Annotated in this window: 51 protein-coding genes (1 of these 51 running past the window's edge); 23 read left to right on the forward strand and 28 right to left on the reverse strand. The window is 69.0% G+C overall.

Features of this window, described 5'->3' with window-relative positions; translation table 11 throughout:
* Window positions 1-263: DUF4267 domain-containing protein (locus tag ACTWPT_RS37875; protein ID WP_443182329.1), on the forward strand; the 263-nt coding region annotated here is incomplete at its 5' end.
* A 294-nt stretch (window positions 264-557) separates the two neighbouring features.
* Here ACTWPT_RS37875 and ACTWPT_RS37880 read toward each other — a convergent pair.
* Window positions 558-1,670 (reverse strand): sensor histidine kinase, encoded by a 1,113-nt coding sequence (locus ACTWPT_RS37880; protein WP_443182330.1) that lies wholly within the window; start codon window positions 1,668-1,670, stop codon window positions 558-560.
* Complete coding sequence (locus tag ACTWPT_RS37885) at window positions 1,667-2,329, reverse strand: response regulator transcription factor (RefSeq protein WP_443182331.1); 663 nt, start codon at window positions 2,327-2,329, stop codon at window positions 1,667-1,669. The genes ACTWPT_RS37880 and ACTWPT_RS37885 overlap by 4 nt, the downstream gene beginning before the upstream one ends.
* A 151-nt stretch (window positions 2,330-2,480) precedes the next feature.
* On the opposite strand from ACTWPT_RS37885, the gene ACTWPT_RS37890 reads away from it, so the two are divergent.
* Window positions 2,481-4,019 carry a hypothetical protein gene (locus tag ACTWPT_RS37890; RefSeq protein ID WP_443182332.1) on the forward strand — a complete coding sequence of 513 codons (1,539 nt, stop codon included), beginning with the start codon at window positions 2,481-2,483 and terminating at the stop codon, window positions 4,017-4,019.
* Window positions 4,020-4,357: 338 nt separating this feature from the next.
* Here the strand turns inward: ACTWPT_RS37890 and ACTWPT_RS37895 are convergent, their stop codons facing one another.
* Both ACTWPT_RS37895 and ACTWPT_RS37900 read right to left on the reverse strand, forming a co-directional pair.
* The gene (locus ACTWPT_RS37895; protein ID WP_443182333.1) at window positions 4,358-4,759 is read right to left on the reverse strand and encodes a cupin; all 402 of its coding nucleotides are present in this window, start codon (window positions 4,757-4,759) and stop codon (window positions 4,358-4,360) included.
* Entirely contained in the window at window positions 4,756-5,280 is a 525-nt protein-coding gene (locus ACTWPT_RS37900) for a YbhB/YbcL family Raf kinase inhibitor-like protein (protein WP_443182334.1), read from the reverse strand. Before ACTWPT_RS37900 ends, ACTWPT_RS37895 begins: the two co-directional genes overlap by 4 nt.
* Before the next feature lie 139 nt (window positions 5,281-5,419).
* Here ACTWPT_RS37900 and ACTWPT_RS37905 point away from each other — a divergent pair, with 139 nt between their 5' ends.
* Both ACTWPT_RS37905 and ACTWPT_RS37910 read left to right on the forward strand, forming a co-directional pair.
* Entirely contained in the window at window positions 5,420-6,112 is a 693-nt protein-coding gene (locus ACTWPT_RS37905; protein WP_443182335.1) for a GntR family transcriptional regulator, read from the forward strand.
* 174 nt (window positions 6,113-6,286) lie between these two features.
* Window positions 6,287-6,976, forward strand: a complete 690-nt coding sequence (locus tag ACTWPT_RS37910) for a recombinase family protein (protein WP_443182336.1) — start codon at window positions 6,287-6,289, stop codon at window positions 6,974-6,976.
* A gap of 63 nt (window positions 6,977-7,039) precedes the next feature.
* On the opposite strand, the gene ACTWPT_RS37915 is transcribed toward ACTWPT_RS37910, so the two are convergent.
* Complete coding sequence (locus ACTWPT_RS37915; protein ID WP_443182337.1) at window positions 7,040-7,441, reverse strand: winged helix-turn-helix transcriptional regulator; 402 nt, start codon at window positions 7,439-7,441, stop codon at window positions 7,040-7,042.
* Between the two features lie 105 nt (window positions 7,442-7,546).
* Between ACTWPT_RS37915 and ACTWPT_RS37920 the strand changes: the two genes are divergently transcribed.
* From ACTWPT_RS37920 to ACTWPT_RS37930, 3 genes are all read left to right on the forward strand, one after another.
* The gene (locus ACTWPT_RS37920; RefSeq protein ID WP_443182338.1) at window positions 7,547-8,272 is read left to right on the forward strand and encodes a DsbA family oxidoreductase; all 726 of its coding nucleotides are present in this window, start codon (window positions 7,547-7,549) and stop codon (window positions 8,270-8,272) included.
* Window positions 8,273-8,351: 79 nt separating this feature from the next.
* Window positions 8,352-9,032: an SDR family NAD(P)-dependent oxidoreductase gene (locus tag ACTWPT_RS37925; protein WP_443182339.1), complete on the forward strand. Its 681-nt coding sequence runs from the start codon at window positions 8,352-8,354 to the stop codon at window positions 9,030-9,032.
* A gap of 298 nt (window positions 9,033-9,330) precedes the next feature.
* Entirely contained in the window at window positions 9,331-9,633 is a 303-nt protein-coding gene (locus tag ACTWPT_RS37930) for a hypothetical protein (RefSeq protein WP_443182340.1), read from the forward strand.
* A 281-nt stretch (window positions 9,634-9,914) separates the two neighbouring features.
* On the opposite strand, the gene ACTWPT_RS37935 is transcribed toward ACTWPT_RS37930, so the two are convergent.
* The 11 genes from ACTWPT_RS37935 to ACTWPT_RS37985 form a co-directional block, all read right to left on the reverse strand.
* The gene (locus ACTWPT_RS37935) at window positions 9,915-10,772 is read right to left on the reverse strand and encodes an SAM-dependent methyltransferase (protein ID WP_443182341.1); all 858 of its coding nucleotides are present in this window, start codon (window positions 10,770-10,772) and stop codon (window positions 9,915-9,917) included.
* 23 nt (window positions 10,773-10,795) lie between these two features.
* A complete protein-coding gene (locus ACTWPT_RS37940) occupies window positions 10,796-11,053 on the reverse strand; it encodes a hypothetical protein (RefSeq protein ID WP_443182342.1) in 258 nt (85 codons plus the stop codon).
* A gap of 890 nt (window positions 11,054-11,943) precedes the next feature.
* A complete protein-coding gene (locus ACTWPT_RS37945) occupies window positions 11,944-12,882 on the reverse strand; it encodes an aldo/keto reductase (protein ID WP_443182343.1) in 939 nt (312 codons plus the stop codon).
* Between the two features lie 49 nt (window positions 12,883-12,931).
* Window positions 12,932-13,273 (reverse strand): winged helix-turn-helix transcriptional regulator, encoded by a 342-nt coding sequence (locus ACTWPT_RS37950; RefSeq protein WP_443182344.1) that lies wholly within the window; start codon window positions 13,271-13,273, stop codon window positions 12,932-12,934.
* Between the two features lie 210 nt (window positions 13,274-13,483).
* Window positions 13,484-14,632 (reverse strand): inositol-3-phosphate synthase, encoded by a 1,149-nt coding sequence (locus tag ACTWPT_RS37955; protein ID WP_443182345.1) that lies wholly within the window; start codon window positions 14,630-14,632, stop codon window positions 13,484-13,486.
* 116 nt (window positions 14,633-14,748) lie between these two features.
* Window positions 14,749-15,756, reverse strand: coding sequence for a sugar phosphate isomerase/epimerase family protein (locus ACTWPT_RS37960; RefSeq protein ID WP_443182346.1), 1,008 nt, complete (start codon window positions 15,754-15,756; stop codon window positions 14,749-14,751).
* The gene (locus tag ACTWPT_RS37965) at window positions 15,753-16,124 is read right to left on the reverse strand and encodes a Gfo/Idh/MocA family oxidoreductase (RefSeq protein WP_443182347.1); all 372 of its coding nucleotides are present in this window, start codon (window positions 16,122-16,124) and stop codon (window positions 15,753-15,755) included. Before ACTWPT_RS37965 ends, ACTWPT_RS37960 begins: the two co-directional genes overlap by 4 nt.
* On the reverse strand, window positions 16,121-17,182 hold the full coding sequence (locus ACTWPT_RS37970; RefSeq protein ID WP_443182348.1) for a substrate-binding domain-containing protein: 1,062 nt from the start codon (window positions 17,180-17,182) through the stop codon (window positions 16,121-16,123). The genes ACTWPT_RS37965 and ACTWPT_RS37970 overlap by 4 nt, the downstream gene beginning before the upstream one ends.
* A 48-nt stretch (window positions 17,183-17,230) precedes the next feature.
* The gene (locus tag ACTWPT_RS37975) at window positions 17,231-18,241 is read right to left on the reverse strand and encodes an ABC transporter permease (protein ID WP_443182349.1); all 1,011 of its coding nucleotides are present in this window, start codon (window positions 18,239-18,241) and stop codon (window positions 17,231-17,233) included.
* A complete protein-coding gene (locus ACTWPT_RS37980; protein WP_443182350.1) occupies window positions 18,234-19,835 on the reverse strand; it encodes a sugar ABC transporter ATP-binding protein in 1,602 nt (533 codons plus the stop codon). Before ACTWPT_RS37980 ends, ACTWPT_RS37975 begins: the two co-directional genes overlap by 8 nt.
* A 328-nt stretch (window positions 19,836-20,163) precedes the next feature.
* Window positions 20,164-21,504: an ROK family protein gene (locus ACTWPT_RS37985; protein WP_443182351.1), complete on the reverse strand. Its 1,341-nt coding sequence runs from the start codon at window positions 21,502-21,504 to the stop codon at window positions 20,164-20,166.
* 241 nt (window positions 21,505-21,745) lie between these two features.
* Between ACTWPT_RS37985 and ACTWPT_RS37990 the strand changes: the two genes are divergently transcribed.
* The 6 genes from ACTWPT_RS37990 (at window position 21,746) to ACTWPT_RS38015 (ending at window position 31,595) form a co-directional block, all read left to right on the forward strand.
* On the forward strand, window positions 21,746-23,023 hold the full coding sequence (locus ACTWPT_RS37990) for an ROK family protein (RefSeq protein ID WP_443182352.1): 1,278 nt from the start codon (window positions 21,746-21,748) through the stop codon (window positions 23,021-23,023).
* A 209-nt stretch (window positions 23,024-23,232) separates the two neighbouring features.
* Window positions 23,233-28,437: a ThuA domain-containing protein gene (locus ACTWPT_RS37995; RefSeq protein ID WP_443182353.1), complete on the forward strand. Its 5,205-nt coding sequence runs from the start codon at window positions 23,233-23,235 to the stop codon at window positions 28,435-28,437.
* Window positions 28,438-28,547: 110 nt separating this feature from the next.
* Window positions 28,548-29,183 carry a hypothetical protein gene (locus ACTWPT_RS38000; protein ID WP_443182354.1) on the forward strand — a complete coding sequence of 212 codons (636 nt, stop codon included), beginning with the start codon at window positions 28,548-28,550 and terminating at the stop codon, window positions 29,181-29,183.
* A 98-nt stretch (window positions 29,184-29,281) separates the two neighbouring features.
* Window positions 29,282-30,307, forward strand: a complete 1,026-nt coding sequence (locus ACTWPT_RS38005) for a COG1470 family protein (protein ID WP_443182355.1) — start codon at window positions 29,282-29,284, stop codon at window positions 30,305-30,307.
* Window positions 30,304-31,014, forward strand: a complete 711-nt coding sequence (locus tag ACTWPT_RS38010) for a hypothetical protein (protein WP_443182356.1) — start codon at window positions 30,304-30,306, stop codon at window positions 31,012-31,014. Before ACTWPT_RS38005 ends, ACTWPT_RS38010 begins: the two co-directional genes overlap by 4 nt.
* Window positions 31,011-31,595, forward strand: a complete 585-nt coding sequence (locus ACTWPT_RS38015; RefSeq protein ID WP_443182357.1) for a hypothetical protein — start codon at window positions 31,011-31,013, stop codon at window positions 31,593-31,595. Before ACTWPT_RS38010 ends, ACTWPT_RS38015 begins: the two co-directional genes overlap by 4 nt.
* Window positions 31,596-31,933: 338 nt before the next feature.
* Here ACTWPT_RS38015 and ACTWPT_RS38020 read toward each other — a convergent pair whose 3' ends face one another.
* The gene (locus ACTWPT_RS38020; RefSeq protein WP_443182358.1) at window positions 31,934-34,495 is read right to left on the reverse strand and encodes a DUF7825 domain-containing protein; all 2,562 of its coding nucleotides are present in this window, start codon (window positions 34,493-34,495) and stop codon (window positions 31,934-31,936) included.
* 107 nt (window positions 34,496-34,602) lie between these two features.
* Window positions 34,603-34,788: a hypothetical protein gene (locus ACTWPT_RS38025; protein ID WP_443182359.1), complete on the reverse strand. Its 186-nt coding sequence runs from the start codon at window positions 34,786-34,788 to the stop codon at window positions 34,603-34,605.
* 113 nt (window positions 34,789-34,901) lie between these two features.
* On the opposite strand from ACTWPT_RS38025, the gene ACTWPT_RS38030 reads away from it, so the two are divergent.
* From ACTWPT_RS38030 to ACTWPT_RS38040, 3 genes are read left to right on the forward strand one after another with little or no spacing between them, the layout of a single operon-like run.
* A complete protein-coding gene (locus ACTWPT_RS38030; RefSeq protein WP_443182360.1) occupies window positions 34,902-35,891 on the forward strand; it encodes a permease in 990 nt (329 codons plus the stop codon).
* A complete protein-coding gene (locus ACTWPT_RS38035) occupies window positions 35,888-36,541 on the forward strand; it encodes a TIGR03943 family putative permease subunit (protein WP_443182361.1) in 654 nt (217 codons plus the stop codon). The genes ACTWPT_RS38030 and ACTWPT_RS38035 overlap by 4 nt, the downstream gene beginning before the upstream one ends.
* Entirely contained in the window at window positions 36,538-37,314 is a 777-nt protein-coding gene (locus ACTWPT_RS38040; protein WP_443182362.1) for a TIGR03943 family putative permease subunit, read from the forward strand. The genes ACTWPT_RS38035 and ACTWPT_RS38040 overlap by 4 nt, the downstream gene beginning before the upstream one ends.
* A gap of 44 nt (window positions 37,315-37,358) precedes the next feature.
* Here the strand turns inward: ACTWPT_RS38040 and ACTWPT_RS38045 are convergent, their stop codons facing one another.
* From ACTWPT_RS38045 to ACTWPT_RS38055, 3 genes are all read right to left on the reverse strand, one after another.
* Window positions 37,359-37,601 (reverse strand): AMP-binding enzyme, encoded by a 243-nt coding sequence (locus ACTWPT_RS38045; RefSeq protein WP_443182363.1) that lies wholly within the window; start codon window positions 37,599-37,601, stop codon window positions 37,359-37,361.
* A gap of 124 nt (window positions 37,602-37,725) precedes the next feature.
* Window positions 37,726-39,309 (reverse strand): MFS transporter, encoded by a 1,584-nt coding sequence (locus tag ACTWPT_RS38050; protein WP_443182364.1) that lies wholly within the window; start codon window positions 39,307-39,309, stop codon window positions 37,726-37,728.
* A gap of 265 nt (window positions 39,310-39,574) precedes the next feature.
* Window positions 39,575-39,988, reverse strand: a complete 414-nt coding sequence (locus ACTWPT_RS38055) for a TIGR03086 family protein (RefSeq protein WP_443182365.1) — start codon at window positions 39,986-39,988, stop codon at window positions 39,575-39,577.
* Between the two features lie 6 nt (window positions 39,989-39,994).
* Here ACTWPT_RS38055 and ACTWPT_RS38060 point away from each other — a divergent pair, with 6 nt between their 5' ends.
* Window positions 39,995-40,456, forward strand: a complete 462-nt coding sequence (locus tag ACTWPT_RS38060) for an ATP-binding cassette domain-containing protein (protein WP_443182366.1) — start codon at window positions 39,995-39,997, stop codon at window positions 40,454-40,456.
* On the forward strand, window positions 40,453-42,165 hold the full coding sequence (locus ACTWPT_RS38065; protein WP_443182367.1) for an ABC transporter ATP-binding protein: 1,713 nt from the start codon (window positions 40,453-40,455) through the stop codon (window positions 42,163-42,165). Before ACTWPT_RS38060 ends, ACTWPT_RS38065 begins: the two co-directional genes overlap by 4 nt.
* Here ACTWPT_RS38065 and ACTWPT_RS38070 read toward each other — a convergent pair.
* Entirely contained in the window at window positions 42,117-43,049 is a 933-nt protein-coding gene (locus ACTWPT_RS38070; protein ID WP_443182368.1) for a TIGR03619 family F420-dependent LLM class oxidoreductase, read from the reverse strand. The two genes, ACTWPT_RS38065 and ACTWPT_RS38070, sit on opposite strands and share 49 nt — an antisense overlap.
* A gap of 316 nt (window positions 43,050-43,365) precedes the next feature.
* On the opposite strand from ACTWPT_RS38070, the gene ACTWPT_RS38075 reads away from it, so the two are divergent.
* A complete protein-coding gene (locus ACTWPT_RS38075; RefSeq protein WP_443182369.1) occupies window positions 43,366-45,198 on the forward strand; it encodes a rhamnogalacturonan lyase in 1,833 nt (610 codons plus the stop codon).
* A 212-nt stretch (window positions 45,199-45,410) separates the two neighbouring features.
* Here the strand turns inward: ACTWPT_RS38075 and ACTWPT_RS38080 are convergent, their stop codons facing one another.
* The 6 genes from ACTWPT_RS38080 to ACTWPT_RS38105 all read right to left on the reverse strand — a co-directional run bounded on the left by ACTWPT_RS38080 (window position 45,411) and on the right by ACTWPT_RS38105 (window position 53,458).
* Window positions 45,411-46,295: a carbohydrate ABC transporter permease gene (locus ACTWPT_RS38080; RefSeq protein ID WP_443182370.1), complete on the reverse strand. Its 885-nt coding sequence runs from the start codon at window positions 46,293-46,295 to the stop codon at window positions 45,411-45,413.
* Complete coding sequence (locus ACTWPT_RS38085) at window positions 46,292-47,224, reverse strand: carbohydrate ABC transporter permease (RefSeq protein WP_443182371.1); 933 nt, start codon at window positions 47,222-47,224, stop codon at window positions 46,292-46,294. The genes ACTWPT_RS38080 and ACTWPT_RS38085 overlap by 4 nt, the downstream gene beginning before the upstream one ends.
* An 81-nt stretch (window positions 47,225-47,305) precedes the next feature.
* Window positions 47,306-48,664: an ABC transporter substrate-binding protein gene (locus tag ACTWPT_RS38090; RefSeq protein ID WP_443182372.1), complete on the reverse strand. Its 1,359-nt coding sequence runs from the start codon at window positions 48,662-48,664 to the stop codon at window positions 47,306-47,308.
* A gap of 177 nt (window positions 48,665-48,841) precedes the next feature.
* Window positions 48,842-51,010, reverse strand: coding sequence for an alpha/beta hydrolase (locus ACTWPT_RS38095; RefSeq protein ID WP_443182373.1), 2,169 nt, complete (start codon window positions 51,008-51,010; stop codon window positions 48,842-48,844).
* A 184-nt stretch (window positions 51,011-51,194) separates the two neighbouring features.
* Window positions 51,195-52,208, reverse strand: coding sequence for a LacI family DNA-binding transcriptional regulator (locus ACTWPT_RS38100; RefSeq protein ID WP_443182374.1), 1,014 nt, complete (start codon window positions 52,206-52,208; stop codon window positions 51,195-51,197).
* 239 nt (window positions 52,209-52,447) lie between these two features.
* A complete protein-coding gene (locus tag ACTWPT_RS38105) occupies window positions 52,448-53,458 on the reverse strand; it encodes a LacI family DNA-binding transcriptional regulator (RefSeq protein ID WP_443182375.1) in 1,011 nt (336 codons plus the stop codon).
* Window positions 53,459-53,667: 209 nt separating this feature from the next.
* On the opposite strand from ACTWPT_RS38105, the gene ACTWPT_RS38110 reads away from it, so the two are divergent.
* From ACTWPT_RS38110 to ACTWPT_RS38125, 4 genes are all read left to right on the forward strand, one after another.
* Window positions 53,668-54,987: an ABC transporter substrate-binding protein gene (locus tag ACTWPT_RS38110; protein WP_443182376.1), complete on the forward strand. Its 1,320-nt coding sequence runs from the start codon at window positions 53,668-53,670 to the stop codon at window positions 54,985-54,987.
* A gap of 108 nt (window positions 54,988-55,095) precedes the next feature.
* Window positions 55,096-56,049 carry a carbohydrate ABC transporter permease gene (locus ACTWPT_RS38115; RefSeq protein WP_443182377.1) on the forward strand — a complete coding sequence of 318 codons (954 nt, stop codon included), beginning with the start codon at window positions 55,096-55,098 and terminating at the stop codon, window positions 56,047-56,049.
* 88 nt (window positions 56,050-56,137) lie between these two features.
* Window positions 56,138-56,953 (forward strand): carbohydrate ABC transporter permease, encoded by an 816-nt coding sequence (locus tag ACTWPT_RS38120; protein WP_443182378.1) that lies wholly within the window; start codon window positions 56,138-56,140, stop codon window positions 56,951-56,953.
* Window positions 56,954-57,023: 70 nt separating this feature from the next.
* Window positions 57,024-57,671, forward strand: the 5' portion of a protein-coding gene (locus ACTWPT_RS38125) for a GH39 family glycosyl hydrolase (RefSeq protein WP_443182379.1). Its footprint extends 990 nt past the window's final position; only the first 648 of its 1,638 coding nucleotides appear in the window; the start codon lies at window positions 57,024-57,026; the stop codon falls past the right edge of the window.

Below are 57,671 nucleotides of genomic sequence, written 5' to 3' on the forward strand. Positions count from 1 at the left end.
GCTACGGGGTTCCCGTGTCCATGAACGCGTACCTGACCGTCAAGGGCGTACGGGACATCACGGCCGGGCTCGTCGTGCTCCCGGCCCTCGTGACGGGAAACCAGCACATGCTCGGTTGGCTGATTCTCGCCAGCGTGTTCGCCCCGCTGGGCGACATGGTCGTCGTGCTCAGGAACGGGGGTCCGCGGGCGGTGGCGTTCGGCGTCCACGGCCTCACCGCCGCGGTGATGGTGGCGGTCGCGGCCATTCTCATCCTGGTGTGAGGCGTGTTTTTCTAGAGGGACGTTCTGGTACCCATGGAGGCGCCATGCCGCATAAGACTCCTCGCACCGCCATGCGCTACGTCGAACCCGGCGCCGAACCCATCGCCGCCATTACCACCCTCCTCGCCCCGCCGTACCCACTGACCAGCCCTTTTCCGCGGAGAGCAGGGGCCACTGCCCCTTTCTCCCGTACTTGGTCTGCCCCCAGAACGACCTACCCATGAGATCGTACGGAGCCCTCCACTTGAGGTCGTACCGGACACTCGCGAGCCCCTGCGCAGCCGTCCCCAGACATCAGGGATGGTTCGGATGAAATCCGTGCGCGAACCGCACGATGACGGACAGGCCCCCTTCGGGGCGTGCGCTGGTGGTGAGGGTGGCGTGGTGAGCGTCCGTGACGGCGTTGACGATGGCGAGGCCGAGGCCGTAGCCGTCACGGCGGCCATGACGATCGGGCGCCAGCTTCTGGAAGGGTTGAAAGAGTCGCTGGATCTGATTGCCGGGGATGACTGGCCCGCTGTTGGTGACCGTGAGGGCCACCTGGGCGCCGGAGGTCTGAGTGGTGATCTTTACATGCCCGTCCGGGTGGTTGTGGCGGATGGCGTTGTCGATGAGATTGGCGACGAGGCTTTCGATCAGTCTCGGGTCCCCGGTCGTTACTGCGGGCTTGAGGTGTTCAGTTAGGCCGATGCCTTTCTGCGCTGCTTGGTCGCGGCGGGTGGCGAGCACTCCTGCGACGATCCCGGCGAGGTCGAGGGTGTCCCAGCGGGTGACGCCGCGCTCGCTGGTGGCCAGGGTGAGCAGTGCTTGGACGAGTCGTTCCTGGTGTTCGCCCAGAGCGAGGGCCTCCCGGCAGACCGAGCGCAGGGCCTCGGCGTCAGCGTCGGGGTCGGCGAGGGCGACTTCAAGGAGGGTACGCAGGCCGGCGAGCGGAGTGCGCAGCTCGTGGGAGGCGTTGGCGACGAAGTGGCGTTGGGCGTCGAAGGAAGCTTGAAGGCGGGCGAACAGGTCGTCGAGGGTGTGGCCGAGTTCGGTCAGCTCGTCCGCAGGCTCGCCGAGGTCGAGGCGCCGGTGGAGGTTCCCGGCGGAGATGATTTTGGCGGTGGCGGTGATGGCGCGCAGCGGGTGCAGGAACCGGCCGGCGACGTACCAGCCGAGAGCCAGCGCGATGGGAATCAGAAGGACCAGGGCCACAGCGGATCCCGTGAGAAGTTGAGGCAGGCTGATCCCAGGCCCGGTTTCGGTGATCGCACTCGATGAGGGGCCTTTGGGGATGGCCGCATGGACGCTGGCGAGCGGGACGGCGACGAACACGAGCACCAAGAACCCGGCGGCGTAGACGCCCGCCGCGTAGGCGAGCGCCAGCCGCGTCTGCAACGACCTTCTGGCGAGCCGCCGGGTGGTCATGACGGTCCGATGCGGTAGCCGCCTTCGCGGATGGTCTCGATCACGGGCGGATCGCCGAGCTTGGCCCGCAACCGGTGCATGGTGTGCTTGACGGCACTGCTGAAGGGGTCGGCGGCCTCGTCCCACACGCGTTCGAGCAGCTCCTCAGCGGAGATGACCCGACCGGGCACGGCCAGCAGACATTCGAGCAGAGCGAACTCCCTGGGGCTCAGCTCAAGACGCCGACCGGCCCGAGACGCGATGCGGCGGGCCGGATCGAGGGTGATGTCCCCGCATGCCAGGGTCGGCGGCAGCGGCGGGGTGGCGCGGCGGGCCAAAGCACGGACGCGGGCGATGAGTTCGGCGAACGCGAACGGCTTGGGCAGGTAGTCGTCGGCACCGAGGCTGAGCCCATCGACGCGGTCCTCGATCGTGCCGGAGGCCGTCAGCATCAGCACGCGGGTCTCACAGCGGCCATGGGCCAGTCTCCGGCAGATCTCATCCCCGTGGACGCCGGGCAGGTCGCGATCGAGGATCACCACGTCGTAGCGGGTCACGGCCAGGCGGTCGAGGGCCGCCGTCCCATCCAGGACGACGTCGACGGCCATGCCCTCGCGGCGCAGCCCGGTGCCGATGGAGCGGGCGAGGACCTCGAAGTCCTCGACGACGAGGACCCTCACCGCCACTCACCGCCGGTCCTCGTGCGGGCGGGGCGGCCGAACCGGCCGCCGAGTCGAGGTGCCATGCTTCAACGATGCCAGATCCCAGGTTCCAGCCGGGTCGCAGCCGCTGCGACCGAGCTGGAACCGGGTGCCGCGTACAACCGTCGGCATGAGTTCCTTCACGCCCTACCGATCTAGCCAACGGGCCGGGCAGGATCGTTTCCCTCAGGTGCTGCACGCGGAGTGGACCAAGTTCCGCTCCGGGCTGGGCTGGATGCTCGCCATGGCGGCCTCCGTGCTGGTCACCGTGTCGCTCGGACTGCTGATCGCCGGGGGCGCCCGCACCGCCTGCGTGACCGGGAAGGGGGAGGGCCCCTGCCCCGCGCCATTGGTGGGACCTGATGGCACGGCGGTGAGCGACAGGTACTACTTCGTGCACCAGCCGCTCAAGGGGAACGGCAGCATCACCGCCCGCGTGTCGGACATGACCGGGCAGATCCGACTGCCGGACGCCATACCCGGGGTGCGCAACGTCAAGGAGGGAGTGGTGCCGTGGGCGAAGGCCGGCCTCCTGGTCAGGCAGAGCCTCAAACAGGGCACACCGTATGCCGCCGTCATGCTCACCGGCAGCCACGGCGTGCGGATGCAGTACAACTTCACCCACGACGTGCCCGGCGGTCCTCACAATGGCCCGCAGTGGCTGCGGCTGACCAGGTCGGGCGACACCATCACCGGCTACGAGTCCGACGACGGCAAGACGTGGACCGAAGTCAGCACGGTCAAGCTGACCGGGCTGCCGGAGACGGTCGAGATCGGGCTGTTCGCCACCTCACCAGGCGCCTTGTGGGAAATGGCGAAAGCCTTCGCCCAGGCCACCGCCACCTTCGACCAGATCACGCTGCAGGGCGCGAACGGTTCATGGCGGCACGACGACGTCGGCGTCTCCCTGGAGTCCGACGGCAAGACCCCGCACCACCCCGGCCGGGCCGTCGAGTCCGGCGACAAGCTCCTCGTGACCGGGAGCGGTGACATCGGGCCCGCCACGGTGGAAGGCGGCCTGCGCGCTGACCTCATGCTGATCGGCGGGGCCCTGGGCCTGATCCCGGTGCTCGTGGCGGCGGTCACGTTCTTCACCGCGGAACACCGGCGCGGGCTGATCAGGACCAACCTGCCGGCCGAGCCGCATCCAGCGCGGCTGCTGGCGGCCAAGGCCATGGTGGTCGGCGCGGTCGCGTTCGTGGCGGGGCTGGCGACCTCGGGAGCCGTGGTCCCTGTCGGCCTGGCGATATTGCGTGCCAATCAGAACCCGATTCAGCCGATCACCCTGGGTACCGAGCTCCGAGTGATCGTCGGCTACGCGGCGCTGACCGCGGCCGCCGCCGTGCTGGCCCTGGGCCTCGCCGCGCTGGTCAAGCGGGGCATCGTCGCCATCGGACTGGCCATCGCGCTGATCGTCGTGCCCTACCTGCTGGCGGCCGCGGGCCAGGCGCCATGGCTGCTGATGATCACCCCCGCCGCAGGGTTCGCGATCACGCAGAGCATCCCCACTTTCGCGCATGTGGACGTGGACCAGTCACTGCTCGGGGGCTACTACCCGCTCCCGCCATGGGCAGGCTTGACCGTGACCTGCGGGTACGCCACCCTCGCCCTCGGGGCGGCGATAGCCGTACACCGCAGGAAAACATCACGCCAGGCTCCGCTCCTCTAAAGGAACAGAAACCCGGTCCGCACGTACGGCGCGGCATACGGACTCACGACAATGCCGAAAATATGCCCGGACCTCGAGACCCGCCCACGTACACGAGCGATCATGAAGGCGCGCCGAGCAGGCGATCGCCCCGCGCGGCCGTGACCGACTGGGCCAGCGCGTCACCCCACTTCGGCGAGGAGGCGGTTATCTGGGGTTGTAAGGCACGTAGGGACGGCCACCGCACACCTCCGGGCACTTGGTCGTATTCGGAGCATCACGCGGTGGCCGTTCAAGAGCGGGTGCCGTTGGAGGGCGTCGGCCACCAGAAGGTGCGCGCCATCAGAGAGCAGGCGCCGTCAGAGGGGGTCGGCGCGTCTCTCCAAACGGCCGCCACACGGCGGAGTGATGGTCATGATGGTGCTGGGGATGTCGAGCTGGATCCGGTGCCACCGTCCGCGCGGGACGATGGCGGCGGTGCCGGCCGTCAGCCTGATCTCCTCCTCCTCTTCCTCCTGCCGTCCCGGCCGCTCCGGACGGAGGTAGAGGCGGATCTTGCCGATGATGCAGGACACGATCTCCTCGGCCTCGGTGTTCACCTGCCAGTGGTCGGCGTGGACGTCGGCACCGGTCCTGGCGTGGAACGCCTTCAGGTGCCAGCCATCGCGCCCGGCGTCCACCGGCCGGGCGCCGGCGTGGATCCTGCCGCCCCGGGACAGGTGGATGCCGGACGCGGAGAGCTCGATCGGGGTCACGGTCATGGGGTTTCGGCGGTGGCGGTCAGGACCGCGCGGCCGAGGAGGTGGCCGGCGATGGTGAAGCCGAGGTACGCGGGGGTGGCGTCGGCCGGGACGCCGATGGTCTCGGTGTCGAGGGCGTGCACCACGACGAGGTAGCGGTGCGGGCCGTGCCCCGCCGGCGGGGCCGCGCCGAGGTAACGCGCCATGCGGGCGTCGTTGGGCAGCTGGTAGGCGCCTTCGGGGAGGCCGGAGCCGGTGTCGTCGCCCGCGCCTTCGGGCAGCGCGGTGACGGTGGCGGGGATATCGGCCACGGCCCAGTGCCAGAACCCGGAGCCGGTCGGCGCGTCCGGGTCGTACACCGTGACGGCGTAGCTCTTCGTCCCCTCAGGGGCGCCGCTCCACGACAGCTGTGGGGAGATGTCCTTGCCTCCCGGGACGCCTCCGGACATCTGCTCGGCGGGCCAGGGAGCGCCGTCGGCCAGCGTGGTGCTGGTGACGGTGAAGGAGGGCACCTCGGGGAGGCGGGCAAAGGGGTTGTTCACGTCTGTTCCTTCATTGAGATGGTGAGGGTGTCAGTCGACGAGTCGGCATACGCGGACGGCACCATCGAGGGCGCCGTCCGGACATCATCGACCATAGCACGGATAATCGATTATTTGGCGAATGGTCTATCCTGAGGACATGACGCAGACGGCCGACCCATCGACGAAACAGATGCTCTCCGAGCGTGTTCACGCCCGGCTCCAGGAAGCGATCATGAGGGGCGAGTACGCCCCGGGCGAGGCGCTCAAGCCGCAGGAGCTGGCCCAGCAGCACCAGGTCAGCCTGGCCGTCGTACGCGAGGCCCTAGTGCGGCTGGTTGGCGAGGGCATCGCGGTGCGGTTGCCCAACCGCGGCTTCGCCGTCCCCGACTTCTCGGACCGGCGGTGGCAGGAGATCGCGGAGGCCCGCCGTACGATCGAGCCGGTCATGCTGCGCTTGGCGATCGAGCGCGGCGACCTCGACTGGGAGGCACGGGTGCGCGCGGCCCACCACCGCCTGACCCGCACACCGCCGTACGTGCCGGAGGAAGGCGAGTACTACAGCAGCGCGTGGTCGGAGGCACACCGCGTCTTCCACCGGACGCTGCTGGACGGGTGCGGCAACCCCGTGCTGCTGGACACGTTCGACAGGCTATGGACGGCCGGCGAGCTGGCCCGCCGCTGGTCGGCGCAGCGCACGCCCGACCGCGACGGCGCCGCGGAGCACCGCCGCCTGGAGGAGGCGGTGCTGGCCCGTGACGCCGACACCGCCACCGAGGTACTGGCCCAGCACTTGACGCTGACCGTCGCCGCCCTCACATCCGCACCTGATCAGGTCAGGCGGCGGTCGTGACCTTCCACAGGTAGCAGTTGGGGTAGCCGAAGTAGCCGATCCACTCGGCGCCGCCGCCTCCTTGACGGGGCATGACGAGCATCCGAGCGAAAAGTCCCGTTAGCGGGTGCCCTCGGCTAACTATTTGATCTTCCACTCGTCCTGTTCGCTGGGACTGCCCTACCTTCGGCGTCTATGCCGGTTGAGTTCTTGAGTGATGGCGAGGCGGCCGCGTACGGCCGCTTCTCGGGTGCTCCGTCGCAAGCGGAGCTGGAACGGTTCTTCTACCTGGACGACGCGGATCGGGCGCTGATCGCCGCGGCCGTGGGCGACACTATCCGCATCGCCGACGCCGCTCGCCTGTTCCGCTCGGTCGCCGACATCCTCGCCCTGCGCCCGGTGCTCATCCGCCGCGGCCTGCACCTACGCGTCGAATCCGGGCTGCTGTCCGGCATCGACCTGGCCAGCGACGATCCCGGAACCAAGATGATGGTCTCCGTCCTGGCCGCCGTGCTTGAGTTCCAGCGCGACATGATCAGCGAGAACACCCGCGAGGGCGTTGCCGCCGCCATGGCCGACTGCAAGACCCTCGGCCGCCCCGCCGCCATCGACCAGAACAAGGCCGCCACCGTCGTGGAGGCCTACCGTCAGGGTGCCGCCGTCAAGGCCCTGGCCCGCAAGTACCAGGTTGCCCCCAAGACCATCCGCCGCGTCCTGGACGCCGCCGGTGCCCGCGCTCTGCCCGACCGACTCGCCATCGCTCCACCGCGCAGCGCTGGAGCAAAGCGTTGCCCTCGTCGACGGCACCGACCCGGCCGCGCGCAAGGCCTACCGGTTGTACGCCACCCGCATCACCTCTGCCGAACGGCAGCCACCACCAGGTAGCTGACCCCACCATCAGGAGGATGTGCCCCATGAACACCGAAGGCACCCGAAACGGGTCGGGCATCAGGGCCTGGTGGCGGTGTGGGCCCGGTGTTCGCGGATCTGGTCGTGGTGGTCGGCGACCCAGGTGATCAGGGACGTGACGATGTGGTGGAGGCTGTGGCCCAGGGGGGTGAGGGCGTACTCCACACGCGGCGGCACCTCCGCGTAGGCGGTCCGGGTCACCAAGCCGTCCTGCTGGAGCTGGCGCACGGTAAGGGTGAGCATCCGCTGTGAGATGCCGGGGACGTCGCGCTGCAGGTCGGTGTAGCGCAGCGGGCCGGCCTCAAGTGCGGCGATCAACAGCAGGCTCCACTTATCCCCGACGCGGTCCAGTACCTGGCGGATGAAGTCCATCTGCTCGGCGGGGATGCCGGCGCACGGTCCTCGGTCTGCTGCGGCACCTGACCGGGCTGCGACGTCCATGGCGCACATTCCCTTCCGGCACGCACATCGATGTGCCTTTTGTACGGCCTTCCATACTGGTCCATCATGGCGCTACGCACAAAAAGTAGGAATTGGGGGTGCGCCATGAGAGTCGAGATATGGTCCGAGATCGCCTGCCCCTGGTGCGGCCTGGGCAGCCACCGCCTGGACCGCGCCGTGGAGCGGTTCGAGCACGGCGCCGAGGTGGAAGTGATCCACCGCTCGTTCCCGCTGAGCGACGGTTTCACCGTCGGCAGCACGATCAGTGTCCGCGAGGCCCTGTTGCGGAGGTACGGCCTGGCCGGCGCCCGCCTGGAGGCGTCGACCCGCCAGATCGAGGCGATGGCCGAGCAGGAGGGCCTGAGCCCCTACCGGGTGCTGGACAATCAGGTCGGCAACACCCGGCTCGCCCACGAGTTCCTCGCCCACGCCTCGGCGGAGGGCAAGAACCGCGTCGCGTGGAACGCGATCTTCCGGGCCTACTTCGGCCAGGCTCGGCCCGTCTTCGACCTCGACGATCTCCTCGGCCTGGCCGACGAGATCGGCCTGGAACGCGAGAAGACCCGGCGCGTGCTCACCGAGGGCCGCTTCGGGCAGCAGGTCCAGGACGACATGGAGACGGCGCAGCGTCTGGGGGCCACCGGCACGCCGTACATCGTGGTCGACGGCCGATACGCCCTTCCTGGAGCGCAGGACACCGACACCCTGCTCGGCATCCTGCACCAGGTCTGGGACGAGACCCACCCGACCGTTCTCGTCGCCGACAACGACGCGGCGATCTGCGGCCAGGACGGCTGCGCGGTTCCCGCCGACCACGTCGCCCACGCCTGATCTAGACACCTGATCCACACGCCAGCCGGGCGTCCGATCTCCGCATGTCCCGGCGGTCACAACACGAAAGAGATCTCACGTGCCCACTCTCGCCATCGTCGGCGCCGGCCCCGGCATGGGCCTGGCCATCGCCCGCACCTTCGGCAGTCGCGGCTTCGACGTCGCTCTGATCGCCCGTACCAAGGAGAAGCTGGAAACGCTGGTCGCCCAGCTCGGCCAGGAAGGCATCACGGCCGCCGCGTTCCCCGCCGACATCCTCGACCGCCCCTCATTGACCGATGCCCTGGACGCGGCCAAGGCCCGCTTCGGCGGCATCGACGTACTGGAGTACTCTCCGGCCCCGCACTCCCCCGTGCCCGGCCTCACCCTGGCCGCTCCCTCGGAGGTCACGGTGGACAATCTGCAGCCGCAGATCGAGTACAACTTCTACGGCGCCGTCACGGCGGCCCAGGCGGTACTGCCCGCCATGCGGGAGGCCGGTGCCGGGACCCTGCTGTTCACCACCGGCGGCGGATCCGTGGACCCGGTGCCGATGTTCGGCAACGTCAACGCGGCCGCAGCAGCTCTGCGCAACTGGGTGATCAACCTGAACAAGGAACTGGCCGGCAGCGGCGTGCACGCCGCGCACGTGGCGATCAACGTCTGGATCGGCGAGGGCGGCCCGGCAGGCAGCCCGACGGCCACGCCCGAGAAGATCGCCCCCCTGTACTGGGACCTGCACGAAAACCGCGACCGCTCCGAGGCCATCTTCAACGCCTGACCGGCCGGCCCGGCCCGCTCCCGGGAGGGGTCATTCGCCCGCAAGCAGTCCGGCAGGAGAACACCAGCCTGCTCACCCAGATGATCGCCGACCTGGAAGCCCGGCTTGCCGAGCCGGCGTCAGGTTGACGCAGTCTCCGAACCCGCCGGCCTCAACGACCCAGCCAGGAGCCCATCATGACCACGCTCGAACGCACCCTTGCCAAAGCCCTCACGGAGATCGTCATCAGGCTTGATCTCAGCGAGGATGACGTCATCGCGCCCGGGGGCCGCGATGCTCGCCGCTGCTCAGCCTGCTGGTGCTGTGCTACGTCGCCGGCATCACCTCCTTCGCCGCCAGCTCCATCGCGGTGTTCGCGACCGTCATGCCCCTCCTGCCGCCACTGGTGGCCGCCGGCGTCTCCCCGGTCGGCGGCGTGCTCGCCCTGGCCCTGGCTTCGGTGCTGGTCGACCTCAACCCGCTCGGCATCACCGGCGGCCTCATCCTCGGCGCCGCCGAGCCCTCGGCCAGATCCCGCCTGTTCCGCCAGCTGCTCATCTACGGCCTGATCTCGATCGTCGTCGCACCCGTCCTGACCTGGGCCGCCTTCGGCTGGTGGTGAACCGGCAGGGTCAGAAGGCAGGCGTACGGGCCTTCAGAAGGCGTAAGGGCCGAAGCGGCGTCTTGCTGGAGTCGTCAGGAGACGGTGGCTGCGCTCCGGGATAGGCCCGACAACGAACGCGTAAGGCGATCGCACCTGGGTTTCTGAGCCTGACTCCACCTTGTTAACGCTAACACTCGATGGGGCTCTTTCGGTGTGACCTCCGGGCGCTTCTGCGCGACCGGGAGCTCACATCGTCCGGGGGTGGGATGGCGTGTGGACCCGGCGGCCCACGCGCCGCTTCAAGGTTTGATCGCGAGGCCGCCGTAGGCCCAGGCGTGGCCGCCGGGGATGGGTTCCTGGTATTCGGTGGGGTCCGGTCGCCACTCCACCACCTCGACGAGGCCCGGCTCGACCAGGTGCCAGCCCTCGAAGAAGCGCAGCGTCTCGTCGTGGGTGCGGGGCACCATGGGGGCGGTGCTGTTGTCGTAGGGCTTGGTGAAGTCCTCGCGGCGCACCTTTGGGGCGAAGTCGAGTGTGATGTGCGACAGCAGCAGGTGACTCCCGCTGGGCACGGCGGCCTTGAGCCGATCGACCAGTCCGTACGGATCTTCCTCGTCGGTGATGAAATGCAAGACCCCGGCCAGGATGACGGCCACCGGGCGGGTGAAGTCCATCACGTGCTGGATCTCAGGGTTGGAGAGTATCTCCTCGGGTTGCCGCAGGTCCGCCTCGACCATGGCGGTCATTCCGGCTGGGTCGCCGGCCAGCAGGGCACGGCCGTGCACCAAAACGATCGGGTCATTGTCTACATAGGCCACCCGGACCTCGGGATTGACCTCTTGGGCGATCTCGTGGGTGTTGTCCTGGGTGGGGATCCCCGTTCCGATGTCGAGGAACTGGGTGATGCCCGCCTCGGCGGCCAGGTAGCGCACCGCCCGGCCGAGGAAGGCGCGATGCGCGCGCACGCCCTCACGCGTGCCCGGCGACACCTCGATGAGCGCCTCGGCAGCCGCGCGATCGGACGCAAAGTGGTCCTTGCCCGCCAGTAGATAGTCGTATATCCGAGCTGGATGGGGAATATGAGGATTGATCTTTATGGCGGGATCCTGTGCGTATGCGGGGTCTAATGGGTCCGTCCCGCTGTCGCTGTATGTCATCTTCTCTCCCTTATAGTCGGCAATTACCGCCGAAGGTTGCCCATTTCGTTGTCCGGTCCGGGACCATCGCGCAGGCCGCTCGCGAAGTCGCACAGCAGCCGCCACTGGTCTGCAAGGCCGTGCGGCACCGGCCCGATCGGATCCTTGAAGAAGAATGCCAGCTCGGGCAGCGTGTCCGCGCGGCCTGCGTCATACGCGGCGGCGGCCAGCCGGGCCAGGTCGAGTATCAGCAGCGCGGCGAGCGCGGAGTCGCATCCGTGCCGGGTGAAGGCCATGCGCATGCGGCGGCCGAGAAAGCCCTCGAAGGCGACCAGGTCCCAGGCCGCCCGGCTCCGCCAGGTTCGCGCCGTCGCCTCCGCCCAGTAGGTTCGTCCCCGACCAGGTCCGCACTCGCAGGTTCCGCATCGCGACTCCGGTAGTCATAGGGCTCCCAAGGTTCAGTCGGAGGGGAAAGACGGCGTCGAAAGAGGCGGCGGGCGGAACGATCACCAACGCCGTGGATTGACGATTTCTGCGTCGCGAGGACATTCCCGACATGGTGCTTCTCCTGAACGATGATGGGTCCCGCCCGGCCCGGGCGAGTCGATCGGCACCTCCGTGGCGGAGCGGGGTCGGCGACGACGGCGCGCCGCGGCCTCGCCTCATGGGCGGACGGGAGCTCTCCTGCCGGCCTCCGAAGCGCTCATCATCGAGCACGGACATGGGATGTCTTTTTACGGCCAAACCTGTGCCAGTGTCCAGGGGCTTCCGGAGAATACGCGAAACGAAGTGTTTCAGGCGGTGGCCACGCGGTCCCCAGTTGAACTCGCCGCTCCTTGAAAGAGATGGGTACATCCCATGTCTCTCTGGCGCGCCCCACTGAAAGTTTCATGCCAGATGCGCCCGCGGTTCTCATACCCTCTTCGCCCAGAGAAGCCCTTTGCGGCCTAATCCTGTCGGTCTCGCGGTCACCGTTGACGGCTGCGGCATGCAGGACCGACGTTCGGGCCGAACCGATTCGATTGTTGAATCGGGCCACTAGCACAGCGGCACTGGCAACAGCGCGCAGGGGCACCAGGGAAGAATCATGCGATTCCGCGCCAATAGCTGATCTTGGTCTGCGGAGGCGTCCCTGCCGGTGAGCAGGGCGCGCAGATCATCGGCAGCGATGGCGTGTTTGTCGATGATGCTGCTACGTCCAGGAGCTGGCCTTGTCCAGCAGGGTGACTTCGTCGGTGGTGAGCCGTAGCGTCAGGAACGGGAGCAGGTCAGCCAGCTGGCCCGGGTTGCGGGCGCCAGCCAGAGGGGTGGCCACGGTGGGCTGGGCGGCCAGCCAGGCGAGCGCGACAGCGGCGATCGGGGTCTGGTGCGCGGCGGCCACCTCGTCCAGGGCCACCAGCACAGCGGGACCGTTGCCCTCGAGGTGAGCGCGTGCCCGGTCGGCACGGGGGCTGTTCACGTGCAGACCGCCGGGGCGGTACTTCCCGGTGAGGAACCCGCGTGCCAGCGCGACATAAGGCAGGCAGGCCAGCCCAGTCCGGGTGACAGTGAGCGCCAGATCCCGTTCATAGCCTTCGCGCTGCACCAGGTTGTACTCCGCTTGCAGGGCGACGTACGGCGCCAGCCCGTCGCGTGCCGAGATTTCCAATGCCGCTGACAGCCGGTTCGCGGTGATGTTGGACGCCGCGATGTGCCGGACCAGGCCGGCCCGCACCAGTGCGTCGAACGCACCAAGTGTTTCGGCAAGCGGAGTGCCGGGGTCGTCCACGTGCGCGTAGTAGAGGTCGATGTGGTCGGTCCCCAGCCGTCGCAGCGAATCCTCGGCGCCGCGCCGGATCGTCTGCGGCGCCAGGTTGTCCAGGCCCGGCAAGGCGCCCACCTTGGTTGCGATCACCATCTGGTCCCGGTTGCCGCGGGCCTTCATCCAGCGGCCGATGATCCTCTCCGATTCGCCGCCGCTTCCGCCAGGTATCCAGTGGCTGTACATGTCGGCGGTGTCGATGAAGTTGCCGCCCGCCTCGGTGTAGGCGTCCAGTACGGCGAATGAGGCGTCCTCGTCGGCGGTCCAGCCGAAGGCGTTGCCCCCCAGACACAGCGGGGACACTTCCAGGTCACTGCTTCCGATCTTCATGGTGGCAACGTTAGGGAGCCGTGGGGAACCGTATGGTTCTCCACGGAGGTCAGCCGCTGTCGGCGTCTCCGAGTTCGGCCGCGTGCTCCTCGGCCCACCGGGCGAGCACGGAGACCGGCCCGAGCAGGCTCTCGCCGAGGGGAGTCAGACGGTACTCCACGCCGGCTGGCGCGGTGCGAAGGGCTCGCCGCTCCACGAGGTTGCCGCGCTCCAGTTTGCGCAGAGTCTGGGTCAGCATCTTGTTACTGATTCCGCCGATCCGGTCGCGCAGTTCGGTATAGCGCAGCGGACCGCGCCCCAGCCCGAACACGACGACGACAGACCAGGTGTCGGCCACCAGATTCAAGGTGGTACGGGCTGGGCAGTCGGCCAGGAACACGTCGGATCTCATCACACCGCCATGCGGAAAGCCGGATTCATGCTCAGCCGATCTCGGTCCACATCATTGCGGATTCCCGGCTTTGACACGTCACTCGCCTCCGCTCGCGGTATCGGTCGAGCTGGGCATCGCGTTGGCCGCCCGGTCCAGCACCCGGTAGACGGTGCCGCGGCCGGCGCCCGGACCAGCTCGATCAGATCGCGGAGCGCCGTCATCGCGTCGTCACCGCCCCTCCCCCGAGCCGAGTGCATCCACGGCGGCCCGCAACGCCTGCCACTGCTCGGCCAGCCCGTGCGGTACCTCTCCGAGGGGATCCTTGAAGAAGAAGGCCAGTTCGGTGAGCGGGCCCGTGCGCCCGGCCCGGTGAGCGGCCGCGGTCAGCCGCGCCAGGTCCAGGACCAGCGGCGCGGCCAGAGCCGAGTCGCAGCCGTGCCAGGTGAACTCCATGCGCATGCGGGCTCCGAGGAAGCCTTCAAAGGAGATCAGGTCCCAGGCGGTCTTGAAGTCGCCGAGGTCCTCGACGAAGTCGATCCGGGTCTCACCCTGCGGGACGTAGCCGAGTGCCTCGGCGAGCACGCGTTGTTTGCTGGCGGACTTGGCCGCGTTGGCCGCCGGCTGGGCCAGGTTCGCGCCGTCGCCGCCGCCCAGCAGGTTGATCCCGGACCAGGTGCGCACCTTCAGGTTGCGCCGGGCGAACATCGGGGCGAGCACCGACTTGACCAGAGTCTCGCCGGTCTTGCCGTCGTGGCCCGCGTACGGGAGCCCCTCCCTGCTGGCCAGGGTGTCGAGGGCGGGCAGGCGGGCGCCGGTGGAGGGCGTGAATTCGACGAACGGGCAGCCGGCTCGCAGGGCGGCGTAGGCGGCCAGGGCGCTGGGCGGCAGGACGGGCTCCGGTCCGTCCAGCGCGGCCCGCAGCGCGTCGAGATCGGCGTGGGCGGGATGGGGTGGCGGCGCCGGTTCGGTGGTCGACACGTTGATCACGACGACGCGCTCCAGCCGGTGCCGCCGGCGGAAGCGGTCCAGATCAGCGCCGATGGCGTCCGCGGCCTCGGCTTGGGTGTCGTGGACCGGCAGGGGCCGGACGTCCTGCTCGACCTCGGACAGCGCGTCCCGCACGGCCTCGGCCAGCCGCGCGGGGACGACTCCCGCCTCGGCCAGGGCGGCGGCCTTCTTACCCAGGGGGATCGAGGAGATATCGTGGCCGCCGAAGACCAGGTCCCCGATGCCAGGGAGGGCGTCGCTGTGCAGTTCGGGCGACTCCAGGACGCACCCGGTCGGTTCGGCCAGGCCCGCCCGGACCGCCAGCGCCCCGAGCATGCTGGTGACCGCGACCGATCCTCGTGCTCCGATCAGCCATACTCCGGTTCTCATCTGTCTCCTCTCGCGATGGTTCGCCGGGACGGGGATGCCCACGGCGAGATGTCCACGGCGGGTCGGTTTCTGGCGGGCGGCGGCCACGACGCGGCCGCCGCCCGGCGCGTTTTGCGTTATTCGGAGGAGAAGGCGGCGTCGAAGGCGGCGGCTGGCGGGGTGATGGCGTTGAGCGAGCGGATGTAGGCGAGGGATTCCGGCGCGCCGTGCAGCCGGTCCATGCCCGCGTCCTCCCACTCGATGGAGATCGGGCCGTCGTAGCCGATGTGGTTGAGCGCCCGGAAGCACGCCTCCCACGGCACGTCGCCCCGGCCGGTGGACACGAAGTCCCAGCCGCGCCGGGGGTCGGCCCAGGCCAGATGGGAGGACAGGCGGCCGCGCCGTCCGTCGCGGGTGGCCACCCGGGCGTCCTTGCAGTCCACGTGGTAGATCCGGTCGGCGAAGTCGAGGATGAAGTTCGCCGGGTCCAGGTCCTGCCACACCATGTGCGAGGGGTCCCAGTTCAGGCCGAAGGCCGGCCGGTGTCCGATGGCCTCCAGCGTGCGCACCGTGGTGTGGTAGTCGTAGGCGATCTCGCTGGGGTGCACCTCGTGGGCGAAGCGCACACCCACCTCGTCGAAGACGTCGAGGATCGGGTTCCAGCGGTCGGCGAAGTCGGCGTACCCCGCCTCGATCATCGACGGGGGCACCGGCGGGAACATCGCCAGCGTGTGCCAGATCGACGAGCCGGTGAAGCCGACGACGGTCGTGACGCCGAGCGCGGCCGCCGCTCGGGCGGTGTTCTTGATCTCTTCGGCGGCGCGCTGCCGTACGCCTTCGGGTTCGCCGTCGCCCCAGATGCGGGCGGGCAGGATGCCCTTGTGGCGCTCGTCGATGGGATGGTCGCAGACCGCCTGGCCGACCAGGTGGTTGGAGATCGTCCACACCCCGAGGTTGTACTTGGCCAGGGTCTCCTTCTTGCGTTCGATGTAGGAGTCGTCCGCGAGGGCCTTGTCGACCTCGAAGTGGTCGCCCCAGCAGGCGATCTCCAGGCCGTCGTAGCCCCATTCAGAAGCCAGCCGGCAGACCTCTTCGAACGGAAGGTCCGCCCACTGCCCGGTGAACAACGTGACCGGTCTCGTCATGAATCCTCCACAGTCGTGAAGCGGCTGCCCTCAGCCGCGCTCTGCTCGACGGCCTCCGGCATCCGCTGCACCCGCAGACCGTCCTCGAGGGACGCGACGGCGATCTCGGCGTGTGAGTCGCCGGGCGTGCAGATGTCGATGATCTGCACGTCGTCGCGGTCGAGGAGGCGCTTCCAGTCGGTCTCCGCGTGGGCCCACCCCAGCTTCCCAGCCGCGTGCGCGGTCGCCTCGGCGGATCTGCCCGCCACGGCCACCATCGCGGGTTTGACCGGCAGGTCGAAGAACGCGTCCACGCTGCGCCACGCCTGGGAGTGGGCACGGCCCATGAACGCGTAGCCGACCATGCCGATCCCGATGACGGGGCTCATGACTCGAACCCGAGGGGCAGGTACTGGGCGGCGTTGTCCTTGGTGATGGTCTCCGAGGCCAGGGTGATCGACTGCGGGACCTGCTGCTCCAGCAGGTCGCTCATGCCCTTGCCCTGAGCGATCAGCCGGGCGATCTTGATCGCCGAGGCGGCCATGGTCGGAGGATAGGTGACGGTGGCCTTCAGCACGCCGCTGTCGGCCTGGATGTCACGCATCGCGTTGGCCGAGCCCGCGCCGCCGACCATGAAGAACTCGTCCCGGCCGGCCTCCTTGATCGCGGCCAGCACGCCGATGCCCTGGTCGTCGTCGTGGTTCCAGATCGCGTCGATCTTCTTGTGCGCCTGCAGCAGGTTGCTGGCCACCTGCGTGCCGGACTCCACCGTGAACTTGGCGTCCTGTTGCGCGGTCACGGCGAAACCGTACGTCTTCAAGGCGTCGGCGAAGCCCTTGCTGCGGTCCTGGGTCAGCGGCAGCGTGGCGATGCCCTGAATCTCCAGGATGACCGGGTTGGAGACGCCCTTGTCCTTCAGCTTCTTCCCGATGTGGTGGCCGGCGGCCACGCCCATGCCGTAGTTGTCGCCCCCGATCCACGCCCGGTACGACAGCTTGTCCGGGAAGACGCGGTCCACGTTGACCACCGGGACGCCCGCGTCCATGGCCTGCCGGGCGACCTGGTTGAGCTGCTGGCCGTCGTTCGGCAGGATCACCAGCACGTTGACCTTCGCCTGGATCAGCGACTCCACCGCCGAGATCTGCTGGTTGATGTCGTTGGTCGGCTCGACCGGCTTGAACTCGACGTCGGAGTACTGCTTGGCCGCGTCCGCCGCGTTCTTGCTGATGGCGGCGATCCAGCCGTGGTCGGCGGCCGGGGCCGAGAAGCCGATGACGACCTTCTCGCCGGGGGCGTCGTTGCCGCTGTTCGCCGTGGGAGCGGCGGCCGGCCCGCTCGCCTGCGGGGTGGCGGCCGGCTCGTTGCTGGTGCAGGCGCTGACGAGGGCGCCCGCGCCGAGGGCGGCGCCGCTGAAGAGGAAGCCGCGCCGGGCGACGTTCTTGTCCATCTGTTCTCTCCTTGCTGAAGCCGGAAAGGTGACGATCCGGCTCTGGTGTCAGGTGTGTGTTCTGAGGCTTCGCCGCTGCAGCAGCACGGCGGCGACGATGATCGCGCCCTTGGCGACGAGCTGGTCGGCGGTGTTCAGGCCGTTCAGGATGAACAGGTTGGTGATCACAGTGAAGATCAGCAGGCCGAGGATCGACCCGATGATCGTGCCCCGGCCGCCGCTCAGCAGCGTCCCGCCGATGATCACCGCGGCGATCGCGTCCAGCTCGTACAGGTCGCCGTGCGTGGACGACCCGGTCGTGGTCCTGGCCATGATCAGCACTGCGGCGATGCCGCAGCACAACCCCGACAGGGCGTACAGCATCAGCGTGTGCCTGCGCACGTCGATGCCGGCCAGGCGGGCCGCCTCGGGGTTGCCGCCCACCGCGTAGGTGCGCCGGCCGAACGTCGTGCGGTTGAGCAGCAGCCAGCCGACCAGCACCACCAGCGCGAACACGTACACCAGCAGGGGCAGCCCGAGCACCCGCGTGGTCGACAGGCTCACGATCATCGAGTTGTCCGGCTGCACCAGCTGCGTGCGCTGGTTGGACATCCGCTGCGCCAGGCCGCGCCCCGCGACCATCATCGCCAGCGTCGCGATGAACGGCACCATCCGGCCATAGGCGATCAAGAACCCGTTCAGCAGGCCCGCGCCGGTGCCCACCAGCACCGCGCACACGATCATCACGACCGGCCCGTAGGACTGGGTCGCCAGCGTGGTCGCCCACACCGACGCCAACGCCATCAGCGCGCCCACCGACAGATCGATGCCGCCCCCGATGATCACGAACGTCATGCCGACGGTGATGACCCCGATGGTCGAGGCCAGCGCCAGGATGCTCACCAAGTTGGAGGAGGTGGCGAAGTTCTCCGGTTTCGTCACCAGTCCCACGATCGCCAGCAGGACCAGCGCCGCGACCAGCCCCAGATGCCGGACCTCGCCCAGCGGGCCGAACCGCCCGCCAGGTCCCGCCGCCTTGATACGCGGACCGGCCGGCGCGGCCTGATCGACCTCAGTCATGGAATGCTCCTTCGGAGACGGGATGGGCAACCTCGGACCCGGGCGGCTGTCCTGCGGAGACCATCACCAGGTCGAGCACCCGGTGCTCGTCCAGGTCCTCGGCCGGCGCCTCATGGACGACCCGGCCCTCGCGGATGACCAGCACCCGGTCGGCCAGGCCGAGCACCTCGGGCACCTCGCTGGACACCAGCAGCACCCCGATGCCGTCGTCGGCCAGCTTGCGCACCAGCGCGTACAGCTCGGCGCGGGCGCCGACGTCCACACCGCGGGTGGGCTCGTCCAGCAACAGCAGCTTGCGGTCCTCGGCAGCCAGCCAGCGTCCCAGCACCGCCTTCTGCTGGTTGCCGCCCGACAGGGTCCTGATCGGCCGGCGCGGATCGGGCGGACGGATGTCCAGCGCCTCCGACAGCCGTTGAGCCTCGGCGAACTCGGTCCGGCGGTCGAGCCAGCCCAGCCACCTCGGCTTGGTGTAGCGGCTCAGGCTCGCCAGCGTGATGTTCTGCGCGACGGAGTGGTCCAGCAGCAACGCCTGTGCCTTGCGCTCCTCGGGGGCCAGGCCCATGCCCATCCGCACCGCGCGGGTCGTGCTGCCCGGCCGCACTGTCTTCCCGTCGAGCACGACCCGGCCGCCGGCTCGCCGCGCGCCGTAGATCGCCTCGATGATCTCGCTGCGGCCGGAGCCGACCAGGCCGGCCAGTCCGACGATCTCCCCGGCCCGGATGCTGAACGACACGTCCGCGAACCGGCCGGGCAGTGTCAGGTTCTCCACCCGCAGCACCTCGGGCCGCCCCTCATGGGCGTCCCTGCCCGCGACCCTGCCTGGCCGGGGCGGGAAGACGTACTCGACGTTGCGGCCGGTCATCAGCGCCACGATCTGCGAGGTCGGGGTGTCCTTGGCCGCCAGCCCCACCGCGACCGTGCGCCCGTCCTTCAGCACGGTGACCCGGTCGCCGATCTCGCGGATCTCCTCCAGCCGGTGGGAGATGTAGATCACCGCCACGCCCTGGGAGGTGAGGTCGCGGATCACCCGGAACAGGTTGCCGACCTCGTCGTGGTCGAGCGCGGCCGACGGCTCGTCCATGATGATCAGCCGGGCCGAGTGCGACAGCGCCCTGGCCATGCTGACGATCTGCTTGTGCGCCGGTGACAGCCAGCCCACCTCGGTGCGGGGGCGGATCTCGCCGTGCCCCAGCCGCTGGAGCAGCTCGGCCGTCGCCCGGTCGGTCTCGGCCCGGTGGGAGAATCCGAAGGTCGCCGGCTCGTGGCCGAGGAAGATGTTCTCCGTCACGCTCAGCCCGTCCACCAGATCGAGTTCCTGGTAGATGGTGGCGATTCCGTGGCGCATCGCCGCTGTCGGCGGCGCCAGCCGTACGGGCGCGCCGTCGAGCAGCACCTCGCCCTCGTCGGGTTCGTGGGCTCCGGACAGGATCTTGATGAGCGTGGACTTCCCGGCACCGTTCTGGCCGAGCAGGCAGTGCACTTCTCCGGCTTTGACCTCCAGGTCCACGCCGTCCAGAGCGCGCACGCCGGGGAACTGCTTGACGATTCCCCGCATCACGAGCAGGGATGAGGAGCCGGATGGTGACCGCGGCACAGGGGCCTCCCTCGGTTCGGTGTGGCCGTGCCCCGCCCGCCTGACGGCGCCGGTTGGCACCACCGCGGCAGCACCGAGGTCGGCGTCAACGGTGCCGGTGCGGCTCGGACGGCCGATCAGGCGGGCGGGACGTTCTGGGTGGAAAAGAGCACTGGGCAGAAAGGCACGGCAGGGTAAGGGCACGACGGTGCCCGTCCGCGAGACGGCATACGTCATACGTCATGGCCGCGGCACGCGGAATGTGCCGAGACGGTGCGGAACGGGGCGGTCAGGCGGACGGGGTGTTCAGGGGTGGGGGCGGGTCGGGACCGCGTGGCGGGCGCGCGGGTCAGGGTGAGTGGGGCGACCAGGCCGTCGGGGTTCCCTCGATCACCCCGATGGCCGGAGACATTCGGATGGAGATGCTGGTGGGGTCGGACAGTGCTCGTTCGACGACGACTCCGGCCGCTCCGCGAGAGGCGGCGCCGAAGCCGAGGTCGGAGGCGGCGAACCGGCAGCGCTCGACGGCGTCGCTCATGCCCATGCGTGCCAGCTCCTGCTGTGCCGCGGGGATGAGCGAGTCGGCGAGCCGGGCGAAGTAGCCGCCCAGCACGATCACCCGTGGGTTGAAGAGGTTGATCAGCATGGCCGCTCCGATCCCGAGCCACCGGCCCACCTCCGCGACGGCGGCGTCGACGCGGGGATCTCCTTCGGCTCGCCGCTGCTCGATCTCGGCCAGCCGCTCCTCCGGGTCGCGGACGACCTGCGGGCCCGTGCCGTACGCGCGGTCGGGCGTGGCCATGCGGACCAGCGCGGCCAGCCCGACTTTGGTCTCCCAGCAGCCGACGCGGCCGCAGCGGCACCGCTCGCCGGACGGATCGATCATGACATGGCCGACCTCTCCCGCGAAACCGTCCGCCCCGCCCAGCAGCCGGCCGCCGGAGATGACGCCGCCGCCGACGCCCACCTCGCCGGTGAGGCAGACCAGGTCGGAGGTGCCCGCCGCGACGCCCGAGGTGTACTCGGCCAGGGCGGCGAGGTTGGCGTCGTTGTCCACCGCGATGGGGATGTCCCCCGCGATGTCCGCTTGGGACAGCCGCTCGGCCACCGCCTCCCCGCGCCAGCCGAGGTTCGGGGCGACGACGACGGTGCCGGTGGTGGTGTCGATCAGGCCGGGGACGGCCACAGTGATCCCGGCCGGCGTGACCCCGAGCCGGTCGAGGTCGGCGACGGTCCTCTCCACCATGCGGGCCAGCTCGTCCAGTGAGCGTTCGGGGCCGGAGCCCATGGCGTCGAAGCCGATGCGCCGGTCGATGAGCACTCTTCCGGCCAGGTCGGTGGCGATCGCGGCGATGTAGTCGACGTTGACCTCCACGCCCAGGGCGCCGACCCGGGAGCCATCCAGGGCGAGCGCGACACCCGGGCGGCCGACGGAGCCCTCGTACTGCGGCCCCATCTCCTTGACCAGCCCGCGCGCCTGTAACTCGTTCACCAGGCTGGTGACGGTGGCCTTGTTCAACCCGGTCGCGACAGCGACGGCCGACCGGGAGCACGGGCCGCACGCGCTCACGTGACGCAGCACGAGGGCGAGGTTGGAGCGGCGCACGGTGGCCTGGTCCGCGGGGGCTCCTGCCGATCCGCCGCGACTCGTCGAGTCGGTCGCGTGGCTGTCGGCCCGGTTGTGGTCCACGCTCCTCCTCGATTAGTGCGGATGGCTAGCCGAATTAAAGGGTGCGACTTCTGAAGACACAAGGCTGAAATCGGTTGCAAGTTGCGTAACGTTCCGATAACTGGCGCCGGTATAGCCGCTGAAGTGCACGGAGACCAGCGATGCCAACTCGTTACGAACGTGAGGGGTGCACGGCCGGACATCCGCGTGTTACAACTCCGATTAATTGATCTCGGAGACAAACAAAGGGCAGGTGGCGTGCATGACGTACAAGCCGCCCAACCGCGCTCCGGGCGGCGCGCCGCCGGCGGGTCCCGCCGCGCTGCGCCGGGCGAACCTGTCGCTGGTGCTGCGCGAACTGCGCGACCACACGTCCCTGTCCCGCGCCGACATCGCCGAGGCGACCGGGCTGCATCGGGCCACCGTCTCCAATCTCATGGCCGAGCTCCTGGAACGGCGCCTGGTACGCGAGGTCGGCGTCGAGCACGTGGGTGCGGTCGGGCGTCCCAGACGGGCGGTCGCTCTGCACGGAGCGCACGTCGGCGCCCTGGGCATGGAGATCAACGTCGACTACATCGCGGTCCACGGCACCGACCTCAGCGGCCGGGTCCTGGTCGAGCGCCGGGTCGTCTACGACGCCATGGGTAGCGGCCCGGACAGCTCCGTACGCCGGCTCGGGCTCGTGGCCAAGGAGGCCGTGGAGGCGATGCGGCGAGCCGGCGCGGTCCCCGCCGGCATCGCGGTGGCCGTCCCCGGGCTCGTGGACGTGACCCGCGGCGTCGTGACGCTCGCGCCGAACCTCTACTGGCACGAGCTGCCCCTGGCCGACCAGCTGAGCTCCGTACTCGGCCCGCTGCGCGTGCCGGTCCGGGTGGACAACGACGCGAACCTCGCCGCGCTGGCCGAATACACCTCCGGCGTCGCCGCCGGCACGCCCTACCTGGTGTACCTCACGGGCGAGGTCGGCGTCGGCGGGGGCATCATCCTGGGCGGCGAACTCCTGCGCGGAGCGGACGGATTCTCCGGTGAGGTCGGGCATCTGCAGGTGGACCCGAACGGCACCCAGTGCGGCTGTGGCCGCATCGGCTGCTGGGAGACCAAGGTCGGCCTGGCCGCGCTCGTCCGCGCGGCCATGCCGGAGCAGGCGTACGGGCTGCCCGGCATGCCGGTGCCCGACCCCGGCGAACGGGTGGCCGACATCGCCAGGGGCCTGGCCTCGGGCGACCAGCGGATGATGACGGCGGTGGCACAGGTCGGCGAGTGGCTCGGGCTCGGCGGCTCGATCCTGGCCAACCTGTTCAACCCGCGAGTGATCGTCATCGGCGGCTACTTCGCCTCGCTGGCCCAGTGGCTGCTGCCACACGCGCAGGATCAGCTGCAACGGCTCATGGTGGCCGCTCCCGCCGCCCAGTGCCGATTCGTCGCCTCCACGCTCGGCTTCGGCGCCGCCTCCCGCGGCGCCGCGAGCATGGTGGTCAGCGACATCATCGACGACCCGACGACGATCATGGATTCACCACCCAGGCCGGCACCTTACTGACGGCCCCCACAGACCTGGAGACGGCACCCTCCAGCACCCGCAATACCCGCTACCACCAAGTGGCAACAGCGCGGCGGCGCGCGCCTTGCCTGACGTCCCCCCGGTCAGGAAGGGTTTCCATGTCACCACGTCTTCGAACGTGGGCCAGGCTGCTCAACGCGGCCCTGCCAGCACGCGGACGACGCCCGAGGCGTCGAACCGCGACGACGATGGCCTTAGCCCTCGTCGCCCCCTTCGTCACGCTCCTCGCGGCGCCCGTGAGCGCCGAGGCCGCCACGGCGGCGGAGCCCGCGTTCAAGGTACTCGTCTTCTCGAAGACGACCGGCTTCCGGCACGACTCGATCCCCGAGGGCATCGCGGCCGTGCAGAAACTCGGCCAGGAGAACAACTTCGCGGTCGACACCACCGAGGACAGCGCGCTGTTCACGGACCAGAACCTGGCGCAGTACCAGGCCGTGGTCTTCATGTCCACGACCGGCGACCCGCTGGGCACGCAGGGCCAGAAGGACGCCTTCCAGCGCTACATCCAGAGTGGCGGCGGCTTCGTCGGCGTCCACGCCGCCGCCGACAGCGGGTACAACTGGGCCTGGTACGGCAAGCTGGTCGGGGCGTACTTCAAGCAGCACCCGGCGATCCAGCAGGCCACCGTCAAGGTCGAGGACCCGGCGCACGCGTCGACCAAGGACCTGCCGACGACCTGGACCCGTACCGACGAGTGGTACGACTACCAGGCGAACCCGCGTGGCACGGTCCACGTGCTGACGTCGATGGACGAGAAGTCCTACACGGGCGCCACGATGGGCGCCGACCACCCGAACACGTGGTGTCAGGACTACGACGGCGGCCGTTCGTGGTACACCGGGCTCGGCCACCTCAAGGAGAACTACAGCGAGCCCAACTTCCTGAAGCTGCTGCTCGGCGGCATCCAGACCGCCGCCGGCGCGGTCAAGGCCGACTGCTCGGCCTCGCAGAGCAGCAGCTTCGAGAAGGTCACGCTCGACGACAACACGTCGAACCCGATGATGGTGGACGTCGCCAAGGACGGCCGGGTCTTCTACATCGACCGGCTCGGCGAGGTCAAGATCATCAAGCCCACGGGCGGCACGGTGTCGGCGGCGAAGCTGAACGTCTTCACCGCCAACGAAAGCGGCCTGCTCGGGCTGGCGCTCGACCCCGGCTTCGACTCCAACCACTGGGTGTACCTCTACTACTCGCCCACCGGCACGAACGTCGACCGGCTGAGCAGGTTCACCGTCACCGGTGACACCCTGGACATGACGAGCGAGAAGAAGATCCTCGACGTCCCGGTGCAGCGGGCCGAGTGCTGCCACCACGGCGGCGGCATGGTGATGGACCCCAAGACCGGCAATCTGTGGCTGGGCACGGGCGACAACACCAACCCGTTCGCCTCCGACGGCTACACGCCGATCGACGAGCAGTCGGGCCGCTCCAGCTGGGACGCCCAGCGAACCGCGGGCAACACCAACAGCCTCAGCGGCAAGCTGCTGCGGATCCACCCCGAGGCCGACGGCACCTACACCATCCCGTCCGGCAACCTGTTCGCGCCGGGCACGGCGAAGACCAAGCCGGAGATCTACGGCATGGGCCTGCGCAACCCGTTCCGCATCGGTCTCGACCCCAAGACGGGCAACATCATGCTCGGCGAGTACGGTCCCGACGCCAACTCGGCGAGCGCCACCCGTGGCCCCCAGAACACGGTCGAGTGGAACCTCGTCTCGAAGCCGGGCAACTTAGGCTGGCCGTACTGCGTCGGCAACAACACCCCGTACGTCGACTACGACTTCGCCACCAGGCAGTCGGGGTCGCCGTTCAACTGTGCCGCGCCGGTCAACGACTCGCCGAACAACGACGGCCTGACCAGCCTGCCGCCGGTGATCCCGGCGACGATCTGGTACCACTACGCGGCCGACCCGCAGAACTTCCCGGAGCTGAGCGGTGGCGCGCCGATGGGCGGCCCGGTCTACCGCTCCGACCCGAACCTGCAGTCGGACGTGAAGTGGCCGGCGTACTGGGACGGCAAGGCCGTCTTCGGTGAGTGGAACAACGACAAGGTGTGGTCGTTCCAGCTCGACGAGACCGGCACCAAGCTCGTCGAGATGAACCCGATCCTCGGCTCGCTGACGTTCAAAAAGCCGATGGACATGAAGTTCGGCCCCGACGGCGCGCTGTACATGATCGAGTGGGGCTCCGGCTTCGGCGGCGACAACGCCGACTCCGGCATCTACCGCATTGAGTACGCCAAGGGCACCCGCCCGCCGATCGCCCGTGCCACGGCGGACAAGACCGACGGGCCCCTGCCGCTGGCGGTCAAGTTCTCCAGCGAGGGCAGCCGGGACCCGGACGGCAAGACGCTCACCTACGCCTGGGACCTCGACGGTGACGGTGACACCGACTCCACCGACCCCAACCCCGCCTTCACCTACGAGGAGGGGGGCGATTACAGCGTGGTCCTGACCGTCAAGACCCCCGACGGCAAGACCGCCACCGCCAGCGTGTCGATCAGCGCGGGCAACACGCGTCCCACCGTCAAGGTGGACGTTCCGCCGAACGGCGCCTTCTTCGAGTTCGGCGACCAGGTGAAGTTCAAGGTCACCGTCACCGACGCCGAGGACGGCACGATCGACTGCGAGAAGGTCAAGATCCAGGCGATCCTCGGCCACGACAGCCACCCCCACCCGCTCGACCAGCTCATGGGCTGTGAGGGCACCCTGCAGACTAAGCAGGCGGGCCACGGCGAGTACGACAACCTCTTCTACGCCATCGAGGCCAGCTACACCGATGGGGGCGCCAATGGCGCCGGACCGCTGACCGGGCGGGGCCAGATCATCCTGCAGCCCAAGCGCAAGCAGGCCGAGCACTTCGCGCAGACCGGCCGGGTGGCCGACGGCAAGGGCACCGACGCCGCAGGCGTCCAGGCGGAGACCACGACCGACACCCAGGGCGGCAACCAGCACATCGCGTTCGTCCAGGACGGCGACTGGTGGTCGTTCGACCCGGTGAACCTGTCGAACGTCACCGCGATCCGGCTCCGGGCCTCCTCGGGCGGCGCCGGCGGGACCGTGCAGGTCCGGGCGGGCAACCCGACGACCGGCACGCTGATCGGCTCGGTCGACGTGACACCCACCGGCGGCTGGCAGACGTTCACCGACGTCACACTCAACCTGACCAGCCCACCGACCGAAAGCGGACCGCTGTACTTCGTGGTGCGCAAGCCGGCGAGCGCGGCCGACAACGCCTACCTGGCCAACTTCAACTGGGTCGACTTCGTCGGCAAGGGCGCCACGGACAACCAGCATCCGGTCGTGACCGCGACGGCGACCCCGGCGACGGGCGTAGCCCCGCTGAAGGTCGACTTCAAGGCGACGGCCACCGACCCCGAAGGCGACCCGATCACCTACAAGTGGAACTTCGGGGTGAACGGTGCGCCGGAGCCCACCACCGCCGACGCGAGCCACACCTACACCGCGCCGGGCACCTACACGGCCGTGGTGACCGTGTCCGACGACAAGGGCGCGTCGGCCACCGCCCAAGTCCCGATCAAGGTGGACGCGCCGGCCACGGTGTGCTTCACCGGCCGTTCCGACGACTTCCTGGGGAACCAGCTCGACCGTGACCGCTGGTCGGTCATCCGGGAGAACCAGGACCTCAAGGTCGCGGACGGCAAGCTCGTGATCCCGACCTCGACCACCGACATCTACAGCACGGGCGGCAACACGCCGAACATCGTGGTGCAGCCGGCTCCGTCGGGGGCCTGGACCGCCACCGCCAAGCTCACGCTGGACGCGCGTGACGCGTACCAGCAGGCGGGCCTGATCATCTACGGCGACGACGACAACTACGCCAAGATGGTGCTCCAGGCGCGCTCGACCTCGGGTTCCAACCACGCCAGCCGCATCTTCCAGTTCATCCGAGAGGAGAACGCCGCCCCGAACGAGGTGTCGCAGAGCAACACCGCCAACCTCGGGGACACCTACCCCGACACGGTGTACGTGCGGTTCGTCAGCGACGGCGGCAACATCACCGCCCACTACTCCTCGGACGGCACCACGTTCACCGCGATGCCGCAGACCAAGTCGCTCACCGGGATCACCAACCCGAAGATCGGCCTGCTCTCGCTGGCCGGGGCCAACCACCCGGTGGTGGACGCGTCCTTCGACTGGTTCCACATCACGCCGGACGACAAGGCGACCGGGCCGGAACCGAACGACGAGTTCGACGGCACCGCGCTCGACGCCTGCCGCTGGAACGCGATCGTGCGACCCGACGCCACCGCGGCGCGCGTGAGCAACGGCAAGCTGGAGCTGGACACCACGAAGGGTGACATCTACGGGACCGACAACAGCGGCCCGAAGAACCTCATCCTGCAGCCGGCCCCGAGCGGCGACTGGACGCTGGAGACCAAGGTGGACGCCTCGGCACTCAACGAGCAGTACCAGCAGGGCGGCCTGATGGTGTACGCCGGCGACGACGACTACGTCAAGCTCGACTTCCTCACCACCAACTCCGCGGGGTCGACGGTGACGCGGAGCATCGAACTGCGCAGCGAGGTCGGCGGCACCGTGCAGAACCCGCAGCCGCAGGTGAACAATCTCACCACCGGCGTGTGGTGGCTGCGGCTGAAGAAGGAGGGCAACACCTTCACCGGCTCCTACTCCTCCGACGGCCAGACCTGGACGAATCTCTCCGCGACGGTGGAGAACAGCGCGGTGGCCACCGGCGCCAAGGCCGGCGTGTACACCATCGGCACCAACCAGTCGGCGTCGAAGACGGTCACGTTCGACTACTTCCACCTGACCAAGGGAGCGTCGGGCGAGGACAAGACCGCGCCGGTGACGACGGCGACGACCGATCCGGAGCAGCCGCCGGCGGGCGGCGCGTTCACCGGTCCGGTCTCGGTCACGCTGAAGGCCGCCGACGAGGACGGCGGCAGCGGGGTCGACAAGACCGAGTACCAGCTCGACGGCGGCGACTGGACCGCCTACACCGGACCGGTCACCGTGACCGGCGACGGGCAGCACCAGCTGCGGTACCGCTCGGCCGACAAGGCGGGCAACGTCGAGGAGGCCAAGACGCTGACGCTGACCATCGCGGCGTCCTCGTCGCAGGTCAAGCTGACGGTCTCCGCCTCGTCCCGCTGCATCGGCACCTCGGCGTACGTGGCGGTCACGGCCGTCAACGGCTCGGACGTGCCGGCGACGGTGACGCTGACCACCCCGTTCGGTTCGAAGACCGTGGCCGACGTGGCCCCAGGCAAGCAGGCGTACCAGTCCTTCAACAGCCGGGCCGGGCAGATCGACGCGGGCACGGTGACCGTGAAGGGGACCGCGACGATCGGCGGCGAGCAGGTCACCTCGTCATACGACGCCACCTATCCGGCGATCAGCTGCCGCTGACCGCACCGGCGGTGACCACGGTCCAGGCGACCCGGACACCGCCCTAGCAGAACCGGGGCCGGCCGGCCGATCAGCCGACCGGCCCTGCCCCCCATACATGGAGCAAAGACATGAAAATCAACAGGACTACGCAGCTAATCGCCGCAGCGGTGCTCGGTGTCGCACTCGCCGGCGTCGGCGTGGCCGGTCCCGCGGTGGCGGACGACGACCCCGAGAACGGCATCGACGTGTCGGTGACGATCGAGCCCAACACCACTCCCGGTCAGGTGTCCATGACCGTCGCCGACAACGGCGGAGTGTCCCTGCAGGAGGACGGATCCAACGCCGCCGCCCGCCAGTTCGTCGGCACCCTGCCGACGGTCACGGTGACCGACAGCCGCCGTCCCGAGGAGATCCCCGCCGGTGACTTCTGGGCGGTCGTCGGCCAGGCCAGTCAGTTCACCGCGACGAGCGGTTCCGCGCCGCCCATCGGCCCGCAGTACCTGGGCTGGCGGCCGCGCCTGCTGAGCGACTCCTCCACCGGAGCGGTGGAGGCCGGTGAGCCCGTCTCCAGTGTCATCTCCGACGGCTCCGGAGCACCCACCGTCGGTCTGCAGGGCCAGGAACTGCTGGTGTCGACGGCGAACTCCGCCGACGAGATCGGCACCTGGCAGGTCAACGCCGACCTCGCCCTGCGCACGCCCGTCGACGTCGCCGCAGGCGAGTACCACTCGACCGTGACGCTTTCGCTGTTCAACCAGTCCTGAGCCGGAGGCAGGACGCCATCGCCCGCTGTGGGCGTCTGGGACGTGCGCCTGGCCGGCGCACGTCCCAGACACCCACGATGAGACTGGAGACACCTCTGTTGACCACAAGCCGTTCGCGAGGCGCCCTCGCCCGCCTCGCCGTCCTGCACGCTGTCGGCGTGACCCTGCTGGCCGCCATGGTGGCGTTCGCGACGCCGTCCCACGCCGACACCACCTGGTCGGTCGTGCCGGCCAACGCCGACGGTCCCGACGGCCGCAGCGTCATCGACCTCGAACTCGCCGGCGGACAGCAGGTGGTCGAGCATGTGGCGGTCATCAACCGCTCCACCCAGCCGGTCGACTTCGCGATCGACGCCAACGACGGCTACCTGACCTCCAAGGGTTACTTCGACATGCGGCCCTCGGACGCCACACCGACCGACGGCGGCGCCTGGATACAGGTTCCCGAGAAGGTGACCATCGCCGCCGGGGCCACCTCCGTCGTGCCGGTGACGGTGTCGATCCCCCAGAACGCGACGCCCGGGGATCACCCCGCGGGTGTGACCGCGTCCCTGGAGACCATCTCCGGTCAGGTACGGGTCCAGAACCGGGTGGGCGTCCGCCTGAACATCCGCGTCACCGGCGACTATGTCACCAAGGTCGCCGTGACCGACGTGCGGGCCGAGTACACAGGGTCGTGGAACCCCTTCGCCGCGGGATCCGTCGAGGTGACCTACACCGTGGCCAACGTCGGCAACGTCCGGCTGGTCACGGACAACCGGGTTCTGACGTCCACGTTCGTGGGTCAGAGCAGCTGGAGTGACCCGTCCGCGGCCAAGGCCAGGGAACTCATGCCGGGCGGCAGCCGCACGTTCGTCGCACGAGTGCCCGGCGCCTGGCCGCTGGGGCCCATCGGCACAACGGTCACGGCGATCCCCTCACCCACGGGCAAGCCGCTTCCGGGCGTCACCGCCGAACGGGTGGCGATCGATACCACGGTCTGGGCCCCGCCGTGGCCGCAGCTCGGCCTCCTCGCCCTCCTCGTCCTCGCCTTCCTCGCCATCCGGCTGATCACCGCCCGGCGCCGCAGACGTATCGAAAAGCTGATCATGCTTGCCAGCCGAGGTGCGCCTCAGGAGGCATGAGCACCATCGACATCCGCCCTCAGGAGGTGGCCACCATCAACCGACTCAGGCAACCGCCCCCGGTACGGCATGCGATGCGGGGCCGCGTGCTCGCCCTCATGGTCGCGTTCACGCTCGGCGCGATCGTCGCCGGCGGTGTGGTGTTCGGCATGACCCGGCCGAGCTCGATCGAGCAGACGGCCGATCGCCTCCGTGCCGAGTCCGCCCTCCGCGACAAGACGCAGATCAAGACCCTGACGGAGCTGGCCCGCAGCACGCGGGCCCGACTCGTCCCCGTGCTCGACGGGCTGGGCCGGGCCATGCCCGCCGACGGCACCGCGGGGCCCGTCGCGGTGACCGCCGCCGACGTCAGGACCTGGCAGCAGGCGGCCGCCGCGGCCGTCCAAGGCTTCGCCGACCCGCCGTCCGGTGAGACCGCCACCAACGTGGCGCGGTCGACTCTCGCCTCCGCCGTACGGCAGATCGCCACGACCGTCGACACCTACGCGGCCGCGCAGGACCTCACCGGACCAGCCCGCACCGCCGCCATGGACCTGGCCGTACGGCAACGCGCCGACGCGCTCTTCACCTGGTCGATCGGAGCCACCGCTCTCGACGCCGTGAACATCGACGCGGGCTACGGCCACCAGCACGTGTTCCTACCGACATCACCCGGCGAAGGGGCGCTCACCCCCGACACCGAACCCGAGGGGAGTCACCACTCGTGAAAAAGGCACCGGCATACGTCCTCACCATCCTGCTGGCCGGGCTCGCCCTGGTGCTCGGCGCACCCGCGGCCTCCGCCCACGGCGGACCCATCAAGCTGGAGGTGACGGGAGACGGCGCCGACAACGTCAACGTGCTGGTGACGTACAAGAAGGACGGCCATCCCGTCACGGAGATCGTCGAGGCGACGCTGACCGCGACCTCGGCCGACGGCCGGTCACTCGGCCCGGTGCCGCTCAGGTCGGCGAGCGAGGGCCAGAACGTCTACCGCTCCGCCGAGCCGCTGCCGAACGGGGAGTGGCGGGTCACCGTGACCGCGACCGAACCCTCCAAGGCGAAAGCGACGGTGAAGGTGAAAGCGGGCGTGGTCGCCGCCGCGCCCGTGACCGCGACCGCTCCCACACCGGACCAGGCGACGGCGCCCGCGCAGAACAAGGCCGCCGCGGCGACGACCGTGGTGGACGACGAAGGCGCGATGGGGACTCCCCTCAAGATCGGCATCATCGTACTCGCGGCGCTGGCCGCCCTCGCGGCTTGGATCGGCCTCGCCTGGCGGCACAACCGCGTGGGCGTCCGGCGCTGAAGGACCTCAACGACGCCCGTACGACGGTGCCGGCAGGGGAAGCCCCCAGGGACGGTGGAGGCGGGCACCTCCGACGGGAGGTACATGGAGTCCAGCTCTTCCGCCGCATCGCCGGTCAGAACAAGCACTCGGGCCATGACTACGCGCACGCTGCAGTGCGCTGGGCGCTCGAGCCCGGCCCTCGGTGACCGAGGGTGCCTGCCCGGCCGGGCAGGCACCCTCACGCTGCGTCCTCGTCGTCACCGGCCATTCCAACGCTGAACTCGTCGGGCAGCCGCGGCTCCGTCGTGGGGTCTTTTTCTAGCGGGTCAAGGAAGATCATCTCAAACCGAGCGCCTTTACAACGTAGATTTATAAGCGACGAGCTGCACCAGGCGCCGTGCCTCCTGGATGAGCCGGCTCGACCCCTTACGGGCCGCGATCGCCCCCACCTCCGGCAGATCAGCGCGCACCCCCGCGATCCGCGCCGCCCTGGCCCCCGCCGCCAGCAGGTCGGCCAGGCCCGCGCGAGGCCGCTCGCCATCCTGGGGCAGCAACCCTGGCAGCAGCCCTGCGATCACGGCCCATACCGCCTCGTGCGCGCCGGCCTGGGTGACATCGTCGAGCACCGACACCACCCGGTTGAGCTTGACGACGTCGGCCGTGACCAGCGTCGTGACCGCCCGCGCCAGCTCCGCCGCCGGGACCTCGCCGCGTGCGGCGAGCGTCAGCAGCGCGTCCGTGGCGGCCGCCCGGTCGGCCGCTCGTGCGTGCCCCATGCCGCAGGCCAGCGCGTACGCCATGCCGTCGGCGAGCGGACCGTCCCCGTGCGCCAGACTCGCCAGCACGTGCGCCTGACTGCTACTGCTGTCCATTTCGGATAACAGGATGCTGGTCAGGTGCGCAGCCACGACCTCCCGGTGCGACGGCATGACCGCCGGCCACCAGCCCACCGTGGATGAGTGTTGCGGCCGCGCCTCCACCAGGTCGCGGATCGGCTCGGGCGCCCCGGGCATGGCGATGGTGGCGATCAGCTCATGCCAGTCGTAGCCGCCGTAACTCTCTCGTCTGCGGAGAATGAACGTCACCTCCGGGTCGGCGGGTCGCTCACCGCGCATCCAGGCGGCGCAGGCCCGGCCCGCCGCCGACGTCAGCCGTCCGGCCCGCGCGACGTCGGCGGCGCCGACCTCGCGCGGCAGCCGCAGCAGGGCCTGGGCCAGGTCGGCGGCCAACGCCTGCACCCCGGCGGCCTCCAGGCGTTCGACACGGTCGAGCAGCACGCCGGGATCGACGTGGCCGGCCCCCGACGTGGGCGTGGCCAGCAGGACGGGACAGCGACCGCCGTTCTGGAAACGCACCGTGACCTCGCGGACGCGACGCAGGTAGAGCTCACAGAGCGGGGCGGGGCCACTCGACCACCTGCCGCGGGTCAGCTTGTCCTGGGGCAGTCTCATGCTGTCCCGCGGGGAGACGACGGCCAGGAACGCCCGGCGAAGGGCTTCGACGACGCTCTCGTGGCTCTCGTGATCGTAGACGCCGAAGAAGTGCGGATCCACCGGGTCCCACCACGACCCCAACGCCGTACGCAGCGCCTCCAGGTCGCGGTGCGACCATTCGGCCAGCCCGCCCAAGAGCCGTTCGAAGTCGGACGGGTCCACCGGCCAGGTGAAAGCGCCGACCGCGTGCGCGAGCTCCTCCGCCGAGCCGAACGGCGGCCCGATCCGGCGGCTGTCCCCGGCCGCGGACAGCGGCGTGACGGTCACCTCCGCCTCGGCGATGCCGCCCCCGTACGCCGCCGACACCTTCTCCCGCAGGTCGGCGGGCAGCCCGGCGGCCGCGTCGCGGACCGCTTCGCGCCCGTCAGCGCCGGCCCGCGGCGCCAGCTTCACCGCCAGCCGCGCGGCCCGCTCCTGCAGCGCCAGCGTGTCCTGCGCGAAGATCATGGCCATGGCGCGCAAGACCGTGTCCACCCGCTGGAAAGGATCCGCGGCGGGCTCGCGGAGCACCGCGTCGCCGGCCCAGGAGATGGTGGAACGCAGCAGCTTCTTCTCCGGCCGGAACGCCAGCGCCTCCAGCGCCTCGGCGAACAGCTCCTCCTCCAGCCGCCCGGCCTCCTCCAGGCGCCGCAACTGAGCCAGCGCCATGTCGGCCACCGCGACCGGCCCGGCCGGCAGCAGCCTGGCGTAGTCCCTGGCCCGCTCGGCCGCCTCATCCAGGTCCAGGTCGAGCCGGTCGTGCAGGCCCACCAGCGGGATCAACGCCGCGGGCCCGTCGCGCAAGAGCCGCCCGACCAGCCCGTCGATCACGGCCGCGCGCTCCAGCAGCCCGTCGTCCAGCAGCCGCACGACACTCTCCACCACACGCCACCCGTCGACCAGCCCCAGGCCGTCGATCTCGAACAGGCGTGGCCCGTACGCGGTCAGCAGCGGATCCCCCGCCGCGGTAGCCGGGTCGAGCCGGCGCAGCCAGCCCGTCATGAACGCGTCGCCGTCCGGCGGCTGAACGCCGGTCTCCCGGACGAGCGCCGCGGCCACCGCCCACGGCCACAGGTCGTCGTGGCGCAGCCGCCCGGCCAGCCGCAGCGCCACGTCCGCCTGCCACTCCACGGGGCGCCGGCGCAGCAGCCCCAGCACACGGTCCACGACCCGATCCAACACCTGTCCACGGAACTCGCGCCGCAGCAGCCAGCCGCTCACCGCCGAAGCGCCGCTCAGGCAGCCCGCGCCCGCCATCAGCAGCGGCCTCAGCTGCCGGTGCCACACCCCCCAGTCCAGCGCGCCACGAGGCCGCCCCGTCAGATATCTCGGCAGCTCGGCCGCCACCGCCTTGCGCTCGGCCGGGTCCAGCTCGCCGACCAGGCGGATCGTCCCGAGCACGTCGCCGGCCCGGATGTGTTTCAGCAGGTCGTCCCACGCGCTCACGCGGACACCTCCAGGAGGAGGCTGCGCGCCTCCTGCGAGTATCGGCTCACCATGATCGGGACCCTAGCGAGCACCCCCGACAATCCCGCCCCGGCGACGAACCCGGCCTAGACGAGCCCGCCCGGCCCGCATTCGCCCAGGTCGCCGACCTCCTCGCGCCGGTCCCCGGCCACCCCGCCACCAGCCCCGGCCTCGCCGAGGAGCTGATCGACCTCCTGGCAGGGCGACCCGCCCCCGGAGGCGTACACGGTGGTGCCGGCGGTGCGGGAGATCACCGGCCGGGAGCCGCGCACGTTCGAAGAGTGGGTACGAGAGCACGCCGAACCCTTCACACACTGAAAACCGTTGTCGCCCCGCATGCCATACTGAATCCTCCGAAAAACCGGCCACGGAGGGCGACCACCAGATGACCGCGACAACGGACCGGCCGGCCCGCGAACGCTCAAGCCCGGCCCTCGGGCTCCCCTGGGCGTTCCTCGCGCTGGTCGGACTGTTGGTGGCCGGCAGGTTCCTGCTCGCGCCGCACCTGACCGACCCGGCGCTGCGGACGTGGGCGACGGTGTTCGTGGCGGTCTGCGTGCAGGCGATCCCATTCCTGGTGTTCGGAGTGGCGCTGTCGGCGGCGATCACGGCGTTCGTGCCCGCGTCGTTCTGGACACGGGCGTTACCGCGCCGCCCCTACGCGGCGGTGCCGGTGGCGGGCATGGCCGGGGCGGTGCTGCCAGGCTGCGAATGCGCGTCGGTGCCGGTGGCCTCCGGGCTCATGGCGCGAGGCGTCGCGACGCCGGCGGCGCTGGCGTTCCTGCTGGCCTCCCCGGCGATCAACCCAGTGGTGCTCGTGGCCACCGCCGTCGCCTTCCCCGGCGACCCGTCGATGGTGGTGGCCCGGTTCGCCGCCTCGCTGGCGGTGGCGGTGCTGGCCGGCTGGATCTGGGCACGGTTCGGGCGCGCCGCCTGGCTGCCTGCCCCGCGCCGCCACACCGAGCCCGGACAGGGCCGATGGGGCGCCTTCCTCGACGCGATGTGCCACGACCTCCTGCACGCCGGCGGATACCTGGTCGTCGGCGCCCTCGCCGCGGCGACACTGAACGTGGTGATCCCCCGCGAGTGGCTGACCACGCTCGGCGGAGTGCCCGTGGTGTCGGTGCTGGTACTGGCGTTCCTGGCAGTGCTGCTGTCGATCTGTTCCGAGGCTGACGCGTTCGTGGCGGCCTCGCTCACGACGTTCTCGCCGACGGCGAAGCTGGCGTTCCTGGTGGTCGGGCCGATCGTGGACCTGAAGCTGATCGCGCTGCACACCGGCACCTTCGGCCGCGCCTTCGCCTGGCGGTTCATACCGCTCACGCTCACCCTGGCGATCGCCGTCAGCTTCGTCACGGGCTGGGCCCTGCTGTGAGCCGCCAGGCCCAGGGATGGCTGCTGGTGGTGCTCGGCGCGACCCTGCTCAGCGTGTCGGCGTTCTCCGCGATGTACGCCAACTACGTCAGAACCGGCTTCCGGCCGGCGCTCGTCGCGACCGGCGCGGTGCTGGTCGCGCTCGGTCTGGCGACCGCCTTCCGGCGGCGGCCCGGCCAGCACGCCCCCCGGGTGGCATGGCTGCTCGCGGCACCGGTCTTCGCGATCGTGCTGGTCGCGCCGCCCGCGCTCGGCTCCTACGCGGCCCGCCGCCAAAGCGCCCCTCCCCCACCCGCGACCGCCTACGCCGGACCACCGGCCGCCGACCTGACCCTCGGCGAGTTCATCGGCCGCGCCTACGGCACGTCCCTGGCAGGCCGGCGGGTCCGGCTGACCGGCTTCGTCGTACCGTCCGGACGCGGCTGGCACCTGACCAGGATGCGGATCAACTGCTGCGCCGCCGACGCACTCGCCCTGGAGGTGAGCGTCGAAGGCGCGCCCGCCCCGCCCGAGGACTCCTGGGTACGCGTCACCGGCACCTGGGCGCCCTGGAAAGACGGGATCCCCGCCGACTACGTGCCGCCTGCCATCGCCGCGACCGACGTCGTCACGATCGAACCACCCGCCGAGCCGTACGAGGAGCCCACGTGAACCGCTCCACCCAGGCTTCGCTCCTGCTCCTGCTCGGCGGGGCGCTGCTGTGGATCTCCGTTTTCTCCGCCGACTTCACCAACTACGTCAAGCCGGGCTTCCGGCCCCTGCTGATCCTCGCGGGCGCCATGCTCACCGTCCTCGGCGTGGCGGTCCCGGCCGCGGAACGGCGGCGCCGACGCCGGACGGCGCTCACCCCTGCCGCACTCGAGGAGGAGCTGCACATGGCGCGGCTGCTCGGCCGCGAGCCCGTCATCCCCAGCTCGGCGGCGGCCCATGAGGAACACCAACACGAACCGGTCCGCATGGCGTGGCTGCTGGCCGTCCCCGTGGCCACGATCTTCCTGATCGCGCCGCCGGCACTCGGCTCGTACACCGTCCAGCGGGCCGAGCACGCCCCCGCCCCTCCCCCGCCGTCCGTCGTGGACGCCGACCTGCCACCGCTGAAACCCGACGGGGTCAACGACCTGAGCATCGGCGAGTTCGCCGGCCGCGCCTGGTCCGCGCCTGCCTCACTGAAGGGCAAAAGCGTGCGGCTGACCGGCTTCGCTGTGCCGTCCGCCGGCGGCTGGCACCTCGCGCGGCTGCGCATCGGCTGCTGCGCCGCCGACGCCCAGACGATGAAGGTCACCGTCAAAGGCGCGCCCGCACCCGCTCCGGACTCCTGGGTACGCGTCACCGGGACCTGGATCCCCGCCGCCCGGACGGCCGTCCCCGCGCTGGCCGCCGCGCAGGTGGAGCCGGTCGACGCCCCGGGGGCGCCGTACGAGTAGTGCTCATCACCGCCCGAGCGCCTTTACATTGTAGATTTCTTACGTCAGGAGCGAGGGACGAGTTTGAGCCGGTCCACCTTGCCGGTCTGGTTGCGCGGAACAGAGTCCACGAACGTGATGTCGCGTGGCACCTTGAACCCGGCCAGTTCCGCTTTGACAGCCTGCCTGAGCTCCTCGGCCGACGGCGCCGTCCCCTCCTCGGGGACCACGAACGCCGCCAGGCGCTGGCCGTGAACAATGAGCCTTCTGTGAAGGGTCAGGGCGTGGGCGAGTATGTGTGGCCGCAAATCGGACCAGAGGGGGCTAAGAGGATCCGGGCGGCCTGGTCTGTCACGTGCCAGGCGCTCCCGAAGGGGAAGCGCGTCACTGGGGCAGTCTCGGCAGACAGCCGTTCGGCTGCCTGTCAGAGGGTCAATCTCCGGCCGGGACGGCCTCCCCGGGCTCCTGAGCGGGAAGCGCGCCGGCGGCGGGCGACGCGCTGATGGCCGGGACGTGCCGGAGTCCGACGATTGCGAGGACAGCCAGGCCCAGGAATAGCAGGGCCGCGATGAGCGCGACGACGTTGAGCCCGCTGGTGAACGCATCCCGGACCGAGTTCAGCAGGTCAGCCCCGGCCTGGCCGGAGACTTGCTGGGCGGCCGGAACCGCGCTGGCGATGCTCTCGCGGGCCGCGTCGGCCACGCCGACTGGGACCCCGGAGGGGACGATCACCTCGGCGCGGTAGACGACGCTACCGATGAGCCCCAGGATCGCCACCCCGAGCGCCGTACCGAACTCGCCGAGAGTACCGGACAACGACCCGGCCGACCCCGCCTTCTCCGGCGGCGCGGACGACATGATCAGGGTGGCGCTCAGAATGCCGACCGCGCCACCGCCGACGAAGGCAATGGTGAGCCCGGTCAGCAGGGTCGCCAGGCCGGTGGGGCTGCTTGTTACCTGAGTGATCACCAGCATGCCGATTGCCGCGAGCACTGCCCCGGCGGCGAGCACATAGGCGGGGCGGACCTCACGCGCGGTCGCGGCGGCCAGGTTGCCCACGACGATCATTGCGATGGCGGGGGCAAGCATCCACAACGCGACCCGGAACGGCATGAGCCCTTGGACCATCTGCAAGAACAGGGTGGCCATCAGGGTGGTCCCACCCGAGAAGAGCGGCGCGCACAGCGCGAGCAGCGCCGCGGCGGCCAGCGCACGGCTGTTGAACAGGCTCAGGTCCAGCAATGGACTGCTCAGCTTCCGCTGGCGCTGCACGAACACCAGCATGAAGACCAGACCGGCGACGATCGCGGCGATCGGCAACACGTCCCAGCCGGTCCTGGCCGCTTCCTTGAGTCCGTAGATGATAGGCAAGATGGTCGTCAGGGACAGCACCACACTGATCGCGTCCAGTCGGCCCGCACTCGGGTTACGGGACTCGGGCACCAGGAACGGGCCCGCGAGCAGCAACAACGCCATGATCGGTACGCCCATGAGGAAGATCGAACCCCACCAGAAGGATCCCAGCAGCAACCCGCCGACCACCGGGCCGAGCACGATGCCGGCCATCAGGGACGTCCCCCACATGCCCATGGCGGCCGCCCTCTGCCTGGGATCCCTGAACATGGTGCGAATCAGCGCCAGGACCGAGGGTGTCACCGCTGCGCTGGCGATACCCAGCAGGGCGCGGGAACCGAGCAGCATCGTGGTGGAGATCGAGTAGGCGGCCAGTAAAGACGCGGCGATGAACGCCACCGCCCCCAACAGCAACAACCGCCGCCGGCCGATCAGATCGCCCAGCATGCCCATCGTGACCAGGAACCCACTGACCATGAAGCCGTAGATATCCGTGATCCACAGCTGCTCGGTACTGTTGGCCCCCAGGTCCGCGGTCACCTGCGGCAGCGCCAGGAACATCACGTTGATGTCCACGGCCGCCAGCATGGTGGGCAGGCACAGTACGGCCAGCCCGAGCCACTGCCGCGGCCCGGCCTTGGAGGAAACGTCGATTGCAGTCAATCTCTTGGTCCTCTCACTGTTAGGTGGCACTGGCGATGCCCGTAATGGGCGAATGCGTGCCGGCGTCGACGGCATCACCGAGCGCGTACACGGCGCTCTCCCCGTCGGCGACCGGGCGGCCGGGGCGGTTGGCGGGCTGGCGGCGGGCTGGCGGCGGGCTGGCGGCGGATTGACGATCGTCACCACCGGCGAACGTCCCGCGTGCCCGCGAATCGGCAGGGCGCCTGGGCGTAGCCAGTGCGCGCCCGAGCTCCGACCGGGGCGTTCAGCTGGGGTCGCGTCCGAGAAGACCGAGCAACCGGTCCTGCGCCGGAGCGTCCTCGGGGACCTTCACCTCCGGGCCGCACACGCCTTGCGCCCGCAGTGTCTCCTCCCCGAGCACCATGAACACCCCGTGCCAAACCTTCCAGACCCGATCGATCTCAGCCGGGTCGATCCTGTCGTCCTGCCCGACGGCCCGGGCGAGGTCCCACCCGTGGATGACGAGGTCGGCGCTGATGACCTGGTCAATGTGCTGCTCGACCGTCAGGCGGCCGACGGGAGTGTCGTCCTCGGTCCGGGCGAGCTGGGGATCGTCGAGCACGGCCTCGACGTCGGCGCGGGCGGACCTGAAGGCGACCAGCGGGTCGTCCTCCACCGTCGGCGCCGGGCTGAGCCGGCGGCCGAGGGGGCGCAGCATCACTCCGTGGACGACGTGATTCGCGCCGCCCGGCTGGCGAACATTCATGATCGGATTCTCGAGCTGCCGCGCGGATACGAGACGGTGATCGGTGACGACGTCAAACTGTCGGGTGGAGAGGCGCAGCGGATCTCGCTCGCACGCGCACTGCTCGCCGCCACGCCCGTTCTGGTGCTCGACGAGGCGACCTCCTTCGCCGACCCGCAGACCGAACAGGCGGTGCGCCGCGCCCTGGCGACGCTGGGTCGCGATCGGACGATTCTGGTCATCGCCCACCGTCTGGAGACGGTCGCCGACGCCGACACCGTCGTGGTGCTGGAGGACGGGTCGATCGTCGAGCGCGGGAGGCCCGCCGAACTGCTGGCACAGGACGGAAAGTTCGCCGCGTTCTGGCGATCCCACCGATCGGCGATCGCCGACGAGATCGAAACCCGTGGTGGCGTACTGCAAGGAGACGAGCCCCGATGATTCGAATGCTGCTGCGCGTGCTGGGACACGAGTACGCCCAGCCGATGCGTCGCACCGTGGTCCTGATGACGATGACCGCGATAGCCGAGGGTTTGTCCTACGCACTGCTGGTTCCGGTGCTGCGGGCGCTGTTCGGGAGCACGCCCGAAGATGCCGGGCCATGGCTGATCGCGTTCGGGGCCGCGGTCGCGGTCTATGCGGCACTGCGCTATCGCAGTGATGTGTCCGGTATGCGCGTCGGGACCACGATGCTGCGTGGCATGTATCACCGGCTGGGCGATCATCTGGCCCGATTGCCCCTGGGCTGGTACAGCGCCGGCCGCGTCGGGGAGGTGTCCGTCCTGGCCAGCCGCGGCCTCCTGCAGGCGATGGGTGTGGCGGCGCATCTGCTGGCACCGTTCATCTCCGCTTGTGTGACTCCCCTGGCGATCGTTGTCGTGATGCTCGGCTTCGATTGGCGCATGGGGTTGGCCGCGTTGGTCGCCGCACCCGTCGTGGCGGCGATCCAGGCCTGGACGGCACGGTCGATGGCCGCCGGCGATGCCGAGCGCCACGAACGCGACCACGAGGCCACCGGGCGCGTCATCGAATATCTCCAGGCCCAGCCGGTGCTGCGAGCCGGCGGCCGGACCGTCGAACGCTTCAAGCTGCTCGACGACTCGCTGCGCGAAGTCCAGCGCGCGTCCCGCCGTACCGTGCTGTCGGCGTTGCCCGGCACAGTGGGCTTGACCCTCTCGGTGCAGGCGATGTTCACCGTGTTGGCACTGGGCGCCTATCTCGCGCTCGGCGGGAGCATCGGTGCGGCGGAGGTTTTGACGATCCTGGTGCTGGCCGCCCGCTGCGCCGATCCGCTGCTGTCGCTGTCGGATATCGGTGGCAAACTGCGCGGCGCACGTTCCGAGCTGGCGAGACTCGACACGGTGTTGCGCACCGAGCCGCTGCCGGAAGCTCGCGAACCGATCCAGCCGGTACACCACGACCTGGAGTTCGAGTCCGTCACCTTCCAGCATGGCGACCGCACGGTGATCGACAACCTGTCGTTGTCCGTTCCCGAGGGACAGCGGCTTGCCGTCGTCGGACCGTCGGGTGCGGGCAAGAGCACATTGCTTCAGTTGATCGCACGGTTCTACGACGTGGACGAGGGCGCGGTGCGCGTGGGCGGTGTGGACGTGCGTGCGATCAGCACTGAGGTGTTGATGGCGCAGATCGCCGTCGTCTTCCAGGAGGTCTATCTCTTCGACGGCACGATCGAGGAGAACGTGCGTCTCGGCCGGCCCGACGCCGACGAAGCCGAGGTGCGGGCGGCAGCGACCGCGGCGCGGTTGGACGAAGTGATCGAGCGACTGCCCGGCGGATGGGCGACGAACGTCGGCGAGGGCGGCGCACTGCTGTCGGGTGGTGAGCGCCAGCGGGTCTCGATCGCGCGAGCGCTGCTGAAGAACGCGCCCATCGTGCTGCTGGACGAGGTGACCTCCGCACTGGACCCGGTGAACGAGGCGGCCGTCCACGAGGGCATCGACCGCCTGATGGCGGGCCGGACGGTGGTGATGGTGGCGCATCGGCTGCGGACCGTCCAACGCGCCGATCGCATCGTCTTTCTGGACGGCGGCCGGATCGTGGAGGAAGGCAGCCATGACGAGCTGCTGCGCCGCAGTGGCCGCTACTCCGATTTCTGGAATATCTCCCTGACACCGGCAGCGCGTGAATGAGCAGGGCCGCCAGGTGCAGTGGCGGCGCGTAGCCCGAATCGGTCGGCGAACGCCGACAGTTCATCATGTCGCGCCTGCGGCTCCGCGGCAGCGGGACTCACCACGATCCGGGTCACTCCCTGCCCCGCCAGCCTCTCGACATCCTCCTCGGTCATGTCGATCGCCCCCCACCGCGTGTACTCCAGCGCCTGCGGATCCCGCCCGGCCTCGACGGCGGCCGACCGGGCCAGCTCCCACTGCGCGGCCCGTTCCCTGGCGTCCAGCGCCCCGCCGGGAAAGTACCCGTCGCCGCGGCGCCCGGCCCGGCGCGCCGCCGCCCGGCTCGATCCGCCGACGTGGATCGGAAGCCGGGCGACCCCATAAGGCTTCGGGAAGCTGCACAGGTCGTCGAAGGCGAAGAACTCCCCCGCGAAGCCGACGCCGTCCTCGTCGCCGCCCCACAGCAGCCGCAGCACGTCGATCGCCTCGTCGGCGCGCCGCCCCCGCGTGGCGAAATCCACCCCCACCGCCCGGGCCTCGCCCGGCAGGGCGCCGAGCCCCACGGTCAGCAGCCGCATGCGCCCCTTGGACAGCACGTCGACGGTGGCCAGGCGCTTGGCGAGGGTCACCGGATGGTGGTACGGCAACAACAGCACCGCCGTCCCGAGCAGGATCCGCCGGGTGGCCGCGGCGACGAAGCTCAGGCAGTCGAGCGGATCCATGTACGGCAGCGACGGCGGGAGCTCGAAGGGCCCGACCTTGGCGCCCGGATAGAGGACGACGTGTTCGGGCAGGTACAGCGACTCGAAGCCGCACTCCTCGGCATGCCGGGCGAACTCCACGATCCCATCGGGGTCGGCGCCGAAATGGGCCGTGTTGTAGCTCAGCCCGAACGTCACCCTCATGATTCATGCCTCCGGTCGTCCAGCAGTCAGGTCCCGCCCACGCTAGAACCCTGACACCGGCGTCAAGGCAACCCACCGGCCGCATCCTCACGACCGCTTGCGGGCCCGCAGCGAGAACGCTTTAATACGCCGAGCCCAGGCTCCCCGCACTCCCATCGCCGTCGAGGAGACCAGATGCCCGTCACCCCAGGCCCAGCGCTCCCCCACCCCGCCGGCGCAGCGACGTTAGCGCTAACACCCGTTCGCCCGACCCCATGAAACTTTCTTTTCTGCCTATCGGGAAAGCGCTTACCACCACCACAGAAAGGACCCCGCGATGCGGTTAAGAAGGGCCGGCGCCGCCGCCGTCCTCGCCCTCGCAGCGGCTACGACCATGACCGTCTCCCCCGCACAGGCGGCCCCGCCGACCAAGCAGATGGAGGACCTGGATCGCGGGCTGATCAGCGTGCGGTCCGGCACGGGCAACCTCGTGTCCTGGCGCCTGCTGGGCACCGACCCCGACGGCGTCTCGTTCAACGTCTACCGCGGCTCCACCAGGGTCGCCACCGGCCTCACCGCCTCCACCAACTACCTCGACAACGGCGCCGCGGCCGACGCCTCATACACGGTTCGGGCGGTGGTCGGCGGCGTCGAGCAGGCCGCCTCGCCGGGCTCGCTCCGGTTCACCGGCGGCTCGTACCTCGACGTGCCGATCCAGCCGCCTTCGGGCGGTACGACGCCGGACGGGGTCGCGTACACCTACAGCGCCAACGACGCCAGCGTGGGCGACCTCGACGGCGACGGCCAGTACGAGTTCGTCCTGAAATGGGACCCCTCCAACGCCAAGGACAACTCCCAGTCCGGCTACACCGGCAACGTGTACGTGGACGCGTACCGGCTCAACGGCACCCGCTTGTGGCGCATCGACCTGGGCCGCAACATCCGCGCCGGCGCGCACTACACCCAGTTCCAGGTGTACGACTACGACGGCGACGGCCGGGCGGAGATCGCGATGAAGACCGCCGACGGCACCAGGGACGGCGCCGGCACGGTGATCGGCAACGCGAGCGCCGACCACCGCAACTCCGGCGGCTACATCCTGGCCGGCCCCGAGTACCTGACCATGTTCAACGGCCTGACCGGCGCCGCGATGTCCACGGTCAACTACGACCCGCCGCGCGGCACGGTCTCCTCCTGGGGCGACAACTACGGCAACCGGGTGGACCGCTTCCTGGCCGGGACGGCCTACCTGGACGGCGAGCGCCCCAGCCTGATCATGGCCCGCGGCTACTACACGCGTTCGGTGATCGCCGCCTGGGACTTCCGCAACGGCACGCTGACCAAGCGGTGGACGTTCGACAGCAACTCGGCCGGCTCGCAGTGGGCCGGCCAGGGCAGCCACAGCCTGTCCGTCGGCGACGTCGACGCCGACGGCCGCGACGAGATCGTGTACGGCGCGATGACCGTGAACGACAACGGCACCGGCATGTGGACCACGCGCACCGGCCACGGCGACGCGCAGCACCTGGGCGACTTCGACCCGGCCAGGGCGGGCCTGGAGTACTTCAAGGTCAGCGAGTCCTCCTCCCAGCCGTCCTCGCTCTACGTCGACCCGCGCAACGGCCAGATCCTGTGGTCCACCCCGGCCGGGGGCGACAACGGCCGTGGCGTGGCAGGCGACATCTCGACCATCAGGATCGCCAGCGAGTTCTGGTCGGCCGCCGACGCGAACCTGCGCAGCGTCACCGGCAACACGGCGGGCCGCAAACCGTCCTCCATCAACTTCCTCGCCTGGTGGGACGCCGACCCCCTGAGGGAGCTGCTCGACCAGACCAGGATCGACAAGTACGGCACCAGCGCCGACACCCGCCTGCTGACCGCGTCGGGCGTGCACTCCAACAACGGCACCAAGGCCACGCCGTCGTTGTCGGGTGACCTGTTCGGCGACTGGCGCGAGGAGGTCGTCTGGCCCACCACCGACAACCGCGCGTTGCGGATCTACTCCACGACCACGCCGACCGACCGCCGCATCTACACCCTGATGCACGACCCTCTCTACCGGGTCTCCATCGCCTGGCAGAACACCGCCTACAACCAGCCGCCGCACACCAGCTTCTTCATCGGCGACCGCATGCCCGCCCCACCCAGGCCGAACATCTACGTGAGGTGAGCTCACCGATTCCGGCATGATCTCCTGGGCCGTCTGCGGGCCGTCAGGCGAGACTCGCGGGCCGTCGCAGCGCCGCGGCGACGGCCCGCCGCATCCGCTACTCCGACGTCGCCATGAGATGGGCGTAACCTTCAACAGCAAGGCACCTCCGTCGGTGTGCCCCATCCATTCCGCCACGGCCTTCGGAGATTGGCGGGAAGACCGATACCGGCCTACCTCAGGCCACCGACAGACAGCCCTCCGCGCCAGTGCCGCTGAAGCGTGAAGAAGGCGATGACGAGGGGAACGACCGACACGAGCGCGCCCATGATGATGAGGCTCCAGAGGGAGGTACTGCCCGCGTTGTTCGCCGAGGCGATTCCCTGCCAGAGGCCGAGGCCGACGGTGACGGGGAACAGGCGGTTGTCGGAGAGCATGGCGAGAGGCAGGAAGTAGTTGTTCCAGGACGCCACGGCAGACAGGAGCAGCACTGTGACCACCGCCGGCCGCATCAGGGGGAATGCGACCTGGAGGAACGTTCGTACCTCACCCGCACCGTCGGCCCGCGCCGCATCCAGGATCTCGTCGGGGACCGCGTCCCGCGCGTATACGTGCATCAGGTAGACGCCGAACGGGTTGAGCAGTGATGGGAGGATCACCGCCCAGATCGTGTTGGTCAGGCCGAACTCGGAGAACATCATGAAGGTGGGGATCACCAGGGCCGTCGCCGGCACCATCAACGCGCCGAGCACGAGTGAGAAGCTGAAGCGCCTGGCGGCGAATCGGTACTTGGCGAATCCGTAGCCGGCCATGACGGCCAGGACCGTGGCGCCGACGCCGCCCGCGAGTGCGTACAGCGTGGAGTTGAGGATCCACCTGCCGTAGATCCCATTGTCATAGGTGAACAGTTGCTCGAGGTTGCCGAGGTAGTCGATCCGCTCGGCGAACCACAGGGTGTTGCCGCCGCCGAACAGGCCGGGGGCGTCCTTGGAGCTGTTGACGATGACCCACCAGAACGGCACGAGGAAGTACATGACCAGGAAGCCGACGAGCACCTGCAGGGGGAGGTGGCGTTGTGGCCGGCGGCGGGCGCCGACTTTGGAGCGGTCACTTATCACAGGAAGCTCCTCCGCTTGCGGGTGAAGAACAGGAAGGCGTAGACGCCGACGAAGACGATCCCGCCGAGAGCGAAGGAGATCGCGGATCCGTAGTTGAAGTTCGCGAGTGCGAATGCCTGCTGATATGCGTACATGTTGGGAGTGAAGTCCGGTCCGATCGTGCCGGCCGCGAGGGATCGCAGAATCTGCGGTTCGTTGAAGAATTGCAGGGTGCCGATGAGCGAGAAGACCAGGATCAGGAGCAGCGCAGGGGCGATCAGCGGGATTTTGATCCGAAGCGCGACCTGCCATTTGCCGGCGCCGTCCATGCGGGCGGCCTCGTAAAGGGCCGGATCAATGCCCTGGAGCGCCGCGTACAGGATGATCATGTAGTAACCGGCCCACTGCCAGGTGACGACGTTGACCAGACCATAGAAGATCAGGTTGCTGCTGAGGAAATCAGGCGGGGCGGTGCCGAGCAAGCCGAAGATGTCGGAGAGCGGCCCGAAGCTCTTGCTGTACAGAAACCCCCACATGACGGCCCCGATGACCGTGGGAATCGCGTAGGGAAGAAAGATCATGAGGCGGGAGAAGCGGGTGAACATAGAGGTCACGGCATCCAGGATCAGGGCCAGCGCGAGGGCGACGATGATCTGCAGCGGGATGGAGACCAGCGAGAAGCGGATGACGAACCACGACCCGGAAAGAAAGCTCGGGTCGGTGAACGCCTTCACGTAATTGTCGAGGAGGACGAAGCTGGTGCCGCCGATCAGCTTCTTCTGGAAGAGGCTGAGGTATAACGCGTACGCGAGCGGCGCGATGAGCAACGCCAGGAAGACGATCCCGAATGGCCCGACGAAGAGCCACCCCATCAGATGCTCACGGAGGCGCACCTTGCCGCGGATCTTGTGCGTTTTCCTTTGGGTGCGTGGTGCACTCTTCTCGATCATGAGGGTCAACCTGGACTCCGAGATCTCTATGCTGGGGATTGCGGATGGGCCGCCCTGGTCCAGGACGGCCCACCCTTGACGTCACTGAACGGTGAAGCCTTGCTCTTTGGCGTACTTCGCCACGTCCTCCTGAAGCCGGTCGGCGGCCTGCGCTCCGGTGACGGAGCCCTCGATGAGCGCACTGACCTGCTTCGTCATGGCGTCGAAGTAGTACTGGCCGAACGGGCTGTAGGTGACGCCCTTGTAGGCGTTCGCCGCAGGCACGTAGACCTCCTTGTTCGCCTGCTGGCCGTCGAAGAACGCGACCTTCAAGTTCACGAATTCGGGGTCGTTGAGCGCCTTGAGGTTCAGCGGGAAGATGATCTGGTTGGTCCAGCCGTCGGTGAGCGACTCCTTGTCGGCGTAGAGGCCGTAGGCGACCTTCGCCGCGAGTTCGGGGTTCTTCGCCTGGCTTGTCACGGAGAAGGCTGACCCGCCCCAGTTCACCTGCACCGGGTTGTCGGCATCCCACTGCGGGAGCGGCGCCACCGCGAACTTGCCGGTGTCCTCGCCCTTGCCGACGCCGGCACCGGTGAGGTAGCCGGGCGCCCAGGCCGCCGAGATGTACGTCGCGTACTTACCGTTGATCACACCGGAGATGTACTCCGGGGTGAACTGGTCCTGCGTCCCGACCAGCCGCTTCTGCGCGAGGCGCCCCCAGTAGTCGAGCACGTCCTTGGAGGCCTGGTCGTTCAGCTTGACGCCGATCGAGCTCTGCTGCGCCGGGTCGTAGGTGAACGGGGCCGCGCCCTTCTGGATCTGCAGCGCCATCGTGAGGGCCGACACGTTCGCGGCGAAGTCGCCGAACGCCGGACCACCCGCGTCCTTGATCTTCTGGGCCGCCTGCTCGTACTCGGCCCACGTCTTCGGCGGCGTGATGTCGTACTTCTTGAAGATGTCCTTCCGATAGATCATCGCCATCGGGCCGCCGTCGACCGGCACGCCGTAGACCGCGTCACCGACCGAGACGTCCTTCCACGCGCCCTCGCTGTAGTCGGCCTTGACCGCGTCGAAGCCGTACTTCTTGATGTCGACGAGCGCGTTCTGGATCTGGAAGGTCGGGATCCGGTCCATCTCGATCATGATCACGTCGGGTGCGCCGGTCCCCGCCGAGATGGCCGTCTGGAACTTGTCGTACTCGTCACTGCCCTGGCCGACGTTGGTCCAGCAGACCTGCACCTCGCCGTTCTGCTTGTTGAAGTTGTCGACGACGAGCTGCATGTTGGGGTACCAACCCCACATCGTCACGACCGGCAGATTCTTCTTGGGGATCGTGTTCGTGCAGTTGCTCGCGCCGCTGCCGCTCGCGGTGTTCGCGCCCCCTCCCCCGCCGGAGGAGCAGGCCACGAGCGCGGTCGCGGCGGCGAGCATGGCCACCGCATGGAGCCATTTCTTGTTCATTGGCATATTTCCCTTGGGGATCGCGGCGCACGAAGGTTCATGCGCCGCCGTTGAAACAAGCGATCGGCCGGGACGGAGCACGGGTGACGCCACCCGCGCCCCGTCCTTGGCGCCGATCCTCATGTGAGCGCTAACGCAGCTTGCGTCCGGCGGCGAAGGCCGGGCGGACGGGCTCGCCTAGCGCTTGAACAGGCGTGGTGCCAGGTCGATGAGGTTCTTCTGCCACACGTCCCAGCCGTGCGGCCCCGGGGTGACCCCGTCGAACTCGTAGCGGATACCGAGGTTGTTCAAGGTGGTCAGGGACGTCATGAACGACGGGTAGACGAAGTCCGTCTGGTCGCCGACGTACAGGCGCAACAGCTTCGTGCCGCTGTTGATCGCCCCCGCGTCGACGCCGGCGGCGCTGCCGAACCCGGCCGAGAACGCCGCGACGTAGGCGAACTGGCCCGGGAAGGCCTTGAGCACGCCGAACGTCTGTCCGCCTCCCATCGACAGGCCGGCGAGGGCCTGCTGCGAGGGGTTGTCGGAGATGTTGTAGCGGGTGCGGGCCGCCGGAACGATGTTCTCCAGCAGTTCCTTGTTGAAGTCGGGCACGTTGCCGTTGCCCATCACGACCACCATCGGCGCCAGGTCCCCGTCGAGGAACTGGTGGTCGAGGATCTGTTTGGCGCGTCCCATCTCGACCCAGTCCGTGTAGTTCTGGCCGCCACCGTGCTGGAGGTAGAAAACGGGATACGGCTGCGCACGGTCCGGGTCGTATCCCGGCGGGGTCCAGACCAGCGCGGTCCGGTCCTGATTCGCGACGGTGCTCCGGTACGTCATGCTCTCGACCTTTCCGCCCTGGCCGGCGGGAACGTCCGTGAGCAGGCGCGCCTTCTCTCCATGGATGAGGAAGGTGCTCCAGGTCGGCTCGGTGGTCACCTTCGTCGGGTTCGACGCGTCCTTGACCGAGACCCGATCCACCATCAGCCGGTAGTAGTAGAACCACGGGTCGAGCGGGCCCACGGTCGCCCGCCACCGGTCGCCCGCACGAGTCAGCGGGATGCGCAGCCAACTTCCGTTGGGCGCCCAGTTCGCCCACACCTTGACGCGCTCAGCGGCAGCGAAGTCCGTCGTGGTCTCGAAGGTGACGAAGCCGTCCTCGGTGACGAACGGCGTCGGGGTGGTGCCGGCGGCCGGCGGGTTGAACTCGCCCTTCAGCTTCCCGTGCCCGGCGCTCGGACCGTGATCCGAGACCGTTCGGAACAGCCGCGGCGCGAAATCGATGAGGTTCTCCTGCCAGGCGTTCCAGTTCGCCCCGGCGTCGGGGTTGACCCCATCGAATTCGTACGCGATCCGAGCACGGTCCAGCGCCTTCGTCAGGCGGTTGGTCGCGTTGTACGCAGGATCCGTCACGTTCCCCGTGTACAGGCGCACCAGCTTGACGTGGCGGTTGATCGCGTTCGCGTCCACCCGGCTGACGCCGTCCGTCAGGAGACCGGAGAACGAGCCGGCGTAGGCGAACTGACCCGGGCGGGTCAAAGCGGCATGCAATGCCCGCGTCCCACCCTCGGCCACACCGGCGATGGCCTGGTGCGCCGGGTCGCCATGGACGCGGTAGTGGCCCGCGACCGCCTTCCGAAGATCGTCATTTGTCCCGTTACCGTCGCTGATCACGACCACCATCGGCTCCATGGCCTTCCGGAGCGACAGATTGTCGAGGATCTGCTTGGCCCGGCCGAGGTCGAGCCAGTCGGTGGCGCTCCCGCCGTCGCCGGACTGCAGGAACAGCACCGGGTATGCCGTGGGGCTCTTGGCCGTGTACCCGGGCGGCGTCCATACCTGAGCCGACCGCTCCTCGTGCTTGGTCCGGTAGGTCAGGATCTCGACCTTGCCGCCCTGCCCCTGAGGCGCGTCCGCCAGCAGGCGCGCCGAGTCGCCTGGCACGAAGAAGGTGCTCCAGAGAGGCTTGGACGCCACGCTGGTGCTGTTCGTCGGATCCTTCAGACCCTTGGTGTCATCGCCCGTGACCTGGTAGGAGTACAGCCCCGACTTGAGCGGGCCGAGGACGCCCGAGTAGACGTTGCCGCGGCGGGTCAGTCCGAACTCCGCCCAGGTGGAAGAAGGGCCGAAGTTCCCGTCGATGACGACCTGCGACACCGGGCCCACACTGGCCTCGATGGAGGCCACCGGAACGCTGAAGGACGCGTAGCCGTCCTCGGAGACACTCAGCCACGGCGTGTCCGCCGCCGCCGGCCGCGGCGCGAGCAACACTGCCGCGATCGCCATGACCCCGGCGCAGATCGCCACTGCGATCCGGCGCACGCCATGGGGGCGTGACCTGCCGTGATAAAGTAAAGAAGGCATGCGAAAACTCCCTTAATGGCTGGCCACGGTTGATGCCCGACTGGCCAGCCTGATTCATGCGGTGGATTGTTTGTGGTTGGTGTTCGCACCTCCATCCGTTGTGGGGTCAGCTTGCCCACCTGACGTTCGTTGCCGCGAACGTCAGGTGCGATGGGACGCCGTACCCGTGGGTAGCGTCATGGTCTCAGAGAGTTCTCGGTGCTGCGGTGGAGCCGCGCACCACCAAGCGGGTCGGGAGCACGATCTGGCTCGGACCCTCCCAATCGCCGCACACCAGCGACTTCAGCATGCGCGCAGCCTCATATCCGAGCCAGTACATCGACTGGTCCACCGTGGTCAGCGCCGGCTCGGCCAACGCGGACTCCGGAATGTTGTCGAAGCCGACCACCGACAGGTCGCCGGGAACGCTAAGCCCCAAGTCCTCCGCGACCTCCAGAGCCTTCAGGGCCATTCCATCGCTCGCCGCGAAGATCGCCGTTGGACGGTCCGCCCTGTCCAGCAGCGCACGCGCGAGCGGTGCCGCGGACTCGGGATTGAAGTCCCCTCGTGCGATCAACTCCGGATCGACGGGAACACCGGCTTCGGCCAGCGCCTTCCAGTAACCCTCCTCGCGCGACCATGCAGCCGCCAGGCTGGACCGGCCCGCGATGAATCCGATACGCCGATGTCCCATGCCAAGTAGGTGCTCGACCACTGTGGTGGCACCCGTGAGGTTGTCCGCCGTCACCGACGGCGCCGTCGAGCCCCTCGCGGGATCGATGACCACGACCGGAGTGCCACTCCGCACCTCGCCCGAGGGGGTGACCACGATGCACCCGTCCGTGAGCGTGCCCGCCAAGCGGGCCAGGTGCCGCTGCTCCCAGCCCTCGGAATACGTCCCGTAAAGATCGCTGTTGGCGTAGATGATCAAGTCGAAGCCCGACTGGCTCAGCGCATCCATCACCCCCTTGAGCACCTCAGCCGTATAGGACTGGAAACTGTGGGTAACCAGACCCAGAACATTGGTGCGGCTGCGCCGCAGGCTCGTCGCCACCAGACTCGACTCGTAGCCGAGCTGCTCGATGGCCGAACGGACCTGCGCGATGGTGCTCGCACTGACGCCGTAACGCCCGTTGACCACCCGCGACACGGTCGCGGTCGAGACGCCCGCCAATCGCGCGACATCACTCATCGTCACCGGCGCGCCGCCATTGGCCATGCGCCCTCACAAGTTGCAATCGTTATCGGTTACGTTTGCAGCGCAAAGGTAAGCGATAACGATTGCAGAAACAAGACCTTTTCGGCCGGCCGTACGTCAGGTAGAACATTGGCCGGATTGCGCGAACCGAAGCCGGGCCTGCCGACGGCGTTCGGTGCCCGTGCGGCGCCAGAACGACGCGTACCACTGCTGAGCTGCGGGGTCGCAGGGCGATCGAGCTGCTATGTGGTGTCTGCTGCTCAGGATGACGGCACGGGACCCGTCGAGTCGCGGACGCTCAGGGTCGTCGCGAGCTGGAGGTGCCGGGAGGCGGGCTGCACGCCGTCCGCCATGCCGAGGACGGTCTCGACGGCCATTCTGCCCATGCCGACGAGAGGCTGCCGGACGGACGTGAGCCGGGGCGTCGTCCACTGGGTCTGCGGCGTGTCGTCGAACCCGGTGACCGACAACTCGCCGGGGACGGAGATGCCGAGTTCCTTGGCCACCGCGAGGACCCCGACGGCGATCTCGTCGTTGCCTGCGACGATCGCGGTCGGCCGCTCGTCGAGCGAGAGGAGGGCATGGCCGTGCCGATGCCCCGCCTCGACGGAGAATGCCTCGTGGCGGATCAGCGCGCGGTCCGGCGCGATGCCGGCCGAGTCGAGCGCGGCCTGGTAGCCGTGGAAGCGTTCCAGCGAGGGGGCAGAGCCCAGGGGGCCGCCGATCCAGGCGATCCTGCGATGGCCGAACTTGATGACGTGCTCGGTCGCCGAGCGACCGCCCGCCCAGTTGGTGGAGCCGATGCTGACGAGACGTGATTCGGTCGTATCGATGGGGTCGATCGTCACGACGGGCACCTCGAGATCCTCCGCGGCGAGGAGCACCGAGTCGGGCACGGCGACGGCGAGCGCGATGATGCCGACGACACCGGACGCCTTCTGCTGCTCCAACCAGGCGCGGGCCGCCGTACGGTTCGTGCTGATCGGCTCGTCGGGCGGCAGGCGAAGGAGGAGCTCGGCCTGCGCCGAGGTCGCGGCCACGAGGATACCCTTGAGCACCGTTCCGGCGTAACGGGACTCCACGATGTCGAGCACGGTGACGAGGGTGCGGTCTCGCGTTTGCTCGTGTCGCACCGCCGTCGGCTTGTAGCCGATCTCGGCCATGGCTCCGAGCACCAGCTCGCGCGTTTTCGCCCCTACATCGCTGCGCCCGTTGAGGACCTTCGAGGCGGTCGCCGGCGAGACGCCGGCCAGACGCGCGACATCCGCCAAGGTGGCTCGCTCGGAACGACCTTGCCGTCGCATCAGGGCTCCCCTCGGGCTACGAAATTATTTCGAAACCTACCACGAACACTTCTCGCCAGGCATCCTCTCTCGTCCACCCCGTTGACACGGGACAGACGCGGCACCTAATGTCCTCGCAATCAACGAACAAGTTGCGAAATATTTTCGTAACCAGCCCAGGACGAGAGGAGAGGCCCATGCGGCTCTCCCAGAAGGTCAGGCTCCTTTCCGCGGCACTCGTGCCGATGCTCGCGCTGACCGCATGCTCGGGCAGCGGCAGCGGCAGCGGCAGCGGCAGCGCAGCCGGCGGTGACGAGCAGGTGAAGGTCACGGTCTGGAGCTGGGATGGCACCGTCGAGCGGGCCGTTCCCGGCTTTCAGGCCGCGAACCCGAACATCAAGGTCGAGGTCGTCAACGCGGGCTCGTCCCAGGACGAGTACAAGGCGCTCGACAACGCCATCCAGGCCGGTTCCGGTGTCCCTGACCTCGTGATGTTCGAGTACTTCGCCGTGCCCTACTTCGCCGTTCCTGGCAAGCTCGCCGATCTCGGGGAGCTCGGCGCCGAGAAGCTCAAGCAGGACTACGTCCCGGCCGCGTGGAGCGATGTGACGGTCAACGGCAAGGTCTACGCCCTGCCGTCCGATTACGGGCCGTCTGCGATGTTCTACAACGCGACCACTCTCAAGAAGGCCGGCATCGACGAGGCCCCGGCCACGTGGGACGAGTACTACCAGGCCGCCAAAAAGATTCGCGCGCTCGGCGACGACTACTACATCGCCCAGGACACGGGAGACATCTTCTTCCTGCTCTCGCTCATCTGGCAGGCCGGCGGTCGCCCGTTCAAGGTGACCGGCAACAAAGTGCACATCGACTTCACGGACGCAGGCACGACCAAGGCCGTGGCCTTCTGGCAGAAGATGCTCGACGAGGGCCTGATCAACACCAAGATCACGGGGTGGTCCGACGACTGGAACCGGACGCTCAACGACGGGACCCTCGCCACCCAGACCATGGGAGGCTGGCTGACCTCGACGCTGCCCGAGCGCGCACCGCAGGCCGGCGGTGACTTCAGGGTGGCCTTGATGCCGCAGTGGCAGCAGGGAGTCAAGGTCGGAGCGGCCAACGGCGGAAGCTCTTTCGGCATCCCGGCCGCGGCCGAGCACAAGGAAGCGGCTTTCAAGTTCCTCGAGTACTTCACGCACGGCGGCGGTCTCTCGTCCCGCGTCGAGGCGGGCGCATTCGTGCCGAACATGTCGGTGCTGGAGAACGAGGCGTTCCAGAGCAAGCCCAACGAGTACTTCGGCGACCAGAAGGTCGGCGCCGTGCTGGCCGAGGCCTCGGAGATCGTCGGCAGCGGCTGGCAGTACCCGCCGTTCTTCGAATGGGCGCGCTCGATCTACGGCGACCTCGCCTCGCCGTACTACACCACGGGCAAGGGCTCGCTCGCCGAGATCCTCGAACAGTGGCGGCAGCGCTGCATCCAGTACGGCAACGAGCAGGGCTTCGAGGTGAGCTAGCGGCTCCTCATCCGGGCGGGGGCCGTCCCTCCTGCGGCAACGGTCCCCGCCGCATCACCACCGGTGCGGAAGCGAGCCGGGCAACGCAATGGATCGGAAGGAACAGACATGGACCAGGCACGTCGCCTCGACGTCACCGCTTCGGCCATGGCACCGCCGCAGGCGGGACGGCATCCGGCGCCGACGCGCAAGCGGCGTAAGCCACAGATCGGGCTGGCGTTCATCGCGCCGTTCGGGGCGCTGTTCGCGCTCGTGTTCATCGTGCCCATCGGGTACGCCGCCTACCTCAGCTTCTTCCAGGACAAGCTCGTCGGGGGCAACACGTTCGTCGGATTCGCCAACTACGGCAAGCTGTTCCAGGATTCGCAGTTCTGGGACGGGGTGGGACGCGTCTTCTGGTTCACGCTCGTCCAGGTGCCGATCATGCTGATCCTCGCCATGGCGCTGGCGCTCGCGCTGGACTCCCTGCGCCTGCACGGCACCAAGTTCCTGCGGGTGACGATCTTCCTCCCCTACGCGGTGCCGGCGATCGTGTCGACGCTCATGTGGGGATTCCTGCTGGGCATCAAGTACGGCCTGTTCGGCAGCCTCAACGAAGCTCTGGGCACGGACCTCAACCCCTTCGCCCCCGACACCACGCTCATCTCCATCGGGGTGATGGTGACGTGGGCGTTCACCGGCTTCAACATGCTCATCTTCTACGCCTCGCTCAAGGCCGTCCCGCGCGAGCTGTACGAGGCGGCCGCGATCGACGGGGCGAACGAGTTCCAGGTCGTCCGCGCGATCAAGCTGCCCGCACTGCGCGGATCCCTGGTCGTCACGGTCATCTTCTCGATCATCGGCACGTTCCAGATGTTCAACGAGCCGCAGATCCTGCCCTCGATGGTGGCCAACAGCGGCGTCACCACCTTCTACACGCCCAACCTGTACGCCTACAACCTGGCGTTCACCGGGTCCCAGCAGGGCTACGCGGCAGCACTCGCACTCGTCATGGCAGCGATCACGATCGCCGTCGCCTACGCCGTCCAGATCAGGGGGTTGCGCAATGCGTCGGACCACTAGCCGGCCGGCCGAGGCCGGGAAAACCTCCGGCCGCGGGGGCCGGCTCCACACGGTGGGCAATCCCAGGAAGAGCACGACTCTCACCGTGATGACGGGCCTTTTCACCCTGTACTGCCTGCTGCCGCTCGTGTGGCTGGTCATCAACGCGACCAAGTCGCAGGCCGATTTCGTGTCGTCATTCGGGCTCGCACCCGGTCGCGAGTTCGCCCTGTGGGACAACATCGTGCAGGTGTTCAGCTATCAGGACGGGATCTTCTCCCGGTGGCTGCTCAACACCGTTCTCTACGTGGTCGTGGGCGCGACCGTGTCGACCTTCCTGGCCGCTCTCGGCGGGTACGCCCTGGCGAAACTCGACTTCACCGGTAAGCGGGTGTTCCTCCTCGTCGTCCTGGGATCGATCTCGGTCCCCGGCATCGCTCTGGCGATCCCGCAGTTCCTGCTGTTCGCACAGCTCGGCATGACCGACACCCCCTGGGCGATTCTCATCCCGTCCTTCATCAACCCCTTCGGGCTGTACCTGATGTGGGTGTTCACGGCCGAAGCCGTGCCGACCGGCCTGCTCGAGGCCGCCAAGATCGACGGCGCCGGGGAGTTCAGGACCTTTCTCCAGATCGCGCTCCCGCTGCTCACGCCGGCGAGCGTGACGGTCCTGCTCTTCTCGTTCGTATCGATCTGGAACAACTATTTCCTGCCGTTGATCATGCTCAAGGACCCCGACTGGTATCCGCTGACCGTCGGCATCAATCAGTGGAACAAGCTGGGCTCGACGGCCGGGAACGGCGCCCTCATCCAGAATCTCGTGATCACGTCCGCTCTGCTGACGATCGTCCCGTTGATCATCGCGTTCCTCAGCCTGCAGCGGTATTGGCAGTCAGGCTTGTCGCTGGGCGCCGTCAAGGGCTAGCAGCGACATGCCGGCGCACGACTGCCGCCGACCATCCCCCGTAAACGATTCTGTGCAGAGAAGTGAGACCATGACGAGCGACAGTGTGTCCGGAGCTCGGTTCCGGATCGACGGTAAGTGGTGCGACGAGAGTGCGCTCCCGCACGTCTGGAGCAGGTGCGTCGGCGCCGGACGGGCGAACGAGGCACTGCGCGCGGACTGGCAACAACAATTCGCCGAGGTCGTCGCCGCATCGGGAATCGAGTACATCCGCTTTCACGGCGTCTTTCACGACGACATGTTCGTGTACAGGGAGAGTTACGGCGGCGGTTTCGGCCCGAACGCGCCCCTTGCCTCGCCCGTGTACACGTTCAGCTATGTGGACAAGGTGTTCGACTTCCTTGTGGACAGCGGTGTCCGTCCCTTCGTCGAGCTGGGCTTCATGCCGCGTGAGCTGGCGACAGAGACCGAGACGGTGTTCTGGTGGGGCGCTCACTGCAGCCCGCCCAAGGACATGGCGCGCTGGGTCGAGCTGGTCACGAGGTCGGTCGAGCACTGGATCGACCGGTACGGCCTCGCCGAAGTGCGGGAGTGGCGCTTCGAGGTATGGAACGAGCCGAACCTGGTCCCCTACTTCTGGACCGGCACGAAAACCGAGTACTTCGAGCTCTACGAGCAGACCGTGCGAGCGATCAAGCAGATCGATCCCGCGTTGAAGGTGGGCGGGCCCGCGACGAGC

Origin of the sequence: Nonomuraea sp. 3N208 (genome assembly GCF_052245935.1) — a bacterium.
Classification (GTDB): domain Bacteria; phylum Actinomycetota; class Actinomycetes; order Streptosporangiales; family Streptosporangiaceae; genus Nonomuraea.

Coding starts and splice junctions, on each gene's coding strand:
- ACTWPT_RS37880 (WP_443182330.1), bottom strand. CDS start 1,670: ATGACCACCCGGCGGCTCGCCAGAAGGTCGTTGCAGACGCGGCTGGCG.
- ACTWPT_RS37890 (WP_443182332.1), top strand. CDS start 2,481: ATGAGTTCCTTCACGCCCTACCGATCTAGCCAACGGGCCGGGCAGGAT.
- ACTWPT_RS37895 (WP_443182333.1), bottom strand. CDS start 4,759: ATGACCGTGACCCCGATCGAGCTCTCCGCGTCCGGCATCCACCTGTCC.
- ACTWPT_RS37905 (WP_443182335.1), top strand. CDS start 5,420: ATGACGCAGACGGCCGACCCATCGACGAAACAGATGCTCTCCGAGCGT.
- ACTWPT_RS37910 (WP_443182336.1), top strand. CDS start 6,287: ATGCCGGTTGAGTTCTTGAGTGATGGCGAGGCGGCCGCGTACGGCCGC.
- ACTWPT_RS37915 (WP_443182337.1), bottom strand. CDS start 7,441: ATGGACGTCGCAGCCCGGTCAGGTGCCGCAGCAGACCGAGGACCGTGC.
- ACTWPT_RS37920 (WP_443182338.1), top strand. CDS start 7,547: ATGAGAGTCGAGATATGGTCCGAGATCGCCTGCCCCTGGTGCGGCCTG.
- ACTWPT_RS37935 (WP_443182341.1), bottom strand. CDS start 10,772: ATGACATACAGCGACAGCGGGACGGACCCATTAGACCCCGCATACGCA.
- ACTWPT_RS37940 (WP_443182342.1), bottom strand. CDS start 11,053: ATGCGCATGGCCTTCACCCGGCACGGATGCGACTCCGCGCTCGCCGCG.
- ACTWPT_RS37945 (WP_443182343.1), bottom strand. CDS start 12,882: ATGAAGATCGGAAGCAGTGACCTGGAAGTGTCCCCGCTGTGTCTGGGG.
- ACTWPT_RS37950 (WP_443182344.1), bottom strand. CDS start 13,273: ATGAGATCCGACGTGTTCCTGGCCGACTGCCCAGCCCGTACCACCTTG.
- ACTWPT_RS37955 (WP_443182345.1), bottom strand. CDS start 14,632: ATGAGAACCGGAGTATGGCTGATCGGAGCACGAGGATCGGTCGCGGTC.
- ACTWPT_RS37960 (WP_443182346.1), bottom strand. CDS start 15,756: ATGACGAGACCGGTCACGTTGTTCACCGGGCAGTGGGCGGACCTTCCG.
- ACTWPT_RS37965 (WP_443182347.1), bottom strand. CDS start 16,124: ATGAGCCCCGTCATCGGGATCGGCATGGTCGGCTACGCGTTCATGGGC.
- ACTWPT_RS37970 (WP_443182348.1), bottom strand. CDS start 17,182: ATGGACAAGAACGTCGCCCGGCGCGGCTTCCTCTTCAGCGGCGCCGCC.
- ACTWPT_RS37975 (WP_443182349.1), bottom strand. CDS start 18,241: ATGACTGAGGTCGATCAGGCCGCGCCGGCCGGTCCGCGTATCAAGGCG.
- ACTWPT_RS37990 (WP_443182352.1), top strand. CDS start 21,746: ATGACGTACAAGCCGCCCAACCGCGCTCCGGGCGGCGCGCCGCCGGCG.
- ACTWPT_RS37995 (WP_443182353.1), top strand. CDS start 23,233: ATGGCCTTAGCCCTCGTCGCCCCCTTCGTCACGCTCCTCGCGGCGCCC.
- ACTWPT_RS38000 (WP_443182354.1), top strand. CDS start 28,548: ATGAAAATCAACAGGACTACGCAGCTAATCGCCGCAGCGGTGCTCGGT.
- ACTWPT_RS38010 (WP_443182356.1), top strand. CDS start 30,304: ATGAGCACCATCGACATCCGCCCTCAGGAGGTGGCCACCATCAACCGA.
- ACTWPT_RS38030 (WP_443182360.1), top strand. CDS start 34,902: ATGACCGCGACAACGGACCGGCCGGCCCGCGAACGCTCAAGCCCGGCC.
- ACTWPT_RS38055 (WP_443182365.1), bottom strand. CDS start 39,988: ATGCTGCGCCCCCTCGGCCGCCGGCTCAGCCCGGCGCCGACGGTGGAG.
- ACTWPT_RS38065 (WP_443182367.1), top strand. CDS start 40,453: ATGATTCGAATGCTGCTGCGCGTGCTGGGACACGAGTACGCCCAGCCG.
- ACTWPT_RS38070 (WP_443182368.1), bottom strand. CDS start 43,049: ATGAGGGTGACGTTCGGGCTGAGCTACAACACGGCCCATTTCGGCGCC.
- ACTWPT_RS38075 (WP_443182369.1), top strand. CDS start 43,366: ATGCGGTTAAGAAGGGCCGGCGCCGCCGCCGTCCTCGCCCTCGCAGCG.
- ACTWPT_RS38085 (WP_443182371.1), bottom strand. CDS start 47,224: ATGATCGAGAAGAGTGCACCACGCACCCAAAGGAAAACGCACAAGATC.
- ACTWPT_RS38090 (WP_443182372.1), bottom strand. CDS start 48,664: ATGAACAAGAAATGGCTCCATGCGGTGGCCATGCTCGCCGCCGCGACC.
- ACTWPT_RS38095 (WP_443182373.1), bottom strand. CDS start 51,010: ATGCCTTCTTTACTTTATCACGGCAGGTCACGCCCCCATGGCGTGCGC.
- ACTWPT_RS38100 (WP_443182374.1), bottom strand. CDS start 52,208: ATGGCCAATGGCGGCGCGCCGGTGACGATGAGTGATGTCGCGCGATTG.
- ACTWPT_RS38110 (WP_443182376.1), top strand. CDS start 53,668: ATGCGGCTCTCCCAGAAGGTCAGGCTCCTTTCCGCGGCACTCGTGCCG.
- ACTWPT_RS38115 (WP_443182377.1), top strand. CDS start 55,096: ATGGACCAGGCACGTCGCCTCGACGTCACCGCTTCGGCCATGGCACCG.
- ACTWPT_RS38120 (WP_443182378.1), top strand. CDS start 56,138: ATGACGGGCCTTTTCACCCTGTACTGCCTGCTGCCGCTCGTGTGGCTG.